At 63.1% G+C, this 57671-nt stretch carries 50 protein-coding genes (2 of these 50 running past the window's edge); 28 read left to right on the top strand and 22 right to left on the bottom strand.

The window, feature by feature from the left end; genetic code table 11:
• Positions 1–670: the 5' portion of a uracil-DNA glycosylase gene (locus HNP71_RS03605; RefSeq protein WP_183265508.1), read on the bottom strand. It extends 113 nt beyond the left edge of the window; only the first 670 of its 783 coding nucleotides appear in the window; it begins with the start codon at positions 668–670; its stop codon lies beyond the left edge, outside the window.
• Positions 671–813: 143 nt separating this feature from the next.
• Between HNP71_RS03605 and HNP71_RS03600 the strand changes: the two genes are divergently transcribed.
• The 5 genes from HNP71_RS03600 (at position 814) to trmB (ending at position 6232) form a co-directional block, all read left to right on the top strand.
• A complete protein-coding gene (locus tag HNP71_RS03600; RefSeq protein ID WP_183265507.1) occupies positions 814–2451 on the top strand; it encodes an electron transfer flavoprotein-ubiquinone oxidoreductase in 1638 nt (545 codons plus the stop codon).
• Positions 2452–2547: 96 nt separating this feature from the next.
• Positions 2548–3489, top strand: a complete 942-nt coding sequence (locus tag HNP71_RS03595) for a cation diffusion facilitator family transporter (protein WP_183265506.1) — start codon at positions 2548–2550, stop codon at positions 3487–3489.
• 48 nt (positions 3490–3537) lie between these two features.
• Positions 3538–4299 carry a 4-hydroxy-tetrahydrodipicolinate reductase gene (dapB, locus tag HNP71_RS03590; RefSeq protein ID WP_183265505.1) on the top strand — a complete coding sequence of 254 codons (762 nt, stop codon included), beginning with the start codon at positions 3538–3540 and terminating at the stop codon, positions 4297–4299.
• An 81-nt stretch (positions 4300–4380) separates the two neighbouring features.
• Positions 4381–5568 carry a methionine adenosyltransferase gene (metK, locus tag HNP71_RS03585; protein WP_183265504.1) on the top strand — a complete coding sequence of 396 codons (1188 nt, stop codon included), beginning with the start codon at positions 4381–4383 and terminating at the stop codon, positions 5566–5568.
• A complete protein-coding gene (trmB, locus tag HNP71_RS03580; RefSeq protein ID WP_183265503.1) occupies positions 5558–6232 on the top strand; it encodes a tRNA (guanine(46)-N(7))-methyltransferase TrmB in 675 nt (224 codons plus the stop codon). Before metK ends, trmB begins: the two co-directional genes overlap by 11 nt.
• Positions 6233–6283: 51 nt before the next feature.
• Here the strand turns inward: trmB and HNP71_RS03575 are convergent, their stop codons facing one another.
• Positions 6284–7606, bottom strand: coding sequence for an ABC transporter ATP-binding protein (locus tag HNP71_RS03575; protein ID WP_183265502.1), 1323 nt, complete (start codon positions 7604–7606; stop codon positions 6284–6286).
• 3 nt (positions 7607–7609) lie between these two features.
• A complete protein-coding gene (locus HNP71_RS03570) occupies positions 7610–9337 on the bottom strand; it encodes an ABC transporter permease (RefSeq protein WP_183265501.1) in 1728 nt (575 codons plus the stop codon).
• A gap of 189 nt (positions 9338–9526) precedes the next feature.
• Between HNP71_RS03570 and HNP71_RS03565 the strand changes: the two genes are divergently transcribed.
• Complete coding sequence (locus HNP71_RS03565; protein WP_343062197.1) at positions 9527–10549, top strand: HoxN/HupN/NixA family nickel/cobalt transporter; 1023 nt, start codon at positions 9527–9529, stop codon at positions 10547–10549.
• 5 nt (positions 10550–10554) lie between these two features.
• On the top strand, positions 10555–10758 hold the full coding sequence (locus HNP71_RS03560; RefSeq protein ID WP_183265500.1) for a hypothetical protein: 204 nt from the start codon (positions 10555–10557) through the stop codon (positions 10756–10758).
• Here the strand turns inward: HNP71_RS03560 and dut are convergent.
• Genes dut through HNP71_RS03545 form a run of 3 tightly spaced genes read right to left on the bottom strand, consistent with a single transcriptional unit; the run spans position 10755 to position 13131 of the window.
• Positions 10755–11204, bottom strand: coding sequence for a dUTP diphosphatase (gene dut, locus HNP71_RS03555; protein ID WP_183265499.1), 450 nt, complete (start codon positions 11202–11204; stop codon positions 10755–10757). The genes HNP71_RS03560 and dut overlap by 4 nt on opposite strands.
• Entirely contained in the window at positions 11201–12382 is a 1182-nt protein-coding gene (coaBC, locus tag HNP71_RS03550; protein ID WP_408840538.1) for a bifunctional phosphopantothenoylcysteine decarboxylase/phosphopantothenate--cysteine ligase CoaBC, read from the bottom strand. Before coaBC ends, dut begins: the two co-directional genes overlap by 4 nt.
• The gene (locus HNP71_RS03545; protein ID WP_183265497.1) at positions 12379–13131 is read right to left on the bottom strand and encodes a class I SAM-dependent methyltransferase; all 753 of its coding nucleotides are present in this window, start codon (positions 13129–13131) and stop codon (positions 12379–12381) included. The genes coaBC and HNP71_RS03545 overlap by 4 nt, the downstream gene beginning before the upstream one ends.
• A gap of 26 nt (positions 13132–13157) precedes the next feature.
• Between HNP71_RS03545 and mutM the strand changes: the two genes are divergently transcribed.
• Complete coding sequence (gene mutM, locus HNP71_RS03540) at positions 13158–13985, top strand: bifunctional DNA-formamidopyrimidine glycosylase/DNA-(apurinic or apyrimidinic site) lyase (RefSeq protein ID WP_183265496.1); 828 nt, start codon at positions 13158–13160, stop codon at positions 13983–13985.
• On the opposite strand, the gene HNP71_RS14345 is transcribed toward mutM, so the two are convergent.
• From HNP71_RS14345 to HNP71_RS03515, 5 genes are all read right to left on the bottom strand, one after another.
• Entirely contained in the window at positions 13986–15086 is a 1101-nt protein-coding gene (locus HNP71_RS14345) for a diguanylate cyclase (protein ID WP_183265495.1), read from the bottom strand.
• Positions 15087–15174: 88 nt separating this feature from the next.
• Positions 15175–15639 carry a thioredoxin-dependent thiol peroxidase gene (gene bcp, locus HNP71_RS03530; RefSeq protein WP_183265494.1) on the bottom strand — a complete coding sequence of 155 codons (465 nt, stop codon included), beginning with the start codon at positions 15637–15639 and terminating at the stop codon, positions 15175–15177.
• Positions 15636–18491: a bifunctional [glutamine synthetase] adenylyltransferase/[glutamine synthetase]-adenylyl-L-tyrosine phosphorylase gene (locus HNP71_RS03525; protein WP_183265493.1), complete on the bottom strand. Its 2856-nt coding sequence runs from the start codon at positions 18489–18491 to the stop codon at positions 15636–15638. Before HNP71_RS03525 ends, bcp begins: the two co-directional genes overlap by 4 nt.
• A gap of 134 nt (positions 18492–18625) precedes the next feature.
• Positions 18626–18880, bottom strand: a complete 255-nt coding sequence (locus tag HNP71_RS03520) for a hypothetical protein (RefSeq protein WP_183265492.1) — start codon at positions 18878–18880, stop codon at positions 18626–18628.
• An 811-nt stretch (positions 18881–19691) separates the two neighbouring features.
• Positions 19692–20588 carry a hypothetical protein gene (locus HNP71_RS03515; RefSeq protein WP_183265491.1) on the bottom strand — a complete coding sequence of 299 codons (897 nt, stop codon included), beginning with the start codon at positions 20586–20588 and terminating at the stop codon, positions 19692–19694.
• A gap of 265 nt (positions 20589–20853) precedes the next feature.
• On the opposite strand from HNP71_RS03515, the gene HNP71_RS03510 reads away from it, so the two are divergent.
• Positions 20854–21414: a recombinase family protein gene (locus HNP71_RS03510; RefSeq protein WP_183265490.1), complete on the top strand. Its 561-nt coding sequence runs from the start codon at positions 20854–20856 to the stop codon at positions 21412–21414.
• 77 nt (positions 21415–21491) lie between these two features.
• Positions 21492–22835, top strand: coding sequence for a GmrSD restriction endonuclease domain-containing protein (locus HNP71_RS03505; RefSeq protein WP_183265489.1), 1344 nt, complete (start codon positions 21492–21494; stop codon positions 22833–22835).
• Between the two features lie 113 nt (positions 22836–22948).
• Here HNP71_RS03505 and HNP71_RS03500 read toward each other — a convergent pair whose 3' ends face one another.
• Positions 22949–23119, bottom strand: a complete 171-nt coding sequence (locus tag HNP71_RS03500; protein ID WP_183265488.1) for a hypothetical protein — start codon at positions 23117–23119, stop codon at positions 22949–22951.
• A gap of 636 nt (positions 23120–23755) precedes the next feature.
• Positions 23756–25591 carry a recombinase family protein gene (locus tag HNP71_RS14340; protein ID WP_183265487.1) on the bottom strand — a complete coding sequence of 612 codons (1836 nt, stop codon included), beginning with the start codon at positions 25589–25591 and terminating at the stop codon, positions 23756–23758.
• Between the two features lie 68 nt (positions 25592–25659).
• On the opposite strand from HNP71_RS14340, the gene HNP71_RS03490 reads away from it, so the two are divergent.
• Positions 25660–28359: a YhdP family protein gene (locus tag HNP71_RS03490; RefSeq protein ID WP_183265486.1), complete on the top strand. Its 2700-nt coding sequence runs from the start codon at positions 25660–25662 to the stop codon at positions 28357–28359.
• A 9-nt stretch (positions 28360–28368) separates the two neighbouring features.
• Here the strand turns inward: HNP71_RS03490 and HNP71_RS03485 are convergent, their stop codons facing one another.
• The gene (locus HNP71_RS03485) at positions 28369–28908 is read right to left on the bottom strand and encodes a nucleotide exchange factor GrpE (RefSeq protein ID WP_183265485.1); all 540 of its coding nucleotides are present in this window, start codon (positions 28906–28908) and stop codon (positions 28369–28371) included.
• A gap of 132 nt (positions 28909–29040) precedes the next feature.
• Here HNP71_RS03485 and HNP71_RS03480 point away from each other — a divergent pair, with 132 nt between their 5' ends.
• Positions 29041–29229 carry a YgaP family membrane protein gene (locus HNP71_RS03480; protein WP_183265484.1) on the top strand — a complete coding sequence of 63 codons (189 nt, stop codon included), beginning with the start codon at positions 29041–29043 and terminating at the stop codon, positions 29227–29229.
• On the opposite strand, the gene HNP71_RS03475 is transcribed toward HNP71_RS03480, so the two are convergent.
• Positions 29226–30182 carry a GGDEF domain-containing protein gene (locus tag HNP71_RS03475; RefSeq protein ID WP_183265483.1) on the bottom strand — a complete coding sequence of 319 codons (957 nt, stop codon included), beginning with the start codon at positions 30180–30182 and terminating at the stop codon, positions 29226–29228. The two genes, HNP71_RS03480 and HNP71_RS03475, sit on opposite strands and share 4 nt — an antisense overlap.
• Before the next feature lie 112 nt (positions 30183–30294).
• Here HNP71_RS03475 and dapD point away from each other — a divergent pair, with 112 nt between their 5' ends.
• Genes dapD through HNP71_RS03460 form a run of 3 tightly spaced genes read left to right on the top strand, consistent with a single transcriptional unit; the run spans position 30295 to position 32773 of the window.
• On the top strand, positions 30295–31119 hold the full coding sequence (gene dapD, locus HNP71_RS03470) for a 2,3,4,5-tetrahydropyridine-2,6-dicarboxylate N-succinyltransferase (RefSeq protein WP_183265482.1): 825 nt from the start codon (positions 30295–30297) through the stop codon (positions 31117–31119).
• Positions 31119–32213, top strand: coding sequence for a succinyl-diaminopimelate desuccinylase (dapE, locus tag HNP71_RS03465; RefSeq protein ID WP_408840593.1), 1095 nt, complete (start codon positions 31119–31121; stop codon positions 32211–32213). Before dapD ends, dapE begins: the two co-directional genes overlap by 1 nt.
• Entirely contained in the window at positions 32210–32773 is a 564-nt protein-coding gene (locus tag HNP71_RS03460; protein ID WP_183265480.1) for a hypothetical protein, read from the top strand. Before dapE ends, HNP71_RS03460 begins: the two co-directional genes overlap by 4 nt.
• Before the next feature lie 35 nt (positions 32774–32808).
• Here the strand turns inward: HNP71_RS03460 and aroC are convergent, their stop codons facing one another.
• Together aroC and fabI are read right to left on the bottom strand one after the other, a co-directional pair.
• Positions 32809–33882 carry a chorismate synthase gene (gene aroC, locus HNP71_RS03455; protein ID WP_183265479.1) on the bottom strand — a complete coding sequence of 358 codons (1074 nt, stop codon included), beginning with the start codon at positions 33880–33882 and terminating at the stop codon, positions 32809–32811.
• Between the two features lie 3 nt (positions 33883–33885).
• Positions 33886–34728 (bottom strand): enoyl-ACP reductase FabI, encoded by an 843-nt coding sequence (fabI, locus tag HNP71_RS03450; protein WP_183265478.1) that lies wholly within the window; start codon positions 34726–34728, stop codon positions 33886–33888.
• Positions 34729–34829: 101 nt separating this feature from the next.
• Here fabI and pdxH point away from each other — a divergent pair, with 101 nt between their 5' ends.
• Positions 34830–35408 carry a pyridoxamine 5'-phosphate oxidase gene (gene pdxH / locus HNP71_RS03445; RefSeq protein WP_183265477.1) on the top strand — a complete coding sequence of 193 codons (579 nt, stop codon included), beginning with the start codon at positions 34830–34832 and terminating at the stop codon, positions 35406–35408.
• On the opposite strand, the gene HNP71_RS03440 is transcribed toward pdxH, so the two are convergent.
• On the bottom strand, positions 35399–36241 hold the full coding sequence (locus tag HNP71_RS03440; RefSeq protein WP_246344048.1) for an alpha/beta hydrolase family protein: 843 nt from the start codon (positions 36239–36241) through the stop codon (positions 35399–35401). The two genes, pdxH and HNP71_RS03440, sit on opposite strands and share 10 nt — an antisense overlap.
• 126 nt (positions 36242–36367) lie before the next feature.
• Positions 36368–37285, bottom strand: a complete 918-nt coding sequence (gene rsmI / locus HNP71_RS03435) for a 16S rRNA (cytidine(1402)-2'-O)-methyltransferase (RefSeq protein ID WP_183265475.1) — start codon at positions 37283–37285, stop codon at positions 36368–36370.
• A gap of 47 nt (positions 37286–37332) precedes the next feature.
• Between rsmI and HNP71_RS03430 the strand changes: the two genes are divergently transcribed.
• The 4 genes from HNP71_RS03430 to HNP71_RS03415 all read left to right on the top strand — a co-directional run bounded on the left by HNP71_RS03430 (position 37333) and on the right by HNP71_RS03415 (position 43172).
• Positions 37333–38538 (top strand): penicillin-binding protein activator, encoded by a 1206-nt coding sequence (locus HNP71_RS03430; RefSeq protein ID WP_343062196.1) that lies wholly within the window; start codon positions 37333–37335, stop codon positions 38536–38538.
• Positions 38539–38558: 20 nt separating this feature from the next.
• Positions 38559–39902, top strand: a complete 1344-nt coding sequence (locus HNP71_RS03425) for an ATP-binding protein (RefSeq protein WP_183265473.1) — start codon at positions 38559–38561, stop codon at positions 39900–39902.
• 82 nt (positions 39903–39984) lie between these two features.
• The gene (locus tag HNP71_RS03420) at positions 39985–41415 is read left to right on the top strand and encodes an FMN-binding glutamate synthase family protein (RefSeq protein ID WP_183265472.1); all 1431 of its coding nucleotides are present in this window, start codon (positions 39985–39987) and stop codon (positions 41413–41415) included.
• Positions 41415–43172 carry a hypothetical protein gene (locus HNP71_RS03415; RefSeq protein WP_183265471.1) on the top strand — a complete coding sequence of 586 codons (1758 nt, stop codon included), beginning with the start codon at positions 41415–41417 and terminating at the stop codon, positions 43170–43172. The genes HNP71_RS03420 and HNP71_RS03415 overlap by 1 nt, the downstream gene beginning before the upstream one ends.
• Here the strand turns inward: HNP71_RS03415 and HNP71_RS03410 are convergent.
• Complete coding sequence (locus HNP71_RS03410) at positions 43154–44236, bottom strand: anhydro-N-acetylmuramic acid kinase (protein ID WP_183265470.1); 1083 nt, start codon at positions 44234–44236, stop codon at positions 43154–43156. The genes HNP71_RS03415 and HNP71_RS03410 overlap by 19 nt on opposite strands.
• 44 nt (positions 44237–44280) lie before the next feature.
• Between HNP71_RS03410 and HNP71_RS03405 the strand changes: the two genes are divergently transcribed.
• From HNP71_RS03405 to HNP71_RS03385, 5 genes are all read left to right on the top strand, one after another.
• The gene (locus HNP71_RS03405) at positions 44281–45477 is read left to right on the top strand and encodes a glycosyltransferase 87 family protein (RefSeq protein WP_183265469.1); all 1197 of its coding nucleotides are present in this window, start codon (positions 44281–44283) and stop codon (positions 45475–45477) included.
• The gene (locus tag HNP71_RS03400) at positions 45474–46706 is read left to right on the top strand and encodes a glycosyltransferase 87 family protein (RefSeq protein WP_183265468.1); all 1233 of its coding nucleotides are present in this window, start codon (positions 45474–45476) and stop codon (positions 46704–46706) included. The genes HNP71_RS03405 and HNP71_RS03400 overlap by 4 nt, the downstream gene beginning before the upstream one ends.
• Positions 46707–46708: 2 nt before the next feature.
• Positions 46709–47932, top strand: coding sequence for a tyrosine--tRNA ligase (gene tyrS / locus HNP71_RS03395; protein WP_408840591.1), 1224 nt, complete (start codon positions 46709–46711; stop codon positions 47930–47932).
• Between the two features lie 465 nt (positions 47933–48397).
• On the top strand, positions 48398–51724 hold the full coding sequence (locus HNP71_RS03390; RefSeq protein ID WP_183265466.1) for a transglutaminase family protein: 3327 nt from the start codon (positions 48398–48400) through the stop codon (positions 51722–51724).
• Positions 51725–51740: 16 nt separating this feature from the next.
• Positions 51741–51911: a hypothetical protein gene (locus HNP71_RS03385; protein WP_183265465.1), complete on the top strand. Its 171-nt coding sequence runs from the start codon at positions 51741–51743 to the stop codon at positions 51909–51911.
• Here the strand turns inward: HNP71_RS03385 and HNP71_RS03380 are convergent.
• Positions 51908–54007: a glycosyltransferase gene (locus tag HNP71_RS03380; protein ID WP_183265464.1), complete on the bottom strand. Its 2100-nt coding sequence runs from the start codon at positions 54005–54007 to the stop codon at positions 51908–51910. The two genes, HNP71_RS03385 and HNP71_RS03380, sit on opposite strands and share 4 nt — an antisense overlap.
• A gap of 59 nt (positions 54008–54066) precedes the next feature.
• Here HNP71_RS03380 and HNP71_RS03375 point away from each other — a divergent pair, with 59 nt between their 5' ends.
• Positions 54067–55644 carry an NAD(P)/FAD-dependent oxidoreductase gene (locus HNP71_RS03375; RefSeq protein WP_183265463.1) on the top strand — a complete coding sequence of 526 codons (1578 nt, stop codon included), beginning with the start codon at positions 54067–54069 and terminating at the stop codon, positions 55642–55644.
• 122 nt (positions 55645–55766) lie between these two features.
• Entirely contained in the window at positions 55767–56228 is a 462-nt protein-coding gene (locus tag HNP71_RS03370; protein ID WP_183265462.1) for an RrF2 family transcriptional regulator, read from the top strand.
• A gap of 34 nt (positions 56229–56262) precedes the next feature.
• On the opposite strand, the gene HNP71_RS03365 is transcribed toward HNP71_RS03370, so the two are convergent.
• Positions 56263–56913, bottom strand: a complete 651-nt coding sequence (locus HNP71_RS03365; RefSeq protein ID WP_183265461.1) for a hypothetical protein — start codon at positions 56911–56913, stop codon at positions 56263–56265.
• 468 nt (positions 56914–57381) lie between these two features.
• Between HNP71_RS03365 and HNP71_RS03360 the strand changes: the two genes are divergently transcribed.
• On the top strand, positions 57382–57671 hold the 5' portion of the coding sequence (locus tag HNP71_RS03360) for an efflux transporter outer membrane subunit (protein WP_343062195.1). It continues 1186 nt past the right edge of the window; the window shows 290 of its 1476 coding nt (coding positions 1–290); its start codon is at positions 57382–57384; its stop codon lies off the right edge, out of view.

Genomic DNA, 57671 nt, shown 5'->3' with positions numbered 1-57671 from the left:
GCGCGGGCAGGCCATCGATCTCAGCTTCTCGCCAACTCCCCCTCAGGCGACGTATGCCCGTCGCCCCTTCGGCTGGCAGCAGCGCCTTGGCCGCCACCGCGCCAAGCGCCATCAGCCCGCGCGGGGCAATAAGGGCGATTTGCCGATGCAGGAAGGGTAGGCAGAGCGTGATCTCGGCCTCGGTGGGGTTGCGGTTGCCGGGCGGGCGCCAGGGCACGGTGTTGATGATACGCACCTTGGTGCGGTCCAGCCCGATGCTGCCGAGCATCTTGTCCAGCAACTGCCCGGCGGGCCCGACGAAGGGCTTGCCCGCGCGGTCTTCCTCGCCACCCGGCGCCTCGCCCACGATAATCAGCCGCGCATCCGCCGCGCCATCGGCGAAGACGAGCTGGGTCGCGGTATCGCGCAGGGCGCAGCCGGTGAAATTACGCATCGCCGTTTCCAGCTCCTCCAGGCTTTGGCAGGCGGCGGCAGCTGCGCGGGCTTCCGCCGGGCCGGCGGGCATGGCGGCGGCGCGCGGCGCTGGGGCAGCACGGCGGGCGGGGGGCGGGGAGGCGTTTTCGGGCGCTGGCGGGGGCGGCGCGGCGTGGCGGCGGTCCTGCGGCGCATCCAGCAGGGCCTCGTCAGCTCCCCATTCCCATTGCAGGCGCAGCGCTTCCAGCAGTTCCATACGCTCTCATTAACTTGCGTGCTGCCGCCCAGCCAGTCCTATATGGTGGCAGTGCCTCTTTACCTTGGGTACGATTCGTCTTTAGACCAAACGTTCGTTATAGTATGCCGCAGATCAATCGAGGCATTTGTTAGGGAGAAGAAATGTCTGACCTGAACCAGCCGCGCGAGGCGATGGAATTCGATGTGCTCGTCGTGGGCGCTGGCCCCGCGGGCCTTACCGCCGCGATCAAGCTGAAGCAGCTCAATCCTGAGCTTGCCGTTTGCGTCGTGGAGAAGGGCTCGGAAGTGGGCGCGCACACGCTCTCCGGCGCGGTGCTGGAGCCTCGTGCGCTCAAGGAGCTGTTCCCGGATGTCGATCCCGGCCTGATCCCGCTCGCCACCCCGGTGGCCGAGGACAAGTTCATCTTCCTGCTCGATGACGCGAAATCCATCGCCATGCCCACCCCGCCGCAGATGCATAACGAGGGCAATTACATTGTCTCGCTGGGCAATGTGGTGCGCTGGCTGGGCCAGCAGGCCGAGGAGCTGGGCGTGGAGATCTACCCCGGTTTCGCCGCCGCCGAGCTGCTGGTCGAGGGCGGGCGCGTGGTCGGTGTCGCCACCGGCGACGTGGGCATCGGCAAGGATGGCGAGCCCACCGATAACTACCAGCGCGGCATGGAGCTGCGCGCCACCTATACCGTGTTCGCCGAGGGCTGCCGCGGCTCGCTCTCCAAGCAGCTGATGGGCCAGTTCAAGCTGCGCGAGAACTGCGACCCGCAGACCTATGGCATCGGCATCAAGGAGCTTTGGGAGGTTAAGCCCGAGAAGTTCCGCAAGGGCCTGACCGTGCACAGCATCGGCTGGCCGCTGAAGAGCGACACCTATGGCGGCTCCTTCCTCTACCATTTCGGCGAGAACATGGTGGCGGTCGGCTTCGTGGTTGGACTGGACTACTCCAACCCATATCTCTCGCCCTTCCAGGAATTCCAGCGCTACAAGACGCATCCGGCCATCGCGCCGACCTTCGAGGGCGCGAAGCGCATCTCCTACGGCGCCCGCGCCATCAACGAGGGCGGCTTCCAGTCCCTGCCCAAGCTGACCTTCCCGGGCGGCGTGCTGATCGGCTGCGCGGCTGGCACGCTGAACGTGCCGAAGATCAAGGGCACCCATACCGCGATGAAATCCGCTATGGTGGCAGCCGAAGCCATCGCCGAGGCCTTCGCCGGGGACAAGCCGGACGAGGTGACCGCTTACGCGACCAAGTTGCAGGAAAGCTGGGTGTGGTCGGAATTGCATCAGGTGCGCAACATCCGCCCGGCCTTCGCCAAGTTCGGCCTGTATGGCGGGCTGATCAACGCGGCGCTGGAGACGTATCTGTTCAAGGGCAAGGCGCCCTGGACCTTTAAGAACCACGCCGACCACGATCATCTGAAGAAGGCCTCCGAGTGCCAGCCGATCGACTACCCCAAGCCGGACGGCAAGCTCACCTTCGACCGTCTCTCCTCGGTGTTCCTCTCCAACACCAACCATGAGGAAAACCAGCCCGCTCACCTGAAGCTGCTGGACCCGGCGAAGGCGATCTCGGTGAACTGGGACCTCTACCGCAGCCCCGAGACGCGCTACTGCCCGGCGGGTGTGTACGAGATCGTGGGCGCCGACGAGGGCAAGCCGCAGTTGCAGATCAACGCGCAGAACTGCGTGCATTGCAAGACCTGCGACATCAAGGACCCGACCCAGAACATCAACTGGGTGGTGCCCGAGGGCGCGGGCGGCCCGAACTACCCGGGCGGCATGTAATAGTATCCGCCTAGCATCCGATAGTAACAGACGATTCGAACGCGCCCTTTCCCCCCGAAAGGGCGCGTAAGACTTTCTGTTTCAAGGCGGTGCAGCATGGCGCATAACGATCATCACCACGACCACGATGATCACCACGATCACCATCATGGGCACCACCATGCCCCGCAGAATTTCGGCCCAGCCTTTGCCATCGGCATAGCGCTGAATGCGGGGTTCGTGGCGCTGGAGGTTGTTTTCGGCCTGCTGGGCCACTCCGTAGCGCTGCTGGCTGATGCCGGGCATAACCTTTCCGATGTCCTGGCCCTCGCCGTGGCTTGGCTTGCCGTCATTCTGGGGCGCAAGGCAGCCACCCCGCGCTTTACCTACGGGCTTGGCGGCAGCACTATCCTGGCGGCCTTGTTCAACGCCGTGGTGCTGCTGGTGGTCACCGGCGGGCTGGGATGGGAGGCGTTGCGCCGCTTCTTCGAGCCGCAGCCGGTGGCGGGTGCCACGGTCATGGCCGTAGCGGCCTGCGGCATTGTCATCAACGGCATTTGCGCCTGGCTGTTCTCGCGAGGGCGCGATGGTGACCTCAACGTGCGCGGCGCCTTTTTGCACATGGCGGGGGATGCGCTGGTCTCGCTCGGCGTTGTCGTCTCGGGCGGGATCATCCTGCTCACCGGCTGGAGCTGGGTGGACCCGCTGACCAGTCTCGGCGTGAGCGCCGTGATTATCTGGGGTAGCTGGGGGCTGCTGACCGGCGCGCTGGCCATGTCGGTAAACGCCGTGCCGGCCAATGTGGATCTGGCAGCGGTACGGACCATGCTTCTCCAGCTGCCGGGCGTCACCGGGGTGCATGACCTGCATGTCTGGCCGCTCAGCACCACGGAAACGGCACTCACCTGCCATTTGGTCGTACCGGGCGGGCACCCTGGTGACGGGTTGCTGGAAGATGCGCTGGCGCAGCTGCGCCGGGAGTTCGGCATTGGCCACGCCACGATGCAGCTGGAAATCAGCGAGCCGTCCGAAGCGCATCTCGCTGCGCTGCATGATTAGCTGGTTCCGCTTTTGTATGAAAACTGAATCGGGCGTAGTCTCGCGGGCATGACTATTCGCATTGGCATTGCCGGCATCTCCGGCCGCATGGGTATCTATCTCGCCGAGGAGGCCGCCGCCGCGGCTTCGCTCTCCGGCGGCACCAGCCGCTCTGGCCATGGGCCGGAAGGTGCGCCGCACTTCTCCGACATCACGGCGCTCGCCCGCGAATCGGACGTGGTGATCGACTTCACCCATGCCAGCACGGTCAGAGAGCATGCCGCCGCTCTGGCCGCCACCGAGACCCCCTGGGTGCTCGGCACCACCGGCTATGGCGAGGCGGAGCAGAAGGCCATCGAGGACGCGGCCAAGACCATTCCCATCATCGCCTCGCCGAATTTCTGCACGGGCGTGAACCTGCTGCTGCTGCTGGCCGAAAAGCTGGGCCATGCCCTGCCGCCCCACCAGTACGACGCGGAAATCTTGGAAATGCACCACCGGCAGAAGGTGGATGCGCCATCCGGCACCGCGCTGGCCATCGGCCGGGCCGTGGCGCAGGGGCGGGGCGTGAAGCTCGAGGATGTCATCGTCTCCGGGCGTGACGGCCATACCGGCCCACGTAAGGATGGTGAGATCGGTTTCGCCACGCTGCGCGGCGGCCAGATCATCGGTAGCCACTCGCTGCTGTTCACGGCGGGCGACGAGCAGATCAGCCTGACGCACCACGCCTTCGACCGCCGTGTTTTCGCCTCCGGCGCGGTACGCGCGGCATTGTGGCTGCATGCCCAGCCCGCCGGGTTGTATGCGATGCGCGATTTCTTGCGCCTGTAAAACCCGCACAACGATAGGGTATTGACCCCGGGGGCCGGATGGGTCATCCGGTGCCGCCTGGATTTTTGGGGGTAATGCATAATGCGCGATCGCGGCGAATTTCTCTTCACGTCTGAGTCCGTCTCGGAAGGCCATCCGGACAAGGTTGCGGACCGGATTTCCGATACCGTTGTCGATGCCTATCTGGCCGCCGACCCGTATGCGCGCGTCGCCTGCGAAACCTTGGTGACCACGAATCGTATCATCCTGGCGGGCGAAGTCCGCGGGCCGGAGACGATCACCAAGGAACAGCTCGCGCACCTCGCCCGCATGGCGGTGCACGACATCGGCTACGATCAGGAAGGCTTCTCCTGGAAGAACGCTGAGGTGTCCGTGCATCTGCATGCGCAGTCCGCGCATATCGCCGTGGGCGTGGACGCCGCGGGCGACAAGGACGAGGGCGCTGGCGACCAGGGCATCATGTTCGGCTACGCCTGCACCGAGACCGAGGCGCTGATGCCCGCCCCGATCTATTATTCGCACCTGATCCTGCGCCGCATCTCCGAGCTGCGCCGCGCCGCCGATTCGCAGGTGAAGGGCCTGCTGCCGGACGCCAAGAGCCAGGTGACCCTGAAATACGTGAACGGCAAGCCGGTTGGCGCCACCTCCGTGGTCGTGTCCATCCAGCATGAGGAGAGCCTCTCGCTGGCCCAGGTGCGCGAGATGATCCGCCCGATCGTGCAGGCGGCTCTGCCCGAGGGCTGGATGCCGGCCGAGAAGGATTTCTACGTCAACCCGACCGGCATCTTCGTCATCGGCGGGCCGGACGGCGATTGCGGCCTGACCGGGCGCAAGATCATCGTGGACACCTATGGCGGTGCGGCCCCGCATGGCGGCGGCGCGTTCTCCGGCAAGGACCCCACGAAGGTGGACCGTTCCGCCGCTTACGTCTCCCGCTACCTCGCCAAGAACGTGGTGGCCGCTGGCCTCGCCGAGCGCTGCACCCTGCAGCTCTCCTACGCCATCGGCGTGTCCCAGCCGCTCTCGCTGTATGTGGACCTGCACGGCACCGGCAAGGACGTGGACGAGGAGAAGGTGGCGAAGACCCTGCGCGATCTGGTGAACCTCACCCCGCGCGGCATCCGCGAGCACCTGCAGCTCAACCGGCCGATCTACGTGCCGACCTCCTCGTTCGGCCATTTCGGCCGCACGCCGGACGCCGAGCTCGGGACCTTCACCTGGGAGAAGAGCGACCTCGTGCCCGCGCTGAAGTCCGCCTTTGGCCGTTGAGGACGTCAAGCCGGTCCCTGACCGGCTCTACGGCCGCGTAAAGGGTAAGAAGCTCCGCCCGCGCCAGGAATGGCTGCTGGCGGAGTTTCTGCCGCGCACGTCCTGGCCGGAGGCGTCGTTCGCCATCACCCCGCGCGAGATCTGGCTGGAAGTCGGGTTTGGCGGGGGTGAGCACGCCTATGAACTGGCCAGCAAGAACCCGGATGTCGGCTATATCGCCGCAGAGGTGTTCGAGGTCGGCATCTGCTCGCTGCTCTCGCGCATCGCGCCGGACCATGCCGAGCACCCCGAGCCACTGCCGAACCTGCGCCTGTTCACCGACGACGCCCGCCCGCTGCTGCGCGGCATGGCGGATGGCTCCCTGAGCAAGCTGTTCCTGATGTTCCCCGACCCCTGGCCGAAAGCGCGCCACGCCAAGCGCCGCTTCGTGCACCCGGAGCTGGTGAAGGAGGTGGCGCGCGCGCTGCGTCCGGGTGGGGAATGGCGCATCGCCTCGGACGATCCGACCTACCAGGAATGGACCGACGAGGTTCTGAGCGCGCAGGATATCTTCACCGTCACCCGCCGGACCGAGCACCCCGAGGGCTGGCCGCATACCCGCTACGAGGCCAAGGCCATCGCCGCCGGGCGGCACCCGGTTTACTGGTCGCTGATCCGGCGCTGAGAAATTTTAAATGCAGCCTTTGCGCAAAAGGCTGCATTTTTTGTGCCCGGCTTACGCTTCTTCTTCCTCGTCCTCTTCCTCCAGGCCGAATTGCTGCGCCTCTTCGTCGTATTCGAAGATTTCGGCGTAGCGGCCCCAGGAGATGACGGCGCGCAGCGTCTCATCGGCGTATTCGGGAGACATATGATCCTCCAGCTCGTCGCGGAAGCGCACGGCGGAGGCGCGATGGTTCGAGCGCTGGTCGATGACAGTGCGGATGGCGTTCACCAGCGGCACGTTGGCGCGCAACTGCTCGGTGAAGATCTCCTTGCGGTCCTCGGTCTCGGCATCGGCGAATTTCTTGCCGATATCGGAGAGGATCAAATCGCCCTCCTCCAGCGCGGCGAAGCCCAGAAGCTGCAACGTTTCACCCAGCGGCAGCAAATCGTCCACCTCGTATTGCAGTGCGGCGGCCAGGGCCGGCAAGTCGGCCCGGCCCTGGTAGGGCGCGCCGTACAGCGTCTCGATCAAGCCCGAAATAAGGTTGGTGCTGACCGGGTGCAGCGGCGTGGCGAAGCCGCTGGGCACCGCCGCCGCCGGAACATGCACTTCCTTCGGCGCCCGGCGTGTCATGATCCCGTAGATATCGTCCACCATCTGGCGGAAGGCAGGGTCGAAGCGGTTGCGTGGATGCGCGAACGGCACTTTCAACTCATGCGCCACGCGGCCGGGATTGGAAGAGAACACCAGGATGCGGTCGGCCATGAGTACCGCTTCCTCGATGTTATGGGTGACGATGAGGATGGATTTCACCGGCAGCTTCTTGTCCATCCATAGGTCGATGAGGTCGGTGCGCAGCGTCTCGGCGGTCAGCACGTCCAGCGCCGAGAAGGGTTCGTCCATCAGCAGCAGGTCTGGGTGGACCACCAGGGCGCGGGCGAGGCCCACGCGCTGGCGCATGCCGCCCGAGAGTTCCTTGGGATAAGCGGTGTCGTACCCGCCAAGGCCAATCAGGTCGATCGCCTCTTCCGAGCGCTCATCGCGCTCATCCTTCTTCACGCCCAGCGCTTCCAGCCCCAGCTCCACATTCTCCTGCACGGTGAGCCAGGGAAACAACGCGAAGCTCTGGAACACCATAGCGACACCGGGGGCTGGGCCGCGCAGGGGCTCGCCGCGCCAGCGCACATCGCCCGAGGTGGGCTTGAGCAGCCCCGAGACGATGCGCAGCAGCGTGGACTTGCCAGAGCCGGAGCGCCCGAGCAGAGCGACGATCTCGCCTTCGTTCAGGGTCAGGTCCACATCGTCGAGCACCACGAGGTCGGCGCTGGCCTCCTTATGGTAAGACTGGCGGCAGTTGCGGACGGTAACCAGAGGCTGGGTGACGTTCTGATCCATGGCTTACCCCAGAGTGGTGCGGCGGGTCGCATAGGCATAGAGCGGCCGCCAGAGAATACGATTGATGAAGATGACGAAGCAGGACATGACCACCACGCCCAGCACGACACGCGGCGTGTCGCCCGCGGCGGTGGCCTGCGCGATATAGGCGCCAAGCCCATGTGCCGCGAGGTTGGTGCTGCCCCAGCTTGCAACCTCGGCCACGATGGAGGCATTCCACGCGCCGCCCGAGGCAGTGAGCGCGCCGGTGATGAAATAGGGCAGGATGCCGGGGATCATCACCTTGCGCCACCACAGCCAGCCGCGGATGTGGAAATTCGCCACGGCCTCCTTCATGTCACCCGGAAAGGCGGCGGCGCCGGCGATGACGTTGAACAGCACGTACCATTGCGTGCCGATCAGCATCAGCGGGGTCAGCCAGATATCCGGCATAACGTGGAAATACACGATGGCCAGCACCACCGGCGGGAACAGCAGATTGGCCGGGAAGGCGGCGAGGAACTGCGCGATGGGCTGGGCGATGCGCGTGGCCTTGGGCCGCAGGCCGATCCACACGCCGATAGGCACCCAGATCAGCGCCGCGATCGCCATCAGCACCATTACGCGCAGCAAGGTAAAGCCACCCATCAGCACGGCGGTGCCGACATCCGACCAATGCAGCGTGCCGGAGACGAAGGTAACAATCCGGTACCCCGCATAGGCTGCCACCAGGGCGATACATATGAACCAGAACCCATCCACAAGCTTTGAGGGCTCCTGGTTCTCGTCAATCTGCGTGCGCGCGGGCAAAGCGAGGCGCAGGCGGGTGAGGGAGCGCATGATGCCGCCCAGGAAATCGCCGATATCCTGGAAAAGCGCGGTGCGACGCAGCACTTTCAGCATCCATGGCTCAGGTCCGGTGGCCGTTGCCGTGGTTTCGAACCGGAACTTGGCCGACCACGCCACCAGCGGGCGGAAGAGGAGCTGGTCGTAGAGCAGGATCAGCACCAGCATGGCGATGATGGCGTAGAAGATCGCGCGCAAATTCTCCTGCTCAAGCGCAGTGGCCACGTAGGAGCCAATACCCGGCAGGGTGAAGGTAGTGTTGCCCACAGTCACAGCCTCGGAGGCGACGACGAAGAACCACCCGCCGGACATCGACAGCATGGTGTTCCACACCAGCCCCGGCATGGCGAAGGGCACATCCAGCCGCCAGAATTTCTGCCATGGTGAGAGACGGAAGCAGCGCGAGGCTTCCTGCAAATCGTTCGGCAGCGTGGTCAGCGACTGGTAGAAGCTGAACGCCATGTTCCAGGCCTGGGAGGTGAAGATAACGAACACCGAGGCCAGCTCCGCGCCAAGCACCTTGCCTGGGAACAGCCCGAGGAAGAACACGGTGGTGAAGGTGAGGAAGCCGAGAATGGGGACCGATTGCAGGATGTCGAGAATCGGGATCAGCACCATGCCAGCCCGGCGGGATTTGGCCGCCAGCGTGGCATAGGTGAGGGTGAAGAGCAGCGAGAAGAACAGTGCCGCGAACATGCGCGCCGTGGAGCGCAGCGCGTAATAGGGCAGATAGGCCGGGTCGAGATGGATCGGCGAATTCTGGATGGTGGCGATGGAGGTGGAGATCGTTCCCCGGCCGACATCGACCAGCGCGATCAGCAGCCCCATGACCAGCAGCAATGCCACGCCATCCCAGCGGTTTGGCAGCCGGCGCCCGGCCAGAGCTGTGGGAGTGTAATTCGTCATCTTACCGCCTGGCGTTCGGAGAGGTTGCCTTTGCTCCCTTAACCAGCACAAACTCGTTTGTCACCCGGGCGGTGCGTTGCGTTTCCGTGACAGACGCCTCGGCGTAAGGAGTCGATTTGACCCAGATCATTGGTCATACCAAGGCAGCGGGTGTTTGAGTATCTTCATGGTTGAGTGCAGGATGAAGCAGTGAAGCCCAATTGCGGCGGCGTGGTGATGCTGGTTGGGCTTGGTGCTGCTAATTTGGCCGTCTGGGCGCTGGCCGCGGCGGTGTTCAGGTACTTTCCGGTGCTACTGGGCACCGCGTTCCTGGCCTATAGTTTCGGGCTGCGCCACGCCGTGGATGCCGACCATATCGCCGCCATCGACAATGTGACGCGCAAACTGATGCAGCAGGGCAGGCGGCCCATCGGGGCAGGTTTGTGGTTCTCGCTAGGGCATTCCACCATCGTTTTCGCCCTCTCCGCCGCCGTGGCTGGTTCGGCCACCGCCATCAAGGCGCATTTTGGCGCGCTGGAGAGCTTCGGCGGCATTGCCGGTACGCTGGTTTCGGCAGGGTTCCTGCTGGGCCTCGCCGCCGTTAACCTGCTGGTGCTGGTCTCCGTCATTTCCACATTCCGCCGGGTGAAAGCGGGCGGGGTGTATTCCGACGAGGACGTGAACCTGCTGCTCGCCCGGCGCGGGTTCTTCGGGCGGATGTTCCGCGCCTTGTTCGGATTGGTTCGGCGGGATTGGCATATGTACCCCATCGGCGTGCTGTTCGGGCTGGGGTTCGATACGGCCACCGAGGTCGGGCTGCTCGGTATTTCCGCCGCCGGGGCCTCGCATGGGTTGCCGATCTGGTCGATTATGCTGTTCCCTGCGCTGTTCGCGGCCGGCATGGCGCTGGTGGATGCGGCCGACAACCTGCTGATGCTGGGCGCCTATGGCTGGGCCTTCGCCCGACCCATGCGCAAGCTCTACTACAACATCACCATCACCAGCGTTTCGGTGCTGGTGGCGCTCATCGTCGGTGGGCTGGAGGCGCTGGGGCTCGTGCAGGGGGCGTATAACCTCTCCGGCGCGTTCTGGGACCCGGTGGCCGCGCTGAACAATAATTTCGGTACGCTGGGCTACGTCATCATCGGCATCTTCGCCTCGAGCTGGCTCGTCTCCGTGGCGATCTACAAAGCCCGGGGATACGACCGGATCGAGGTTACGGTCAGGGATTAGCCCGCGTGGGGCGGGCGCTCCTGCGTGCGCTGGGTATGGTGCTGATCGTCATCGGGGCGGTGCCGATGACGCCGCTGATTTGGCTGCTCGTGTTCGTGCACGGCAACCCGTATGGCATTTTCAGCCATATCCATCTGGCCTTCTGGCAAACCCAGTTTATCGGGCTGGGTCTGGTGGGAGTTGGAATAGTCCTGCTGATGCGCGCTTAATGCCCGGTGCTGCCGAACCCGCCCGCGCCGCGCAAGGTCTCGTCGAGATCCTCAACCACCTCCCACAGCGCCCGCACCACCGGGGCCACCACCGCCTGGGCGATACGCATCCCGCGCGTGACCTCAAACGCCTCAGCGCCGGTGTTCAGCACGATCACGCCGATTTCGCCGCGATAATCCTCATCGATGGTGCCGGGCGAGTTGGGCAGGGTGATGCCGTTTTTCAGCGCGAGGCCCGAGCGCGGACGCACCTGCAACTCATAACCGGCAGGCAAGGCAATGCAGAAGCCGGTGGGGATCAGCGCCCGCCCACCAGCCGGGATGGTGACAGGTGCTTCCACCGCCGCCAGCAAATCCATGCCCGAGGCGCCAGCGGTGGCGTAATGCGGCAGGTCCAGCCCCTCGCCATGCGGCAGGCGGCGGATTTTAACAGTCACGTTGGTCATGCGAAAAACTCTCCGATACGCGCGGCAAGTTTTTGCGCCAGCGCTGTTTTGTCCATTTTGTCCCAGGCTTCGGTGCCGGATTCGGTAAGCAGCAATATCTCGTTCTCATCCCCGCCCATAATGCCAGTGCCGCCGACATCGTTCGCCACCAGCCAGTCGCAGCCCTTACGCGCGCGCTTGGCGGCGGCGTGTTCGGCGAGCTTCTCCGTCTCCGCCGCGAAGCCAATGACGAGCTTGGGCCGCTGCGGGCCGGGAGCGGAAATCTCAGCCAAAATGTCTGGGTTTTCAGTCAGGCGCAGTGCAGGGGGCTGGCCGGAGCCATCCTTTTTGATCTTCTGCCCAGCCTCTTCCACGCGCCAATCCGCCACGGCGGCGGCGCAGACGGCGATGTCGGCGGGCAAAGCGGCCTGTACGGCGTCACGCATCTCGCGCGCCGTGTCCACCCGCACCACATTCACCCCAGCCGGGTCAGGCACATTCACCGGGCCGCTGACCAGCGTGACTCTTGCCCCAAGAGCGGCAAGGGCGGCGGCGATGGCATGCCCCTGCTTGCCCGAGCTGCGATTGGCGAGATAGCGCACCGGGTCGATGGGCTCATGCGTCGGCCCGCTTGTGACGATGGCGTGGCGCCCCTTGAGCGGCCCGTCGGCAAAGAATGCCTCGATGGCGGAGAGAATCGCGGGCGGTTCGGCCAAGCGCCCCGGCCCGTATTCGCCGCAGGCCATGGGGCCTTCATCGGGCGGCACTACCAGCACGCCGCGCCGGGCCAGCGCCGCCATGTTGGCTTGGGTCGCCGCGTGTTCCCACATGCGCACATTCATCGCCGGGGCCACGAGCACGCGCTTATCGGTGGCCAGCAACAGCGTGGAGGCAAGATCATCAGCCAGCCCGGCGGTCATCTTGGCCAGGATATCCGCCGTGGCCGGGGCCACCACCACGAGGTCGGCGGCACGGGAAAGCTCGATATGCCCCATCTCGCTCTCATCGGTGAGGGAGAACAGCTCCTGGTACACCTTGTTGCCGGTCAGCGCCTGGAGCGAGAGCGGGGTGACGAACTGCGCCCCCGCCTTGGTCAGCACGGCAGTCACGCCATACCCGGCCTTGGTGGCCAGCCGCACCAACTCCAGCGCTTTGTAAGCGGCAATCCCCCCGGTGACGATGAGGAGCAGTTTCCTCACAGACGCCAACCCGCATGGATGGCCGCGATGCCGCCCGAGAGGTTGCGATACGTCACACGCTCCAGCCCGGCGTTTTCGAACATGCGCTTGAGCGTCTCCTGGTCCGGGAACATGCGGATGCTCTCGGCCAGATACTGGTAGCTCTCGGCATCCTTGGCCACGATCTGGCCGATTTTCGGCAGCGCGTCGAAGGACCAGCGGTCATACAGCCCGGTCAGCCCGGCGATCTGCAGCTTGGAGAATTCAAGCACCATGAATCGCCCGCCCGGCTTGAGCAGACGGCGCGCCTCGGCGATCACCTTGTCCTTGTTGGTGCAGTTGCGCAGGCCGAAGGCCATGGAGATGCGGTCGAAGCTGGCATCGGGCAGCGGCAGTTTCTCGGCATCGGCCACCAGGAACTCGATATCGCCGAGATACCCTTTGGCCGTCGCGCGGTCCCGCCCCACGCTGAGCATGGAGGCGTTGATGTCCGACATCACCACCGGCCCACCGCCGCGCTTGAGCCAGCCGAAGGTGATGTCCCCGGTCCCGGCGGCCAGGTCCAGCAGCGTGTAGTGTGGGCGCGGATCGAGCGCCGTGAGGAACTCGCGCTTCCACAGGCGGTGAATGCCGAGCGACATCAGATCGTTCATGACGTCGTACTTGCCGGCCACCGAATCGAAGACCTCGCGCACCAGGGTGGCTTTCTGCCCGCGTGGCACGGTCTTGAATCCGAAATCGGCGGTCTCGCTGGAATTGTTCTGGCTCATGGCAAGCAGTATAGCCTTGTTTTGCCATGCCGGAACTCCCCGAAGTAGAGACCGTGATGCGCGGGCTGGATGCCCGCCTCACCGGACGCCGCATCAAGCGCGCCACGCTGCACCGCGCCGATATACGCTGGCCCGTGCCGCCCGAGTTGCCACGCGTGCTGACCGGCGCTGTGGTGCTGGGCTTCCGCCGCCGGGGTAAATTCATGCTCATGCGGCTGGATAACGGCTGGTCGGTGCTGATCCATCTCGGCATGTCCGGCCGGATGCTGATCGATGCGCCACCCGCGGCACACGAACATCTGACCATCGAGACCGATGACGGGGCGCGGGTAGGGTTTGTCGATCCCCGCCGTTTCGGCGCGTTGGACCTTGTTCGAACCACCGAGGAGGACAGCCACAAGCTGCTCGCGGGCATGGGGCCGGAGCCGCTGGGCAATGAGTTTTCGGCCCCTGTGCTGACGGCTGCGCTGAAGGGCAAGGCGACCTCGATCAAGGCGGCACTTCTGGACCAGCGCATCGTCGCCGGGATCGGTAATATCTATGCCAGCGAGGCGCTGTTTCGCGCGGGTATCAGCCCCATCCGTCAGGCAGGGAAAATCTCCCGCCCGCGCATCGAGGCGCTGGTGCAGGCCATACGCGACACGCTACGCGAGGCCATCGCGGCGGGTGGCTCCTCTTTGCGCGATTATGTGCAGCCGAGCGGGGAGCTGGGCTATTTCCAACATGCCTGGAAGGTCTACGGGCGCACGGGCGAGCCTTGCGAGCGTTGCCCCGGCCTGCCAGCCTGCGCGGGTATCAAAAGCATCACCCAATCGGGGCGCAGCACGTTCTATTGCCCCAAGACGCAGAAATAATCAGGGCGTCGCCGAACCCACCGGCGAGTGATCGTTGAGCCGCCCGACCACCACCTTGTTCCGCCCCGAAGCCTTCGCCCGGTACAGCCCGTTATCCGCCGCCTGCACCAGGGCGCGCGTTCCGGCATCCACATCGAGCCGCGACACGCCGACCGAGATGGTGAACTTACGGTGCGGAAACTCCGACGCCGCGACCAGCCCACGCACGCGCTCCGCCACCACGATGGCATCGGCCAGATCGGTGGAGGGGAGGATGATGGCGAATTCCTCGCCGCCATAACGGGCCAGAAAATCGTAAGGCCGCAGGCTGGAGAGCAGCACCCGCGCCACGGACTGCAGAGCAGAATCCCCGGCCAGATGGCCAAAATTATCGTTATATTGTTTGAAATTGTCGATATCGAGCATCAGCAGCGAGAGTGGGGCCCCGGTGCGCTTGGCGCGAGAATATTCCTCGGTCAGTTTCTGATCATAGGCGCGGCGGTTGGGGATGCCGGTGAGCGCATCGGTCACATTCTGCTGGCCGAGCTTGGCGTTGGCCATGGAGAGGCCAATCAGCGTGCGGCGCATCTCCAGCAGTTCCATCACCTGCCGGGCGAGGGTTTCCAGCGCGTGGCATTGCTCCCCGTTCAGGCTGCGTGCGCGCCGGTCCAGCACGCTCACGCTTCCCAGAATCTCCCCCGCAGGCGCGTAAAGCGGCGCCGCGGCATAGAAACGAGGGCGGGTATGGCCGCGCTTCTGCGAGGCGGAATGCGGATCGGCGTGCATGTCGGGCAATTGGAGCACCGAACCGGGCTCATGCAGGTTTGCTTCCCTGAAGCCGTCATGGGGGAAACCCAGCGCCTTGCCCGCGAAAGCTCCGGTACAGAACAGGGATTTCACCCATTGCCGGTTTTCGCCGAAGAAGGAGATCATCCCCGCCGGCGCCGCGCAGACATAGGCGGCGAGGCGGGCGATGTCGTCGTAGGATTTTTCCGCCTCGCTATCGAGGATCTCGTAGCTGGCAAGCGCTTTCAGGCGGGATGCGTCTTCCTCCTCCCGGAGGAGATTGATGGCTGATCCCGCCTCGCGCGGCAGTGGCCGAATGTCCAGTAATTCACTCACGGCACGACAACCCTTTCCTTAACTGGAGTTCATCATGCCGCCCGAGAAGTTAATCGGACGTAAAATTCGGTCGGCGGCCTCGGAAAGTTTACAGCGCCTTCACCGCCTTCAGCACGTCCTCGGCATGGCCGGTGACTTTCACCTTCGGCCACAGCTTGGCCACCTTGCCGTTGGCGTCCACCAGAACGGTGGAGCGCTCGATGCCCATGTATTTCTTGCCGTACATGGATTTCTCCTGCCACGCGCCATAGGCGTCGATCACCTTGGCTTCCGGGTCGGAGGCGAGCGGGAACTGCAAGGAATATTTCTCGGCGAACTTCTCCAGCGCCTTCATCGAATCCTTGGACACGCCGATGACGGTGACATCAAGCTTGGAGAAATCGGGCAGCCCCTCCTGAAAGGCGCAGGCCTCCTTGGTACAGCCCGGCGTGTCGGCACGGGGGTAGAAATACAGCACGAAGGGCTTGCCCTTCAGCGAGGCCAGGGAAACGCTGCGCCCATACGTCGCGGGTAGGCTGAAATCCGGTGCGTCGGCACCTTCGGTCAGGCTCATGTGGTCACTCCTTGTCTGATGATCTGGTTGAAACAATTCTGCACCTGGGCGCTAATCTGCTCTATCGCCAGCTTAAGCTCGGCGAAGTCCGCCGTGCCGGTGGCGCGCAGCAGCGGAGCCAGCATGGCGGCGAGCGGGTTGGTTGCGCGGTCGGAGAGCCCGGTGATGCGGTTGATGCCCTGGATACTGCGCCAGAAATGATCGGCGCGCAGCAGCGTGGCAGTATGCTCCTCGGTTAGTAGCCCAGCCTGGCCGAGCCCACGCAGCGCCGCGGCCGTGTTGGGTCGGAACAGCTCTTTATGCCTTGGTCCGTGGATGAGCTGCAACGCCTGGGCGATGAACACCACCTCCATCATGCCCCCGGGCAGGGCTTTCACGTCGAACATCCCGTGCGGCGGCAGCTCGGCGGCCAGACGGTCGCGCATCGCGGCGGTGTCCGCCAGAATTGCCTCCGCCGCCTGGGGGCGGGAGAGTGCGGTGTCGATAGCCTCGCGCACCACGGGGCCAAAGCCGGGCGTGGTGGCCATCACCCGCGCGCGGGTCAGGGCAAGGCGCTCCCAGGTCCAGGATTCGCCCAGATGGTGGTAGCGCCTGAACGCCTCCAGCGAGACCGCCACCGGCCCGTGATTACCCGAAGGGCGCAGCCGCATATCTACATGGTAGAGCGAGCCTTCCTTGCCCTGCGCGGTGAGCGCGCCGGTGAAGGCGTGGCTGAGCCGCACGAAATACGGCGTGGGCGCGATGTCCATCGGCGCGTGGTCATAAATCAGCATCAGGTCGAGATCCGACCCCGCCAGCATCTCGCCCGCCCCGGCCTTGCCGAGTGCCACCACGGCGAAGCGCGCGCCCTTCACCCGGCCATACCGCGCCTTATGCGCCTCCAGCACACGCGGCAGCAGCAGCGAGAGCGCGGATTCCGCGAGCGCCGTGCGCAGCCGCCCGGCCTCGTCCACGTCGATGCGCCCTTCAAGCGTGGCGACCGAAAGGTGGAATTCCTCCTGCCGCACGAATTGCCGCGTGATGGCGACCGCCTGCTCCAGATCCTCCGCCTCGGCCAGTTGGCGGCGCAGCACAGGCTTGGGCGCGGCAAAGCGGGCGCTGGGGTTGAGCAGCGCCTCCAAGGCATTGGCGTCCTCGGCCAGTTGCTCGGCCAAAGCCGGAGCGGCGCCGAGTACGGCGGCCACGCGCTGCAACAGCGCCGGATGGCGCGTGAACAGCGAGAGCAGCTGCACCCCGGCGCGCTGGCGGGAGAGCAGCGTGTCGAAATGCGCGAAGGCTTTGTCCGGCTCGGGCTGTGCCCCCAGCGTGCCCAGCAGATGCGGCATAAGCCCCCCCAGCAGCTCCCGCGCCCGTTCCGCGCGCAAGGCGGGGAGTTGGCCGCTGGCCCATTCGCGCAGCCGCTCGGCGATGTGCTGGGTGTCGTTAAAGCCCAGCTCTCGCAAACGGGCGGTAAAGGCGGGCGGAGGCGGGCCTTCGGAGCCGGGGTCGAGTGGCTGCGGCGCGTCTTCCGCCCCGGTATCGAAGAAGGAGCGGAAATGCTCATGCACGCGTTCCAGCAGCTTGGGGAAGCTATGCTGGAAATCCGGCTCGCCGAGGAAGGTGGCAATCACTTCCAGCCCCGCCGGGGTGGAGGGCAGGGCATGGGTCTGGCGGTCATCCACCATTTGCAACCGGTGCTCCACCTGCCGCAGCACGCGGTAATCCGCCGCCAGCTCGCGCGCGGTCGTCTCGGGCAAATGCCCCGCCTTGGCCATGGCGGGCAGGGCGATGAGTGTCGCGGGGATGCGCAAGGCCGGATCCTGCCCGCCCCAGACAAGCCCGAGCGTCTGCACGATGAACTCGATTTCGCGGATACCGCCGCGTCCGCGCTTCACATCCAGCCCCAGCAGACCGCTGCCGCCGGTTTGGGCGTCGATCTGCCGCTTCATCGCGTGGATGTCCGAGATCGCCGCGAAATCCAGATATTTGCGCCAGATGAAGGGGCGGATGGCGGCGAGGAACTGCTCGCCGAGCGCGATGTCCCCGGCGATGGGGCGCGCCTTGGAGAAGGCCGCGCGCTCCCACGTGCGCCCCTGCGATTCATAATAGGATAGCGCCGTGGGCAGGGCCACGACTGGCGGGGTGGCGGAGGGATCGGGGCGTAGGCGCAGATCCACACGGAATACGTAGCCCTCCTCATCCCGCACCGCGAGCAAGGTGGAGATGTCCCGCGCCATGCGCGCCATCATGCCCTGGGCGTCCTCGGGGTAGACTGGGCAATCCGGGTCGTAGAGCAGCACGAGGTCGATGTCGGAGGAATAGTTCAGCTCATGCGCGCCGAGTTTGCCGAGGGCCAGGGCGGTAAAGCCGCAGCCGCGCTCCGGGGCGTCCGGATAGGGCAGGGTGATCTGCTCTGCCTCGTGCAGGGTAAACAGCAGATGCCGCACGGCGGCGCGCAGGGTTTCTTCCGCGAGGTCCGAGAGCGCGCGGGTGATCGTCTCCAGCGGCCAGAGCCCGCCGATATCGGCAATCGCAATCGCCAGCGCCGCCTGCCGCTTGGCCCGGCGCACCGCAGCACTCAGCTCCCGGCGCGGCAGGTCGGGCGGCAGGGCGCGTACGTCCTCCAGCAGCTTGGCCACATGGGCATCCGGTCCTGCCGCCATACAGGCCAGCAGCGCCTCCGAGTCGCGCAGCGCGAGTCCGGCGAGGTAAGGCGCGTTGCCGCCCAGCGCGTGCAGCAGCGCGGCACCTTCCTCGGTGGCGGCAAAGGCGAACTGCGCCTCGCCCAGCTCGGAAAAATCGACGCGCAGCCGGGTTGCGGCCCCGGCATCGGCGGCTTTCGGGAAGACCGGCTTGTGGGAATGGCTTGGCATCTGGCAAGCAGAACAGGATGAAGTGCTGTCTGGCTTCGTGATATTGGTGTCGTTGTTTTTCAAAGACTTACCCATTTCAGAGCCCAAAACCCTTCGCGCTTGCTGCCCAACTCGTCGTCCCCAACATCATCATCCTACCAGCCCTCTGCCGTGAAAGAAGCCAGAGCAGGCTTGATACGGCTGAAGCCAAGCACGAGCACAAAGACTCCGCCAAGGCGCCGACCAAAAATAGTTCTTTTTTCGAAGTTTTGATCACTCGTCACAAAAATAATGCGCACAATCCTCGGCTGTGCTAAATAGGTATCATGACGTTTATACCTTTTGAGCCGCGCCGATTTGCAATCAACGAAGCCGCCATATCTTGGATTTCCACATTCAATTTGACGCATGCTCTGACTCTTACATATCCAGTTCCCAAAACTGCACGCGGGCATGTGGATCGATATGACGGGAAAACTGGTGAGTTGGTTGAAACAATCCCCGCCGCTTCACTTAAAAGGAACTCCACCCCATTGTGGACGTCATCGAGTATTCTTAGGCTTCGAAAAAACCTGCGCAATTTGCACGCAATGGTCGACGGCGCGTTGTTTAGCAAGAGATTTCATACGAAACCTTTGAGCACTCGTACCTCCTACTTCGCATTTCCATCCGGAATAAAAATTGACTCCATGCTCCATGTGCACATGGCATGGAGTGTTCCAGAGGCTAAGATCAATGCTTTTGAAAGCCTGTTTCCTGACAACAAACCGGTAACGTGTTGGAACAAGCTTGTTCAGGCAGGAACACATAAGCTTGAGCGGATTTATGATACTTATGGCTGGCTACAATATTGCACAAAACAAAGCCCATTTGTTTTAACGATCCTCAGTCCAGAACTCATACCCGAGAAGAAGTAGAAGAACCGATGGGCGCTATATCTGAATAAATGCTGCGGCACCCGCGCATTCCCAGGTATAGCGACATTTGCAAATTTTCAGCCACTTTTTGAAAAAAATGGTGGTAATGGATAGTTATTGCCTATCAAAACATAGCACCACAAAAAGCAATGAATAGAATTCCCTACAACGATGGATAGTTATTGCCTATCAAAACATAGCACCACAAAAAGCAATGAATAGAATTCCCTACAACGAGAACACCCAACACAGTGAAACATTATATTAATAGGGCTTAATTATAAGCTGTAAAACATCGTGTTTTTTAACTTGATATCGCCGCCTGGTCGTTTGATTGAGTTTCTGCCTTCCTTTGTCCTTTGGAGAAAATAGGTCGAAGCTTTACATCGAACGGAATTTCAACGCGTCTCTTCAGTTTGTCCGCGTCATTCCATTGTTTGCCATTAAATATAGAAACAACATTTTCAAGAATTTGGCTTCCACATTCCTCACAGGTAATTAGATTTTCTCTTAGGAGTATATTTCCTGCCTGCGGCTTCTTGGCATTATCCCTCCTGATATCCATTGCAATTGCATTGGTGAAGTCAGGTGAGTATACTGGTATTTTAAAAATATTGTCGTAATAAGCGGCAAATGTTTCAACATTATCAAACGACTTTGATCTGCTGCCTAAAGTTCTCATATATTTTTTGCAGTTGCTGCACGACGGAACGTTCAGAAGTAACAGAAACAGCACGATGCCAGCCAACAAGAAACCAATAAACTGGTCTGCTGCGATCCAATAGCCAAAGGAGCCTACCGCCCCCGTAGAGGGACCATTTCCATACCGACCAATCGAATACGACGCGGTAGTGATCATGACATTCATAAAGTGAAAAAACCCACAGACTTGATTCACAGGCGTCCCGTCATCCAAAGCCATCGTCTCATATTGGATGAAATAGATCAAAAACGGTGCCACCGACGATGCCAAAAACATCAGAAAAAATAATGCTTTCGTTGGCATGCGATTGAAATAATAGGCGGCAAAGAAATACCCTGATGCACTCGCAATGCCGGTGCCTATCGCGCCTGCTGGAACTACGAGCCATAGCATATATGAAAAGATATCTGTGTTTAAAAGCCTGCCAACATATACCACTAAAAACGACGTGATAATGGCAGTAAATACCCCCGACAAATATACGACGGTTGATTGCACTCTGTAACTCATGACATCCCTGTTTCAAATCGGGTTGTTTGATCTTGCCTGAAATGGCTGCAAACGGCTTTATGCCACTGTAATTCAGCATTAATCTGGCGGCAATGATTAAAGCCGTTTGAAGAGGCAGTCTTGAGTCGGTGTTCTCATATGACCAGGGATCAATGAGATAGCATTTACCCCCACCAGTATGTCTCACACAAGTTGGTTGCTATTTTGAGACTCCGTGATATCACTATGTTATTAACTTCAGTGAGACTCGCCAATGATTGTAGGATACGCGCGCACATCTATGGGAACCCAGGTAGCCGGTTTTGAATCCCAGCTTGAAATCCTCGAGGCAGCGGGATGTGAACGCATCTTTTCCGAGCAGGTCTCATCCGTGTCCAGGCGCGACAAACTCGAAGAGGCACTTCGTTTTGTGCGCGACGGCGATACCCTCGTGGCGACCAAGCCTGACCGTGTGGCGCGGTCGACGCGTGATCTGCTTGATATCGTCGATCAGCTCGCCAGGAAGGGGGTGGGACTGCGTATTTTGAGCATGGGCGGTATGGAGCTGGACACGAAGCAAGCCACCTCCAAGCTCATGCTGACCGTGTTGGGGGCTATCGCCGAATTCGAACGGGCACTCATGCTCGAACGCCAGCGCGAGGGCATCAAGAAGGCTGCTGAAGAGGGTAAATATAAAGGACGGGCGCCCACAGCCAGGCGCAAAGAGGCATTGATCGTCAAGTTGCGTGGACAAGGCGTGAAGCCAACAGATATCGCCAAGCAGCTCGATATCAGTCGGGCATCCGTCTATAGGGTCTTGGCATCAGCAGCTTAAATCCGCTAACCTTCCGCATTCGCCTATACCAACTAACGGATTGTTTTGAATCTCTGTCAATACTGGGATGATTTGCTATGTCAGATGACGATTTGGGCTTAGAATTTGATAACGAAATCGTTGAAGAGGTGATTATCTCTCAAGCCGGCAATCCTATTTTCACATCGGCAGGCGATCCGGAGATCGATTCTCTATATGGAAAAAAGCAAAGAGGTCGGCTTGTTCTCCAGCCGGACTTCCAACGCCAATATGTATGGGATTCTACAAAGGCAAGCAAACTAATTGAATCCGCTATTTTGGGCATTCCCTTGCCGATTATCTATCTGTCTGAAGAGAAGGACGGCAAAGAGTATGTCATCGACGGACAGCAGCGATTGACGTCCTTTTTCTCGTTTATAGATGGCACATTTCCGGATGGGAAACCATTCAGGTTAACTGGCTTGAACGTATGCCCAGACCTGATCGGTAAAAAATTCAGCGATCTGAGCGAAGACCTTCAAAACAAGATTAGATACTACGTCGTAAGAACTATCACTTTTCAAAAAGAATCAAGTGAAAATCTGAAATTTGAGATATTTGAAAGGCTGAACACTGGATCGGTTCAGCTCAACGATCAAGAATTGAGAAATTGCCTATATCGAGGAAACTTCAATACTGCCCTAAAGGAAATGGCTTCTGATCCAGACTTTATGTATATAGCTGGACTGGAAGCCCCTGATCGGAGAATGAAAGACAAGGAACTGGTTCTTCGATTTTGTGCATTTTATCATAAGACCTATCTTAAGTATAAACCTCCCATCAGAAATTTTCTCAATGCCGAGGCTCGTGACAAACGCAACATCACCGACAAGGAGTTGGCAGAGTTAAAAGCGGCATTTAAAAGTGCGTGCCAAATAATCCGTTCATTACTCGACAAAAATGCGTTTAAGCGGTTCTACAAGGGAAAAGACAACAGCCCGAATGGAAATTGGGAGCCAAAGAAGTTTAACACTTCGCTCTTCGACATTTTGATGTATTCATTTGCGGATGCCGACAAAAACAAGGTGTTCCACAATCTCGATGCCATCAGAGAGGCATTGATCTTTCTGATGACAGAAGATGACGAATTTATTCGTTCAATTGAAATTTCAACGAGTTCAGTAGAAGCTGTACACACCCGGTTTGATAAATGGAGAAGTGCTCTTCAATCTATACTTGGCATCAATCAAAAAGAGCCTCGTTGCTTTTCATACAAGCTCAAGGAAGAGCTGATGAAATCCGATCAAACTTGCGCAATTTGTGACCAAAAAATTCTTTCCATAGATGATGCCGCCGTGGATCACATACAACAATACTGGATGGGAGGTAAAACCATCCCCGAAAATGCCAGGTTGACGCATCGATATTGCAATTGGGCGCGACCGAGGATCGAACGCGGGTAACTTCGATTATCGAAGACCGGCTATTTGTCGCGTGTCGTCGTCCTACGAATGATTATGCTGCCGGGCGTGGTGGAGCAGAGCGGATGAACGCCGTGTCTCCCACCAGGCACGGGCTAAGCCTGCGCTGATGGTGGCGGCGAGGGTTGGTAAATATCAATCTTCGCCAACCTTCTCAGGAGGTCCCGTCTTCGATGCAAATCAATCATGCTGAGCGGTTCGTCGGTGAAAAATCGTTCTGCAAGGGCGTCGTTGATCTCGGAGATCAGTTTTTCATATTTATCCATCAGGTATTTATCTCAGCACCAAATGCCAGCTCGCTACCGCTGCCCTTATCCCACCCGTGTGAAACGCGCTGGTGTCGAGGGGATTGAAGAATGTTTCAGAAATTCGTCTCGATCAGCCTTTCGGCATATTCACGCAGCAAACGCAGTTCGTCGCGAATCAAGCCGACTGAAATCGCTAAGCAACTCGATATCAATCGGACATCCGTCTAAAGAGTGTTGGCTTCGGCGGCATAGAGAACCTGGACAAACTTATAAAATGAGAATTGAAGAAAATACCAGATTATAAAATGTTTTTGTCAGATACTCGCTAAATATTGGATGGATGATAATTACGATGAGATAGACCGAGAGCTTCAAAGACGGCGCCGCCAAATAGAAATTGATTATATGTCATCTCTATTGGGTCACGAATGCGATTATACCCACACCTCTAAAGCTCTACTCAGATACTACCAAGCTTGGGATACTTTTGACTTGGTGCATGACCTGGTTCTATCAGGTTACCCCCTTGATATAGCCGATGCCCTGACAAAGCTGATTAGCTAACTACGCCAGCAATAGCTCAAGGTTCAGCCGCCAGGAAGCGGGCACAGATGGCGACCGGATCGTAATATTGCGCCGTCAATTGGCGTTTCATTATTCTTTTCCGCCGCCAGTTGCCGTTCCGTCCGACTTTTCCAGCAGCCTTTTAGGGTATAGGAAAGTGTTCGATGGGCGCCTGAGTGCAATCCTTTTCATTAGTGGAGAATCAGGATCAAGAATTGATATCTGATAATCCACAAAGTCTTTTTGGTTATCGTCTTCAAACTTTTCTATTTCGCCGTCACCGTTCAAAAAAAATGATTTTTCACCGGCATGAAATAGAATGCTGTCTACACAGGCGTTAATATTTCTCTTGCGCCCTTCGTAGACGATACGGATAGACATAATAAAGCCGTGCAAAATTACGAGTGCAGAGTTACTTTCATGATTGAAATAGACACCCTCAATTAGAGCTTTCAGGGCTTGGCTCATCACCAAGCGGGCGTCGATGCGCTCTTTGCCATCGGATTCTGCTAAAGCACGTAGTTGCGCTATTTTGTTCAGATTTAGGGCAGGGCTTTCATTGGTAGCCAAAGCAATCTCGTCTTTTAAATCAGATATCTTTTCGTCAAGCTTGCTATAATTTTTCTCTAATTCGGCAAGCTTGCTGATTAGTGATTTCAAGCCATGTTCACCGATGGCTTCAGTAATATTAGCAATTTGTTTTGCTATTTTGTTCTTTTCATCGTTTGCTGATGCAATCCGCTTTGAAAGATCATTCAGCTTGGCATCATTGACTTCAAATAGAGTTGGATCAAAAGCGTTGAAAGCCATAAGCGTATCAATGATTAGTAGCTCAACAAGCTTGTACCGATAATAGTTCTTGTTTGCGCATAGCCCTCCGCGAGTGGCGTCATAGCATGCTAAATATTCCATCTCTTGCGATCTTGGATTGCGTGGAGCACGGCGCATATAGGTCATTGTGCCCATGCAGTGTGCACACTTGGCTATGCCCTTTAGCAGGTTATCGCACTCCAAAACTTTCTCCCCCCCGGTGCTTGCTCTGGTTTTCATGCTGGCTGTAGCTCTTTCCCAGAGTGCAGCATCTATCACAGGAGGATAAATCAATCTTTCTTCACCAACAGCAACCCGCTTTCTGCCATTGGCAACGCGCAATTCATGAGGCTGGTAATAGCCAAGGGCAGAGCGGGTCTTAATAATGCTTTGAATGGTGGAGGTATGCCACTGGCTTGTAGATACCTTTTTGACTTTGACGCCTTGCTCTGCACGGGAAAAAGTTGGAATGCCTTCTTGATTGAGTCGCTTGGCGATGCGCTCTCTGCCTAGCCCCGCTGCTGTCTCTTCAAATATGCGCCGCACAACTGCCGCACGTGATTCGATCACTTCATATTTGTCATCAACTACCTTGAGCCAACCGGGTGCCAGTTTGGTTAGCACCGTACCAGATAGCTTTTTCTCTTCCCATACCCCATTCATGCGGCGTGAATGGCGTTTAGAAAACATGCGGGCTTGTTCAAGTTTCCCAGCCAGAATTTGCATGGCACCAGAGTCGAGGGTTGCCATGGAATATACCGTGTCATCTTCACAGGTGACAATTTCCACACCAGCTCGGACAATTTGACTAATTGTATCCATGGCTGTGATAGGATGCTCTCTTGAGAGCCTATCCACAGCTTCAATTAGAAGTAGAGAGCCGGGCTTTATTTTGCCCGACTCGATAGCAGCCAAGAATTTACCAAGATTGCCTCTTTTCTTGTGTGCAGAGCTGAAGGCTGAAAGCCCCTGGTCCCGTAGGTTGAGGCTTGTGTCTAAAGTGATGCTATGGCGGGTGGCGTAAGAAATTGCCAATTGGTCTTGGCGGCGTTGGGAATCGCCGCTTGTTTGGACGGCTGTAGAAAATCTGGTGTAACTATATCCTATGCGAGACACGTCCCAACCCCCAAAAAATCAGCGGAAAACAGGGGTTTATACTATACCATGAAGCCGGATACAACTTCATGAAGCAGCGTCCAGGTCAAGTTTGGAAAATATTCGGCGAAGCCGTTCACCAGCTCGCCCGTGTTCTGGAACTACTGCTGATCCTCTGCATCCTAGGCTTCTGCCTGCTGGCGTTCCGCCTCTCCTTCGGGCCGCTGGAACTGCCGGAACTGGCCTCGCGCATGGCCACGCTGGCCTCGGGGCAGGGCATCTCGGTGCATATGGACGGCGCGGAGCTGACCTGGGCTGGGTATCACCTGGGCGGCGGCGTGCCGTTCGCCTTCCGGCTGCGCGGCATCTCGGTGCGCAATGCCGAAGGGCTGGAATTCGTCAATGTCCCGGCGGCGGACATGGTGGCCCCGCCCGCGGATATCTTCGGCGCGCACCAGCCCTTGCGGGTGGACGGCTCAGGCGCGCGCTTCACCGGCACCACGGCGCCGGTCTCGGTGCATGCCTATATCTGGCCTGGCAAGGGCTACACTTTGGCGCGTGGCGATTTCTACGTCACACTTGGCCCCGGCGTGGTCGGTCAGCCGGGCCTGAGCGAATCCATCACCGGCGGCAGCTTCGTGCTGCACGCGGCACCCAGCGCCATCGACATCACCGACGGCAAGTTGAACCTAACCCCCGTTGGCGCCAGCGCGCCGCATGTCGGTTTCAGCTTCACCGCCCGCGCGCGCCAGAACTGGACCGCCAGCCTCACCGCCACGGCGGATGCCGTGCGGGCCGAGGATCTGCCCAGCTACTGGCCGGAGCTGGCGGCTCCGCATACCCGCGATTGGGTAACCGCCAATATCACCGAGGGTTTCGCCCGCAACGCGGCTTTCACCTTCGGGCTCAGCGCGCCGGAGGATCTTTCGTCGCTACAGCTCGATACCGTAACCGGCGGCTTCACCGCTCAGGCGTTGCGGCTAATCTGGCTGAAGGGCATTACCCCGCTCACCAAGCTCGACGGCACTTTCACCATGCCGGACCGTGATACGGCGGTCATCACCGCCCAGGCCGGGCATGTCGCTGGTGTCGCGCTTACCGGCGGCACCATGACCATCCATGGCGTCTCGCAAAAGGACCAGGTTGGCGATCTCGCGGTCGATCTCGCCGCCAGTCTGCCGGATGCCTTCGCCGTGCTCAACGCGCCGCCGCTCAACCTGCTGCGCGACGCTCCGCCAGGAGTCGCGGACGCCAAGGGTAGCATCACCGCCCACGTCACCGCGCAGATCCCGTTCGTGCAGGACCTGCATCTCGCCGATACTGGGCTGCATGTGCAGGGTAAGCTGCGCAAGGTGAACATGGTCTCCTTGCTGCCGCCTCTCTCCTTCACCGACACCAGCGTGGACGTCGACGTAACCGCGCAGACCTTGCGCCTGAAGGCCAAGGGGAACTTTGCCGGCGAGCCCGCCACGGTGGCGATGGAGGAGGCAATCGGCACTAAAGACTCTCCGGCGACGATCGAGATGCAGGGGGCCGCCGGGGCGCAGCTCTGGAATTTTCTCGGCCTGGAGCAGGCGACGGCGGCGAGCGGCCCGGCCAGCGGCGTGGCCCCGTTCACGTTGCGTCTGAGCGGTCCGTCCGGCGGGACGCAAACCGCCTCGGTCAGTTCGGACATCACGGCTGCGAGCATCGCCCTTCCGGAGTTTGGCTGGGCGAAGCAGCCGGGTGATGCCGGGCATCTTGCGATCAGCGCCAGGCTGGAACACGGCAAGCTGGCGGCGGTAACCGGTCTTGAGGCTCAGGCGCCGGGGCTGGATATCAGAGGTACGGGGCAGGAGGGCGGCAGCTTTACCCTGGCCAATGCCACCATTGGCCGCACCAGGGCCAAGGGTAGCCTCACCCCGCCGGTCAACGCAGGTGAGCCGTGGCGCCTCAGCCTCTCGGGGCCTGTGCTGGATATACGGCGTAAACAGCAAAGCACGGCGGGCAACGGTAAGAAGGGAGACACATTCAGCGGCGCCGCCTGGGCCGCCACGCTCAATTTCGGCACGGCCTATCTCGCCGCGCCGCCGGCGCCCGGGCTGAAGGATTTTACCTTCACCGGCGCTGGGCTGGGCGGCACGGTCGTCGAGGCCCAGGCCCAGGCCGATGGGTTCAGCCTCGGCATTATGCCGCAGCAGGATTTGCGCCGAAGCCTCACCCTGCGCTCTGACGACACGGGCACGCTGCTGCGCGCGCTGAACCTTTACGGCAACGCCACCGGCGGCAAGCTGGCGCTGGACGCGGTGTATGGTGGCAGCCAGCCTGCCACGGGCACGGCCACGCTGGAGAAGCTCCGTTTGGCCAAAGCGCCGGAAGTGACCAAATTTTTGCAGGCGATGACGTTGTACGGCGTGGCCGATGCCGTCTCCGGGCCGGGCATGCGCATCGACCACGCGGTCATCCCGTTCTCGGTGCAGGATGGCACGCTGAAGCTCAACGGCGCGCGGGCGTTTTCATCGTCGTTGGGGTTTACCGCCACGGGCAGCATCAATCTGGCCGATGATAACTGCTCCATCGACACCACCGTGGTGCCGCTTTACGCGCTGAACGCGCTGCCGGGGAAATTGCCGTTGCTGGGGAAATTATTCTCGCCCGAGAAGGGCGGCGGGGTATTCGCGATGCGAGCCCATGTGAGCGGCCCGCTCACCGACCCGCATGTTGCGATGAACCCGCTCTCCGCCTTCACGCCTGGATTTCTGCGCGGGCTGTTCGGGCTGGGCGGCGAGAAACCCACCACCCAGCCCTGAGTTTTGCCGTCAGGCGGCAGGGGCCTTGGAGACGACGACCATGGCCGGACGCAGCAGGCGGCCATTGAGCTGCCAGGTCTGGCTCCAGGCTTGGATAACGGTTCCGGGCGGGTGCTCGGCGCTTTCCTGCTCGGCCATCGCCTGGTGCAGATTGGCATCGAACGCGGCGCCGGTGGGGTCCTGGCGGGTGATGCCGTTGCGCTCAAGGAGGGCGACAAAGGAACGCTCGATGCCCTCGAAGCCGTCGCGCATCTTGGCGACGATCTCGGGCTCGTCCTCGGTGCGCTTGGGCAGGCTGTCGATGCCGCGTTTGAGGTTCTCCGCGGCTTCCACCACGTCGCGGGCGAATTTCTGCACGGCGAAGGCGCGCGCATCGTCAACCTCACGCTTGGTGCGGGCGCGCAGATTGGCCATTTCAGCCTCCGAGCGCAGCCATTTGTCGCGCATCTCCTGAAGCTCCTGCTCCAGCGCCGCAATCCGCTGATCCGGCGCCTCCAGCAGCGTCTCTTCCTGGGGGGTGGTCTCGTTCTGTTGGGTGTTCTCGCTCATGCCGTGGAATTAGGCGATGTCGGGCTCTGAAACAAGATTCCGGGAAGAAGGACACCCTGGCGGCCCTCGGTTTTTTCCGCTTTGGTGATAATGTCGCACACGGCTATTCAATACTAAAAACGGAGACATATCATGATCAAAAATATGGGGTCGCTCGACCGGATTCTGCGCGCGATCGTCGGCCTAGTGCTGCTCAGCCTCGTTTTTGTTGGGCCCAAGACGCTGTGGGGCCTGATCGGCTTGGTGCCGCTCGGCACCGCCTTCATCGGTTTCTGCCCGGCTTACCTGCCGTTCGGCATCAAGACCTGCAAGAAAGCCTAATCAGCCTGCCATACCCGCCACGCGCCGGCGGCTTCGCCCCCCGCGCGCTGGCAGGCCATGTCGGCCAGCCGTAGTGCGATGGCGGCGTGTTCCATCACCGTATCTGGCTGGTCGCCGCTATTTGACCAGCGCGGCCCCACGCCCACGCTGATCACGGCGTGCTGCGGCAGTAGCGGCGGCAGGGTGGTGCAGAATTTCGCCGCGCGCTCCCCGGCGGTGAGGTGGTCCATGCCGTCGCACCACAGCCCGATCGTGGTTTCGTCGATTCGCCCGAGCAGGTCAGTGGGGCGGACCACATCGCGCAGTTCTTCGGCCAGGCGCAGCGCGATGGCCGGGCGCAGCCCCGACGTGGCGCGGGAGAAGCCTAGATAGATCAGCGAGCCGGGATGACCCTCGACGTCCAAGCGGTCGAACCGCCGCCCCAGCTCGTCGCCAAAGGTGCGGCCGGACCATAGCCCGGTTTCTGCGTCCAGCATGGTGTTGTGGCGCAGGGCAGGGGGGCCATTATGCCCGGCATGGCCGTCCGGCAGGGTCAACTCCGGGGCTTCCAGGTCGAACAAAATTCCGTAAACGCCCGCCACCTTGGCGCCAGTGATGCGCGGGGCCAGGGCCAGGCGGTACATGCGCGTGCTGCCATCGGCCGAGGCGAGGCGCAGTTTGCCGTGCCAGGCCACGCATTCCAGGCAGATAGTGGTGACGATGGAGCGAAACTGGGTTGCGCTCAGCGCCTCCTCCTCGGCCGTGCCGCCCGCGAGCAGGCTGGCCAGCTCTAGCCCCAGCAGATTAGCCGCCGGCTGGCCCAGAACCTTGCCCGGCCCGAAGGCGGTGAAGCGCCCCATCGGGTCGGTCTCGAAGGCGAGGTCGGTCAGCATGGCGGCGACGGTAAGCCAGTGCGTACCTGGGGCAACGGCCAGGGCTCCGGGGCTGAAGGCGGAAATCTGCGGCACGATCATGCCTCGAGTCTATCCCGGCTGCGTAAACAACAGTTTAACCAGCCCCCGGCGCGTTGACATCGCCCGCCGCTGCCCCTCATGGTCCGCCCCGTATTCGCAAGACGGGAAAGACATGACGACCGATCTCAAGACCATCATCGAGGCCGCCTGGGATAAGCGCGCCGAGATCTCCCCCGCCACCACCGGCGAGGTGCGCGACGCCGTGGAAGCCGCGCTCGAGCTGCTCGATTCCGGCAAGGCCCGCGTGGCCGAGCCCGGTGCCGAGGGTTGGGTGGTGAACCAGTGGCTGAAACAGGCCGTGCTGCTCTCCTTCCGCCTCTCCGCCAACGGCCTGATGGACGGCCCCGGCGGCGCGCCGGTGTTCGACAAAGTGGCGGTTAAATTCCAGGGCTGGGACGCGCCACGATTCGCCGCCGCTGGCATCCGCGCCGTGCCGGGTGCCGTGGTCCGCCGCTCCGCCTTCATCGCCCCCAACGTGGTGCTGATGCCGAGCTTCGTGAATGTCGGCGCCTATGTCGGCGAAGGCACGATGATCGACACCTGGTCCACCGTCGGCTCCTGCGCGCAGGTGGGCAAGAACTGCCACATCTCCGGTGGCGTGGGCATTGGCGGCGTGCTGGAGCCGCTGCAGGCCAATCCGGTGGTCATCGAGGATGACTGCTTCATCGGCGCCCGCTCCGAGGTGGCCGAAGGCGTGATCGTCGGCCAGGGGGCGGTGCTCTCCATGGGCGTGTTCCTGGGCGCCTCCACCAAGATCGTGGACCGCGAGACCGGCGAGATTTTCTACGGCAAGGTGCCGCCGTATTCGGTAGTGGTGCCGGGCACCCTGCCGGGCAAGACGCCCGCTTCCCCCAGCCTCGCCTGCGCCGTGATCGTGAAGCGCGTGGACGTGCAGACCCGCTCCAAGACCTCGATCAACGAGCTGCTGCGCGCGTGATCGCCCCCGTCGCCCTGGCCCAGGATCTGCTGCGCTGCAACTCCGTCACCCCGGCGGATGGCGGCGCGCAGGGCGTGCTCATCCAGGCGCTGGAAGGGCTCGGCTTCACCGTCACGCGGCTGCGTTTCGGCGAGATCGAGAATTTCTTCGCCGAGCGGCCAGGGCAGGGGGCGCATCTGTGCTTCGCCGGACATACCGACGTGGTGCCCCCCGGCGAGGGCTGGGCGCATGATCCCTTCGCCGCCACCGAGCAGGACGGGATCATCTATGGCCGGGGCGCCGTGGACATGAAGGGCGGCATCGCCGCGTTCGTCTCCGCGGCTTCCCAGGTGCCCGGCCATGTCTCGCTGCTGATTACAGGCGACGAAGAGGGCGAGGCCAAGGATGGCACCGTGAAGGTGCTGGAATGGATGGCCGAGCATGGGAAGATCCCGGATTTCTGCGTGGTTGGCGAGCCAACTTGCCGGGGCCGGGTGGGCGATGTGGTGAAGGTGGGGCGGCGCGGCAGCATGAATGCGCGCATTTCCGTGCCAGGGAGGCAGGGGCATGCGGCCTATCCTCACCTGGCCGACAACGCCGTGCATAAGCTGATCCCCTTGCTGAATGAGCTGATTGGCAAGAAGCTGGACGAGGGAACGCCGTTTTTCGAGCCGTCGAGCTTGCAGATCACCTCCGTCGATGTCGGCAACCCGGCGACCAACGTGATCCCGGCGCTGGCCACGGCCAAGCTGAATATCCGCTTCAACGATTTGCACAGCGGCGCGTCCCTGACCGCTTATCTGCGCGAGGCGCTGACCCGCCACGCCCCGGATGCGACGCTGGAAGTAAGCATCTCCGGAGAGGCCTTTCTGACCCAGCCGGGCAAGGAAATCGGGGCGCTGACCGGAGCCATCGAGCGCGTGACCGGCGTAACCCCGGAGCAGAATACCGGCGGCGGTACGTCCGATGCCCGGTTCATCTCGCGCTACTGCCCGGTGGCCGAGTTCGGGCTGGTGGGCGCCACCATGCACAAGGTGGACGAGGCCGTGCCAGTGGCCGATCTGCGCCAGCTGACGGAAGTCTACAAGGCCTTGATCATGGCGTTCTGCGCATGATCCTGCGCGGCTTATGGCGGCTGGCCAAGGGTGATGCAGCCGGAATCAAGGAATTCGGCGGCGGAGTGGATGATTTCTACGCCTCGCTGGCGCCGCTCATCGCGTTTCCGCTGGTGGGCGCAATGGTCACGGCCATCCAGATGGACTGGCGCACGGCGCTGATGGGGCTGCTGGCCCGGCTCTGCGGCGTGCTGGTGCTGCCGGTGCTGGTGTACGAGTTCGCTCGGCTGTTTGGCCGCAAGCCGCTCTGGCTACGCACCGCCACGGCGCTCAACTGGTCGTTTTGGGCGCTGCTGCCGGTGCTTCTGGTAGGCTCGTTCGTCGGGGCGATCCTGGTGCAGTTTGGCGTGGCCATGGGCACGGCGGAACTGGCCACGCTGGCGCTGATGGGGGTTTATCTGTTCTGGTACCGCTGGCTGATCCTGCGTGCCGGGCTGGCGTTGGATGGCTGGCGGTCGTTGCTGATGGTGCTGGTCAGCAGCGCCTGCATCGGGCTGTTCGTCATCATCCCGGTGGCGCTGGGCTTTGGCCCCGACCCGGCCCAGCTCGGGCATTTGTAAGAGTTTTTCGCGCCCATCTTGAAAAAAGGGCGCGACTAGTTACCCACTTGGCCCCGGTGGCGCAGCATATGGTCCGCCAGCACGCAAGCCAGCATCGCCTCGCCCACCGGCACGGCGCGGATGCCCACGCACGGGTCATGCCGGCCTTTGGTTATCACCTCGACCTCTTCGCCGTCCGCGCTCACGCTATGCTTGGGGATTAGGATGGAACTCGTTGGTTTTACGGCAAAACGCGCCACGATGGGCTGCCCGGTGGCGATGCCGCCCAGAATCCCGCCCGCATGGTTGGAGAGGAATTTGATCTTCCCGTTCTCCATCCGCATCTCATCGGCATTCTCCTCACCGCGCAGAGCGGCGGCGGCGAAACCGTCGCCAATCTCCACTGCCTTCACCGCGTTGATGCTCATCAGCGCCGCCGCGATGTCCGCGTCCAGCTTGCCGTAAAGCGGCGCGCCCAGGCCCGGTTTCACACCCTCGGCCACCACTTCCAGCACGGCGCCTATGGAAGAGCCCGCCTTGCGGATGGCATCCAACTCAGTTTTCCACGCCTCGGCGGCCCTGGCGTCCGGGCAGAAGAAGGGGTTCTCGTCCACCTGCGCCCAGTCCCAGTTGGCGCGGTCGATGCCATGTGCGCCCAGCGCCGTCATCGCGCCGCGGATCACCACCTCCGCCCCCAACACCTTGCGAGCGATGGCCCCGGCGGCCACGCGCATGGCCGTCTCGCGCGCCGATGAGCGCCCGCCACCACGCGGGTCGCGATGGCCGTATTTCATGTCATACGCCACGTCGGCATGGCCGGGGCGGTAGCGCTCGGCGATGTTGGCGTAGTCCTTCGAGCGCTGGTCGGTATTCTCGATCAGCAGCGAGATCGGCGTGCCGGTGGTGCGCCCCTCATACACGCCGGAGAGGATCTTCACCTGATCCGGCTCCTGCCGCTGGGTGGTAAAGCGGGACTGGCCGGGGCGGCGCTTGTCCAGAAACGGCTGGATATCCGCCTCGGACAGTTCAATGCCCGGTGGGCAGCCATCAACCACGCAGCCAATGGCCGGCCCATGGCTCTCCCCCCAGGTGGTGACCCGGAACAACTGCCCGAAGGTATTGAAGGACATACCTTATTCGCTCGCGATGGAGATGTCCGGCGCGTCCGGGTTCTTCATGCCGACGATATGGTAGCCGCAATCCACATGGTGGATCTCGCCGGTCACGCCCTTGGAAAGGTCGGAGAGCATATAAAGCCCGGCGCCGCCCACTTCCTCCAGCTCCACGTTGCGCTGCATCGGCGCGTTATACTTGTTCCACTTCAGGATGTAGCTGAAATCGCCGATGCCGCTCGCGGCAAGCGTCTTGATCGGGCCGGCGGAGATGCCGTTGACGCGGATATTGTCGCGGCCGAGATCAGCCGCCATGTACCGCACGCTGGCCTCAAGTGCGGCCTTGGCCACGCCCATCACGTTGTAATGCGGCATCCAGCGCTCGGCGCCGAGATAGGTCAGCGTCAGCAGCGAGCCGCCATCGCGCATAAGCGCCGCGGCGCGGCGGCCGACAGCCGGGAAGGAGTAGCAGGAAATGTCCATGGCCTGGGCGAACACGTCGCGCGGGGTGTCGAGGTAGCGCCCGCGCAGGAAGTTCTTATCCGCGAATCCGATGGCATGGACCAGGAAGTCAATCTTCCCCCATTTCTTGTCCAGCGCCTCGAAGGCCGAGTCGATGGCCGCGTCGTCCGACACATCACAGGGGACCAGGAAATCCGCGCCGATGGAGGCGGCCAGAGGGCGCACGCGCTTTTCCAGCGCCTCGCCCTGGTAGGTGAAGGCGACCTCACCCCCTTGCGCCACCACGGCTTGCGCGATGGCCCAGGCGATGGAGCGGTTATTCGCCACCCCCATGATAAGCCCGCGCTTACCCGCCATGAGCGTGCCGCGCGGCGGGGCGATTTCGGCTTGGGTATCCGGCATGGGGCTAAATCTCCGTGGTGCTATCGTCTCTGGGGCTGGGTGGTGGCATAGAGTATGTCACCCGATCAAGGGTGAATGAACTCCGGAGGCTTGTTTCTACAATGAGTGAGGACCCCTTCAAGAAATTTGGCGAGTGGTTCGCCGCGGCGGAAGGCAGCGAGCCGAACGACCCCAACGCCATGACCGTGGCGACCGTGGGCGCGGACGGGCGCCCAGCCGCGCGCATCTTGCTCTTGAAGTCCTGGGATAAGTCCGGTTTCTCGTTCTACGGCAATCTCGGCTCGCGCAAGGCGCAGAACATGCAGGCGAACAACCATGTCGCGCTGCTGTTCCACTGGAAGAGCCTGGCCCGGCAGGTGCGCATCGAGGGCAGCGTGACGCAGGTGAGCGACGAACAGGCCGATGCCTATTTCGCCAGCCGCCCGCGTATGAGCCAGCTTGGCGCCTGGGCGTCCCAGCAGTCCCGCCCTCTGCCCTCGCGCGAGGTGTTCGAGTCGCGGCTGGAGGAGGTGGAGACCCGCTTCCAGGGCCAGCCCGTGCCGCGCCCGGAATTCTGGTCCGGCTGGAAGCTGGCGCCGGATTACTTCGAGTTCTGGCAGGGGATCGATTTCCGCCTGCATGACCGCTTCATCTTCAGCAAGACAGAGACGGGTTGGGAGACGGGGCGGCTTTATCCCTGAACCTCCATCAGGCGGTGCGGCCACGGGTTTTCCCCGCCGCTTAGCCAAGCCAGCGTGGCGGGCCAGAAATCCGCCGCGTGGCGCGCGTGGAACAGGCCGAAATGGCCGATGTTTTCATGCCCCAGATCGTCCGGGCGCAGCCGCACCGCCTCGCGCGCAGCGTTGCGGTAGTAGCGCAGCGTACGGGCAATGGCCCGGGGCGTGGCGAATTCGTCATCTGTTAGGGTCACGGCCAAAATCGGCGCGGTGACGGCGGCGAAGCGGGCAAGGATCTCCGCCCGCTCCTCCGGCCTGTGGGCGAGTTCCATGCGGGCGCGGCGGAAGCTCCATTCGCTAACCACCCCAGCGGGCAGATCCTCCAGCCAGCCAAGCCGCTTGCCAGGGAAGTAACCATACAGGGCGGTGAGCGCTGGCATGGCGATATTCCACTTGAAGAACAGCCCAGCGCGTTTGGCGCGGTCGTAATCCCGCCAGTAGCCGTACTGTCCGCCCACGGTGAGCAGGCGCGTAATTTGGCGCGCATGCGGCGACAAACCGGGCAGATAGCCGCCGATACTGTGCCCGACCACCAGCAGCCTCGCCCCCGGAGCCTCGGCAGCGGCGTAGCGCAAAGCCGCGTCGAAATCCTGCGTCCCCCAGTCCTGCCATCTGTACCGGCAACCGCGCAGAGATTCCGGGCGGGAGGCGCCTATGCCCCGGTAGTCGTAGGTGAGGACATCGAAGCCGTTGGCGGCGAGATAGGCGGCGTAGCGGTGGTAGTAGCGCGCCAGCACGCCGGTGGCGGGGTTGATGACGGCGATGCCCGCGCGGTCTCTAGCCCCTTGGCGCCACAAATGACCGCCAAGGCGAACACCATCCTGGCAAAAAATTTCAACCGCCTGCGCCGTCCCGGTCATTGGTGCTTACCTCCCCGCTTTATGTAGTGGAGAGAAATCTCCGCCCAACCCTCGGCGCGGCAATCATTCCCGCCCCAACTGCAAGGCCCGGGCATAGACCTGCTTCCTCGGCAGCCCGGTGGCCGTGGCCACGGCGGCGGCTGCGTCTTTGACCGACATGCTGGCAAGCGCCGTGCGCAGGGCTTCATCCAGCGTCTCGGCACTAGCTTCCTCGGCCAAGGCCGGGCCAATGACGACGCAAATCTCCCCGCGCGGCGCATGTTCGGCGTAATGCGCGGCGAGTTCGTCCAGCGTGCCCCGGCGCACTTCCTCGAAATGCTTGGTCAGTTCCCGGCACACGGCGGAGGGGCGGGGGCCGAGCAACGCGGCGGCATCGGCCAGGAATTCGGCCAGACGGTGCGGGGCCTCGTAGAACAGATGCGTGGCACTCAGCCCGGCCAGCTCCGCCCCGCGCAGCGTCGTGAACGCCGCCCGCCGCGCCCCGGATTTGGGCGGCAGAAAACCGCTGAACAGATACGGATGCGGCGGCAGGCCGGAGAGGGTGAGGGCGAGCAGCGCCGCGTTGGGGCCGGGGATGCCGGAGAGTTTCAGCCCGGCATCGATCACCGCGCGCACCAGCCGGTAGCCTGGGTCGGAGACCAGCGGCGTGCCGGCATCCGAGATCAGGGCGAAGCGCGCGCCTCCATGCATCGCTTCCACCAGCGCCGGAATCCGCGCCGATTCGTTGTGCTCGTGCAGCGCCTGGGTGCGGGTGTTGATCCCGTGAGCGCGCAGCAGCGTGGCGCTCGTCCGTGTATCTTCACACAGAATCACGTCAACCTTGGCTAGTGTTTCCCGCGCGCGGGGGGGAAAATCTTGGAGGTTGCCGATTGGGGTGGAAACCAGCACAAGGGACGGCAATGAAGCCGCAATATCCCCGCTCACGGAGGGCCGTGCCGTTGTCTCGTCCTTATTCGCGTCTTGTGCCGTCTCTTCGCTCATATGTACTCCTGGGCGGCACGCTGGCGCTTGCTGGCTGCGTTGGTCAAGTGCCACAGGCGCCACTCAACGCCGGGCCGCCCGCCCAGCTCGCTCCCTCGGCGGCATCTTCGGCGCCTAACGCCTATGGCCGCACCAGCGGCAACGTGCTGCTGCTGGCACCGCTCACGGGCAACCTCGCGCCGGTGGGCCAGGCGCTGGTGAACGCGGCGAAGCTGGCTTTCCCGGCCAATGGCGCCCCCGCGCTGGACGTGCGCGACACGGGCGGCACCCCGCAGGGCGCGGTGGCGGCGGCGCAGGCCGGGTTGGCGGCTGGCGACGGCATCATCATCGGCCCGCTCACCTCCGCCGAGACCCAGGCCGTGGCGCCCATCGCCCATTCCGCCGGGGTGAATGTGCTGGCTTTCACCAATGATGGCACAGCGGCCTCTCCCGGCGTGTGGCCGCTGGGCATCACCCCGGCGCAGCAGGTGCAGCGCGTGCTGCGGGTGGCCGCCGATTCCGGGCGCACCCAGCTTGCCGCCTTGCTGCCGGACAATGATTTCGGCCACCATCTCAGCGACGCAATCAGCGCCCAGGCCTCCGAGCTCGGCGAACCGGCGGCGCAAATCACCTTCTACCAGCCGGGCTTCTCCAACGTGAACCAGGCGGTGGAGCAGCTTTCCGATTTCAGCAATCGCGGCCAGGGGCTGATGAACCAGATCAAGCACGCGCAGGATCTGGGGACCGCCGCCGGGCGCGCCCAGGCCGACAAGCTGCGCCACCAGCAGATCCCCCCGCCCAGCTTCAACGCGCTGTTCATCGGCGCAACCGACGCCAACACCCTGGCCGAGATGGCGAATTTCCTGCCTTATTACGATGTCACCCCGCCGCAGGTGCAATTCCTGGGCCCGGCGCTGTGGGCCAACATCGCACCGCAAATGGCCAATCAGAGCGTGCTGGTCGGCGCGTTGTACGCGGCTCCCGACCCGGCGGCCTCAGCCGCGTTCGATGCCAAGTACCAGAGCGCCTATGGCGCGGCCCCGCCCGCCATTGCCGATGTGGCGTTCGACGCCGCGGCCATGGCCAAGCTCGCGGCGGGCGAGGGCGGCTATACCAGCAGCGTGCTGACGGCCCCCTCCGGCTTTACCGGAACCAATGGCGTGCTGGTTCTGCATCCTGACGGCACGGTGAAACGAGGCTTGGCGGTGTTCTCGGTGCAGCCGGGCCAGCCCACCATCACCTCGCCAGCCCCCAGCAGTCTCAATCAGCCCTAAACAGCACACGGAAAGAAAAAATGCTCGACAAAGCCTGGCCGGCCGCGTTCGCCTTATTCCTGGCGCTGGCGGCGTTGCCGAGCCTCGTGTTCGTGGCGCTGGTGTTCTCGGGCGAGCTGCGGCTCATCCCGGCACTCATCGCCTGGGCGCTTTGCACGGCCGTGGGGGTGGCGTTCAGCATCCTGCTGGGGCGAGATCTGGTGGTGATGACGCGCCTGGTGCGGGCACTGCGCGTGGCGCCCGAGAAGCTGCCCAGCGAGACCACGCTGCTGGTGCCGGGGATGCGCCAGCTGGGACAGGAGGCGATCCGCCTGATCCATGCCGAGCGTCTCTCCCGTACCCGCCAGCTTGCCAGCACGGCGGAGGACCGGGCCCTGGTGGAACGCCTGCCCGACCCGCTGATGAAGCTGGACGCGGATAGCCGGGTTCTTTGGCGCAATGACAGCGCGATCACCGCCTTCGGCAACGAGATGGCCGCCCTGCTGCGCCACCCGGACGTGCGCGACGCCCTGGCCGAAACCAGGGCGCGCAAGCAGGCGGTGCGGCGCGAGATCGCATTGGCCGTGCCGGTGGCGCGGGAGTTGGAGGTGACGCTGATCCCCGTCGGCGAACCTGTCTACATGCTCATCAGCGACCGCACCCGCGAACGCGCGCTGGAGAGGATGCGCGCCGATTTCGTGGCCAATGCCAGCCATGAGCTGCGCACGCCGCTGGCCAGCCTGATCGGCTTCGTCGAGACCCTGCGCGGCCCGGCGGCGGATGACCCTGAGGCTCAGCAGAGCTTCCTTGGCATCATGGCTGAGCAGGCGGCGCGGATGCAGCGCGTCATCGGTGACCTGCTGAACCTCTCGCGCATCGAGATTTCCGAGCATTCGCCGCCCAAGGAGCTGGTGCATCTGCCGCCGCTGCTGGAGCGCATCGCCGCCGGCATGGAGCCGATGCTGAAGGCCGGCAACACCAAGCTGCAGGTGAACGCGCCGCCCGACCTGCCGAAAATCCCCGCCGATGCCGACCAGCTGACCCAGGTGTTCAGCAACCTGCTCGACAACGCGCTGAAATACGGCAAGCCCGGCGGCGTGATAAAACTGACCGCCTCCGCAGCGCCGGACCCACGCTTCGAGCCCGGCGGCGTGGCCGTCAGCGTGGCCGACGAGGGCATCGGCATCCCGCGTGAGCATATCCCACGCCTGACCGAGCGCTTCTACCGCGTGGACAAGGGGCGCTCCCGCGCCGTCGGCGGCACGGGGCTCGGGCTTGCCATCGTCAAGCATGTGGTCAACCGCCATCGCGGGCGGCTGATAATCGACAGCGACACAGGCAAAGGCTCCACCTTTACCATCTGGTTGCCGGGGCGCGGCGCCTGAACCATGGCTGCCGCGCCCTGTGCGGGTGGCTCACCAAGGGAGGAACAGCTAAACAGGCGCCGCCAGAAAATGGGGGAGCCACATGCTGGGTTTGGAATTTATCATCGTGCTGCTCGGGCTTGGCGTGGCGGCGGTTTATCTTCACGACATCCGCCAGACCAAGCACACCATTCTGCGCAATTACCCGGTCATCGGCCATGTCCGCTACTTCGCCGAGACATGGGGCGAGTACATGCGCCAGTACCAATATCTGCCGGACTGGGCGGAACGCCCGTTCAACCGGCTGGAGCGCAGCTGGGTATACCGTTCGGCCAAGGGGCTATCCAACCTCATCAGCTTCGGCTCCGAGAACGTGCCGAGCTTCATCTTCCGCAACGCCGCCTTTCCCATCCTCGATGAGGACAAGAGGCCCTATCCCGGCAAGCAGATCGGTATCACGGAAGGCCCCGGCGCAAGCCGCGAGCCATACATGGCCAAGAGCTTCTTCAACATCTCGGGCATGTCCTACGGCGCGCTCAGCCGCGCGGCTGTGACATCGCTCTCGCGCGGGGCGAAGATGGCGGGCGTGTGGATGAGCACGGGCGAGGGCGGGCTCTCTCAATTCCACCTCGATGGCGGGGGAGATCTGATCATGCAGATCGGCACCGCGAAATACGGCGTGCGCGACGAGCACGGAAATCTCTCCGATGACCGGCTGCGCGAGATCGCGGCCTATCCGCAGGTGCGGATGTTCGAGGTGAAGCTGGCCCAGGGCGCGAAGCCCGGCAAGGGCGGCATCCTGCCCGCGCATAAGGTGACGCCAGAGATCGCCAAGATCCGTGGTATCCCCGAGGGCAAGGACAGCATCTCCCCCAACCGCCATACCGATATCGGCAATATCCGCGAGCTGGGCGTCTTCATCGAGCATGTGCGCACCGTCACCGGCAAGCCGGTGGGGGTGAAGTTCGTGATGGGCGATCCCGGCTTCGTCGATGAATGGTTCGCCTACTGTGCCAATAACCCGGCGCATTGCCCGGATTATGTCCAGATCGACGGTGGCGAGGGCGGCACTGGCGCGGCACCCGAGCCCCTGGCCGATTATGTAGGCCTGCCGATTACCGAGGCGCTGCCCTATGTGGCTGGGCTGCGGCACGAATACGGGCTGGATAGCCGCATCCGCATCATCGCTTCAGGCAAACTCATCACGCCGGACAAGGTGGCCTGGGCGTTGTGCATGGGAGCGGATTTCATCTCATCTGCGCGCGGCTTCATGTTCTCGCTGGGCTGCATCCAGGCGATGAAATGCGGTACCGGCCATTGCCCCACGGGTGTCACTGCTGTCGATGAGCGGTTGATCAAGGGGCTCGACCCGGCGGACAAGGCCGTGCGCGTGGCCCGCTACGCCCAAAAGGTGCGTGACGAGGTTGAGATCATCGCGCATTCCTGCGGCCTCACCGATGCCAGCCATTTCGCGCCCCGGCATGTCACCGAGATCGAGCGCGGCGTGGCCGGTTTCCGCGCGCAAGCGGGCTGATGTATCTGCTTCCGCTATTCCTGCTGGCGGCCGGGCTGAACATATTGCTCGGCATGGGGGCGTGGCCTTCCGTGCTTGCGGGCAATCTGCAGGACCCGGATTCCTATATGCGTCTTCTGCGCATCGAACAGGGGATCCGGGCCGGGCATCTGCTCACCAGCGTGGCGGGGGACCAGTCCGGCGCGGGGGTGATGGTGGAATGGTCCCGTCTGCTGGATATGCTGCTCTGGCTGATGGCCGCGCCGCTGACGCCGTTCATCGGCTGGCATAAGGCGCTGTTCGCCGCCGGGCTGGCGCTGGGGCCGCTGGGCGTGGGCTTTCTCGGCGCGGTGCTGGCCTGGGCGGTGGAACCCTTCGCGCTGCGGCGGTATTTGTGGAGCGCCGCCCTGGCCGCCGCCGTGCTGCCGGGAATCGTGACCATCGCGGTACCGGGCGTGGTGCATTACCATGTGCTGCTGCTGGCGATGATCGCGCTCACCGCTGGTTTCACCGCGCGGGCATGGCGGGACAATAGCTGGGCCGGGTTCCTCGCCGGCCTGAGCGGTGGCTTCGCCATCTGGCTCACGCCCGAGACCATGCCCTTCGTGCTGATGGCCTATGCCAGCCTGCTGCTGCGCTGGTTCACCACGCCCAACGCCACCGTGCTATTCACCACCGCTGCCGGGTGCTTCGACGTGCTGATGGTGGGACTGTTCATCGACCCTCCGGCGGGCGGGTATTTTGCGCCTGAGGTTGACCGTCTCTCTTGCGTCTATGCCGCGATGGGGCTCCTGTTCCTGGCGGGCGCTTCGATGCTGACGAGGTTGCCAAACCGGCGCTGGCGCGGCGTGGCCGGGTTCGTGGTACTGGCGGCGTTGTTTGGCGTGTGGGTCGCGATATTCCCCGGCGTGGTGCTGGGGCCTTACGGGATTCTGCCACCCAATCAGGCGCAGGCGTTCTTTGGCGTCATCACCGAGCAGATGCCGGTGCACGGGCGCGATGCGGTGATGTTCCTGTTTCCTGGTGCCGCCGCCCTGGCCTATGCGCTGTGGCGCGGGCTGCGCCGGCATGATCGGGTGCGGGCATTGCTGACGCCGGAGATGCTGAAGCCGCGAGGCGATGGCCGCGTGATCTGGCTGTATCTGGCCCTGTGCGGCGCGGTGGCGCTGGTACTGGGCGCCAAGTTCCTGCTCTTCGTCGGCTTCTCCACGATTTTCGCCGCGGCGATGCTGCCAGTGGCACTGAGTCAGGCGAGCGTCGGGCTGGCTGAGAAGCCGCTGTTTGCCAGCTTGGCGCGGGTTGGGCTGCTGGCGCTGGTGTTCGGCGTGCCGGAGTTGGCGGCGATCGCCAACGCTTCCCCCAAGCAAACCGCCGCAACGCCAGTGCGGAACTACCCAAGTTGCAAGCTGCATAACATTGCCCCGTTGCTGGCCCAGGCCGCCGGGGATGTGGTGCTGGCAGGGCCCGAGGCCGCGCCCGAGCTTCTCTACCGCACCCATGTGCAGACGGTGGGGTCCCTGTTCCACCACGGAATCGCCGGTTACATGCGCGACCGCGCCGCTTGGCGCGCTGTGCCTGGCATCGCCGTACCACCGGAGGTCACCGCCACGGGAGCGGCTTATGTGCTATTCTGCCCCAGCCCGGCACGGTATCTGCTGGTGGCTGATCTGCCCAAGGCCACGCTATGGGATACGCTGGAAGCCGGCACGCCGCCGCCCTGGCTCAGCGCCGCCGGGCGGAATGCGGAGGGGTGGACGCTTTACAAGATTACCCGCTGAAGTCGTCCGCCCGGCATAGGCGCGGGCACGCCTGTGGTAGAGGGCAAAGACAGCGGCAAGCCCCGCAGGGAACGCACCGCTAAATAGGCGAAGCATTGCGCCTCCAACGCATCGCCGTCCCAGCCAGCAGCTTCCACCGGCTGCACTGGCACCGGCAATAGCTGGGCCAGCAGGCGCATCAGATGCTTGTTATGCCGTCCCCCACCACCCACCAGCACGCGCAAAGGCGGGGCAGGCACGGGGGCGCGGGCAATGGCGGTGGCAGAGAACGCGGCCAGCGTGGCGGCGGCGTCCGGCGGGTTCAGGCCCTCGATGGCCAAGGCGATCAGCCCCGAGAACGTCAGCCGGTCCAGCGATTTGGGCGCGGGTTTGGCGAAATACGGATGCGCCAGCAGTGTGGCGAGGCGGCTTTCATCCACCCGGCCCGAGGCGGCGAGCGCGCCGTCCTTGTCGTAGGGCTGGCCGAGATGTTTCTGCGCCAGATCGTCCAGCGGGCCGTTGCCGGGGCCGGTATCGCAGGCGACGATCTCGCCATTCGGCCCCAGCCAAGTGATGTTGGCTACCCCGCCGATATTCACCACCAGCAGCGGCTTGGGCAGATCGTGCGCCAAAGCCGCATGGAACAGCGGCGCAAAGGGCGCGCCCTGGCCCCCAGCCGCGACATCGGCGCTGCGGAAGTCATACGCCACGGGGATGCGCGCAATGTGCGCGAGCAGTGCGGCATCGCCGATCTGCCAAGTGCGGTGCGCCTCGGGGGCGTGCAGAATCGTCTGGCCGTGAAAGCCGATGACATCGGCCGAGCGTCCGACCATGCTTACCGCGATGGCGTGGTCACGAGTAAGGCGTTCCTCCACCTGCTTCGGGAACGGATCGTCCGGCGAAAGGGTAGGAGCAAGATCCAACAGACGGCGCAAATCGGCGCTCAAATCGTCCTCGTAGCGCAGCATCACCGTGGGACCAAAATGCGCGATGCGTTCACCGTCGGTCTCGATCCAGGCGGCGTCCACGCCGTCGAGAGAGGTGCCGGACATGAGGCCAATGGCGCGTAACGGTTTGGTGTGCATGTAATTTGTGTTAGCGTTTGCTTACAAAAGAGAGAAGGCCGCTGGTGCAGACGCGCTTATACGAATATGGCAGGCTGGCATGGCGGATGGCGGCCTGGGGAGTGCTTTTGTGCCTCTGGGCGCTGTGGTTCCAAGTGTTTTTGGGCAAGATGCTGCCGCGCTTGCGGTATCTCACCACCGATTTGCTCATAGGCAATGACCCGCCCTGCTTAAAGCCCGAATGCGATTTCTCCGATTTCTGGCGCGCGGGGCTGACGGCACGTCTGCCTGGGGGGAGTTTCCCGCATCCTTCGGTACACCCTGGCGTGCAATTTCCCCTGCCTGGCGGATATCACGAGGGTTTTCCCTACCCACCGACGATGCTGCTGCCGGCAGGGCTGATCTCGCATCTGCCCTTCGAGCCTGCGTTTTTTGTCTGGACCGCCGCCTGGATCGCCGCCGCAGCCTTGGCGCTGCGCTGGGCCAAGCTGTCCTGGCCGGTGATAACGGCGGCGCTGCTCAGCCCGGCGGCGCTGTGGAATATCGAGTTGGGGCAAATGGGGCTAATCGGCGGTGCGCTGCTGGTGGCTGGGATGTTGGCGCCGGGCAGGCCGTTGGCAGGCGGCGCGCTATTGGGGCTTCTCTCATGCAAGCCGCAGTTCGGTCTGCTGGTTCCGGCCGTGCTCGTGGGCGGGCGGAATTGGCGTGCTGGGCAAGGCTTCTTGCTCTGCTGCGCCACCCTGTCACTCGCTGTGTTGCTCTGTTTCGGCTGGCCGGTCTGGCACGATTACCTGCACGCCGGGGCGCATGGCGGCATCTCGCTGCTGAACGCTCCCTTTGCGCCGGGGGTGGCTGAGGGCAGTGGAGTCTCAGTGTTCTGGCTGCTGCGCAGTCTGGGGGCTGGGCTTGGGCTGGCTTACGCGGTACAGGCAACCATTCTGCTGCTTGCCTTTGCCGCCACGGCGTGGCTCTGGCGCTCTCCCGGCTTTGCACCGCTAGACCGCGTGGCGCTCACCGTGATTTTGACCCTGCTTGCCACACCCTATGGTTATACCGACGATATGGTTGGCTTCTCCATTGTGCTGGCGGCTTTGGCCGAGCGGCGGGGCTGGCAGATCGGCATGCTCGATGCGCTGTTCTGGATGTGGCCCGCCATCTGCCAGCCAGTCTCCATGGCGACTGGCGTGCTGTTTACGCCCATCATCGTGGCGCTGGCGTTGGGCCGCACGCTGTGGGAAGCAGGCTGGAAGGAGCCGGCGTGACACGGTTGAGGGAATATGCGCGGCTGGCGCGGGGACTGGGCACTTATGGGGGGCTGCTCACCTTTTGGGGGCTTTGGATCGCGATCTTTCTCCATTTCATGTTGCCGCGTCTGGGCTATCTCACCAGCGCGCTGCCGATAGGCAACGACCAGCCCTGCGGCCGCCCGGAATGTGATTTCTCGGATTTTTGGCGCGCAGGTTTAACGGTGCGCTTGCCGGCAGAGGTGCTGCATCAGTTCCTCTCTCCCCTGCGCCCTGGCGCTTTATTTCCGTTGCCTGGTGGTTATGCCGAGCATTTTCCATACCCGCCACCGTTCTTACTGCCCGCAGCCTTGATCTCGCACTTGCCCTTCGAAAGTGCATTCTTCGCCTGGACCTTGGGGCTTATCGCCCTGGCCGTGGCGGTTCTGCGCTGGGGCGGGCTGTCCTGGCTGGTGATCGTGCTGGCCCTGCTCAGCCCCGCCGCGCTGTGGAACACCATGCTCGGGCAGCTGGGAGTTGCTGGCGGCGCGTTGCTCGTAGCCGGGCTGCTGCGGGCCCCCGACCGGCCGCTCGTCGCGGGCGGGCTGCTGGGGCTGCTCACCTGCAAGCCACAGACGGGCATTCTGGTTCCCGCCGCCTTGCTGGGCTTGCGCAGTTGGCGGGGCATGGCAGGGTTTGCCGTCATCTGTGCGTTGCTGGTACTACTCACTCTGGCGCTGTTCGGTTGGCCGGTCTGGCAAGCGTATCTGGGCCATGGGCGGGCCGGGAGCGCCACGCTGCTCACCGCCACATTCGCGCCGCGTACCGCCCAGGCCAGCGGCGTTTCCATCTTCTGGATGCTGCGCAGCCTGCATGCGAGCGTCGGGCTGGCGGGGGCTGTGCAATTGACCGCCGCGGGGCTGGTCATGGCGGGCGCTGTCTGGCTCTGGGCCAAGGGAAAGATGGAAGTGCTGGACAAGGCCGCGTTTACCGCGCTGCTCTCGCTGCTGGCCACGCCCTATGGCTATACCGACGACATGGTCGCCGCCTCCGCCCTGTTGGCGGCGCTGGCCGAGCGCCGGGGCTGGCGGATCGGGCTGCGTGAGGTCGCGTTTTGGCTCTGGCCGGTGTTCTGCCCCACCGTCTCGGCTCTCACCGGCGTGCTGTTCACGCCGCTTGTGGTGACGCTGGCGGTTTGGCGGGTGTGGGAGGACGTGGCTTTGCGCAGCCGTGAGGCTGTGCTACCGCCCCGGCCCACAGGAGCGTGATGATGGCGAAAAGCGAATTTCTGGCCGAGGCGAAGGCCCGCGGCTTTGTGTTTCAATGCACCGACGAGGAGGCGCTGGACGCCGCCTGCGCCGCCGGGGCCATCGCGGGCTATGCCGGGTTCGACCTGACGGCCGACAGCCTGCATGTCGGGCACATGATCCCCATCATGCTGCTGCGCCTGTTCCAGAAGCATGGGCACAAGCCGGTGGCCTTGCTGGGCGGCGGCACCACGCGCATCGGCGATCCGAGCTTCCGCGAGGAAGCCCGCCAACTGCTCACCGAGGAGAAGATCGGCGAGAACCTCATCGGCATCCGCAAGAACCTCGAAGCCTTCATCGATTTCTCGAAGGGCGCGGTGCTGGTCAACAATGCCGATTGGCTGGACAAGCTCTCCTACATCGCCCTGCTGCGCGATGTCGGCGTGCATTTCTCCGTCAACCGCATGCTGTCCTTCGATTCCGTGAAGCAACGGCTGGAGCGCGAGCAGGGGCTGACCTTCCTGGAGTTCAACTACTCCATCCTGCAATCCTATGATTTCCGCGAGTTGCTGCGCCGTGAGAACGTGGTGGTGCAGTTCGGCGGTTCGGACCAGTGGGGTAACATCGTCTCCGGCATCGAGCTGGTGCGCCGCACCGAGCAGAAGAGCGTGTACGGCCTCACCACGCCGCTCATCACCACGGCCTCTGGCGCCAAGATGGGCAAGTCCGCCTCGGGCGCGGTGTGGCTCTCGGCCGAGAAGCTGAGCCCCTATAATTACTGGCAGTTCTGGCGCAACACCGAAGACGCCGATATTGGCCGCTTCCTCAAGCTGTTCACCGATCTGCCGCTGGACGAGATCGCCCGGCTGGAGCAGCTCGGCGGGGCCGAGATCAATCAGGCCAAGATCATCCTGGCCACCGAGGCAACAGCTCTGGCCCATGGCCGCGCCGCTGCCGAGGAAGCCGCCGAGGCCGCGCGCAAGCTGTTCGAGCAGGGGGTGGCGGCGGACGGGCTGCCGAGCATCACCATCCCCGCCGCCGAGTTCGGCGAGGGCATCCCCGCCTTCGCGCTGTTTGTGAAGGCCGGGCTAGCCGCCACCAATGGCGAGGCGCGCCGGTTGATCCGCGGCGGTGGCGGCCGGTTGGACGACGTGGTGGTTGCCGACGAGGCGCAGATGATCGCGCCTAAGCCGGAGCAGAAGCTCTCGGCCGGCAAAAAGCACCATGTGCTGATCAAGCTCGGCTAAAAGCCGCCCGCCAAGCCCGGATCGCCTCCGGGGCGAGATCCACGCAGCGTGGTGAAAAGGCGCAGGTGACTCCTACCAGCGCCCCCACAAGCCGGCGGGTATCAGCCCCGGCCAGGGCAAATCTGCCAGCAGTTCCGCTAAGGCTTGCGGGGCGGCCATGCCATGCACCAGCAACGCAGGTCGAAGCAGCGGTCAGGCTCTGCCGCCGCATGCCAGGCGAATTGCAGATAGCGTGCATCAGCGGCGAAAACACGACATTCGAGAAGTGTGCTCACAAACGGTTGGAGCCAAAAAGGGCAAACAGCAGCCAAAACGGAAGGAGTGTTGCCTAAACTATAGCCATCATTGTGGCACTGTAAAATCTTCCGAGGCACAGCCTGCAAAAACCATTGGCAAAGCCGCAGCATTGCGTTGCAAAAACCTCATATGCGTGTTGACGTGGCAATCGGAAAGTAAGGAGCCTGCATGTCGATCCACGCCGCCATCACGCATCGCACCTCGTACAAATACGACCGTCCAGTGACCCTGGGCCCACAGACGATCCGTCTCCGTCCCGCTCCTTACGCCCGCACCCCCATCATCTCTTACTCCTTGCAGGTTTCGCCCAAGCCGCACTTCCTCAACTGGCAGCAGGACCCGCAGGGTAATTTCCTGGCGCGCGTGGTCTTCCCCGAGCGGGTGACGAGCTTTGATGTGGTGGTGGACGTGGTTGCCGACATGGCGACGATCAACCCGTTCGACTTCTTCCTGGAGGAGCAGGCCGAGACTTACCCGTTCCCGTATGACGAGGTTCTGGCCGAGGAACTCGCCCCGTTCCGTGTGCTCAACGCCCCCGGTTCGCTGCTTACCGCGCTCATCGCCGAGATGCGCGAAGCATTCGACGGCAAGGACCCACGGACCGTCGATATGCTGGTGGAGGTCAACCGCGTTCTGCATGAGCGCATCAGCTACGTGGTGCGCATGGAGCCGGGCGTGTACTCGCCCGAGGAAACGCTGGGCCTGGGCAAGGGGTCGTGCCGCGACTCTGCTTGGCTGATGGTGAACCTGCTGCGGCATCTGGGCCTCGCGGCGCGGTTCGTCTCGGGCTACCTCATCCAGCTCACCGCCGACGTGAAGCCCGTGGATGGCGGCGCGGCCGGGCCAGAGGCTGACTTTACCGATCTTCACGCCTGGGCCGAGGTGTATCTGCCCGGCGCTGGCTGGGTGGGGCTGGATGCCACCTCCGGCCTGTTCGCGGGCGAGGGGCATATCCCGCTTGCCGCCACGCCATCCCCGCAATCGGCTGCCCCTATCTCCGGCGGCTTTGTCGCCGAGGATGGCACCGAGACCGAGTTTGAATTCCATATGGAGGTTAAGCGCGTCTCCGAGACCCCGCGCGTGACCAAGCCCTACACCCCGAAGCAGTGGCAGGACATTCTGGCCCGCGGCGCCGCCGTGGACCGCACGCTGCTCAAGGGCGATGTGCGCCTGACCATGGGCGGCGAGCCGACTTTCGTCTCCGCCACCGACCATGAAGGCGCGGAATGGAATATCGACGCACTGGGCCCCACCAAGCGCGCCTATGCCGGACGGCTGATCCGCAAGCTCGCCCCGCTTTGGAGCAAGGGGGCGGCGCTTACCTACAACATGGGCAAGCATTACCCGGGTGAGCAACTGCCGCGCTGGGCCATCCACGCCCATTGGCGGGCCGATGGCGAGCCGGTGTGGAAGAACCCGGAGCTGCTGGCCTCGGACGACGATACCGACAACGCCAATGCGGCGGATACCGAGACCTTCGCCCAGGCTCTGGCCGAGCGGCTGCAGGTTGACCCCGGCCTCGTCAACAAGGCCTATGAGGACATCCATTATTACCTCTGGAAGGAGAAGCGCCTGCCGGCGAATGTCCTCGCCGAGGATTCCAAGCTACGCGACCCGCTGGAGCGCGCCCGTCTGGCCAAGGTATTCGGGCAGGGGCTGGCGTCTTCCGTGGGCTCCGTGCTGCCGCTACGCCGCGTGATCATGGATGGCGCCCGCCACTGGCAGTCCGGCAAGTGGTTCTTCCGCGACGACACGATGTTCCTCATCCCCGGCGACAGCCCCATCGGCCTGCGTCTGCCGCTGGAAAGCCTGCCCTGGGCCGATCCCTCGCATATCGAGGCCGATTACGAGACCGACCCCTTCGCCCCGCGCGAGAAACTGCCCCGGCGTGATTCCATGCAGATGACCCGCGAGGGTTACGGCGGTTCAACTATCGAGGGCTTCCGCCCCGTGCCACAGGAGGCCCCGGTGGTGGGGCGCGAGGAACCGGGCATCGTGCGCACCGCCTTAGCGGTGGAAGCGCGCGATGGCATCATCCACGTCTTCTACCCGCCGCTCTACGACGTGGTGGACTGGCTGGAGCTGACCGCCGCCGTGGAGGAGACCGCCCAGGAATTCGGCCGCAAGGTGGTGCTGGAAGGCTACCTGCCGCCCGAGGATCCGCGCGTGATCAATTTCTCCGTCACCCCGGACCCGGGCGTGATCGAGGTGAACATCCACCCGGCGGGAAGCTGGGGCGAGATGGTGGAACGCACCACCCAGCTTTACGAGACGGCCCGCGAGGTCGGGCTGGCGGCCGAAAAGTTCATGATGGACGGACGGCATGTTGGCACCGGCGGCGGCAACCATGTGGTCATGGGCGGCCCCACCCCGGCGGACAGCGCCTTCCTGCGCCGCCCGGATCTGCTGAAGTCCATGCTCGGCTTCTGGCACAACCATCCCTCGCTCAGCTTCCTGTTCTCCGGCCTGTTCATCGGCCCGTCCTCGCAGCACCCGCGTATCGACGAAGCGCGCGACGATGCGGTGAACGAGCTGGAGATCGCCTTCCAGCAGGTGGGCCGCCAGAACCAAACCCCGCCCTGGCTGGTGGACCGGCTGTTCCGCAACATCCTGTGCGACATGACCGGCAACGGCCACCGCACGGAATTCTGCATCGACAAGATGTACGCCCCCAATGGCGGCTCGGGCCGGCGCGGGTTGGTTGAGTTCCGCGCCTTCGAGATGCCGCCCCATGCCGAGATGTCCGCCGCGCAGATGCTGCTGATGCGTTCGGCTGTCGCGGCGTTCTGGGAGCGCCCGTATGAGCGTTCTCTGGTGCGCTGGGGTACCCGTCTGCACGACGAATTTCTGCTACCCCATTACAACGAGGCTGACTTCAAGGGCGCGCTGGAGGAACTGGCGGCTTACGGCTTCCCGCTCGATGCCGAATGGTTCGCCCCGCATCTCGAATTCCGTTTCCCCAAGCTGGGCGAGGTCGCAGTGCGGGACATTCAGTTGGAGTTGCGTCACGCACTGGAACCCTGGCACGTGCTGGGCGAGGAGCAAACCTCCGGCGGCACCGCCCGTTACGTGGACAGCTCCGCCGAGCGCCTGCAGGTGAAGGTGGATGGCTGGGTGGACGAGCGCTACGTGCTGGCCTGCAACGGCGCCGCCATGCCGATGCAGCGCACCGAGACGCAAGGCCGCTACGTGGCGGGCGTGCGCTTCAAGGCGTGGCAGCCTTACTCGGCGCTGCACCCCACCATCGGCGCGCAGGTGCCGCTGGTGTTCGATGTGTACGACAAATGGACCGGGCGCAGCCTGGGCGGCATGACGCATCATGTGGCGCATCCGGGCGGGCGGTCTTACGAGGATTTCCCCGTGAACTCGAACGCCGCCGAGGCCCGCCGCCGTTCGCGCTTCTACCCGTTCGGCCACACGCCGGGGCCGTACCCCGAGCCGCAGCCCGTGGCCGGGCCGGAATATCCGCGCACGCTGGATCTGCGTCGTGCATAGCGCGCCAATCAGTAACATGCTTAAGCAGCTGTTCCGCCGTGTGCGTCGGCTGATGATGGCCGAGGTGCTGGCAGAGCTGGCGAAAATGTCGGGAGAGCTGGCCGAACTTCGCGCCCAGCTCTCCCAGCGCGACCAGCAGCTCGAAGCGGCACTGCTCACCATCGCGCTGGCGAAGGAGGAAGCTTAGGGTAACAGCAGTTCCAGTAGTTCCGCCGCGTACACCGCCATGGAGTGCGCGGCGCAATAGGCGAGGCGGGCTTCCTCGGTCTCGGGAGGTGCCGTAAGCACATCCTCCAGCGCCGAGGCTATCTCCCGCGGGTCAGGCTTGTCCGAAACGCGTTTTATATAGGCGGGAGCTGAGAGGTTTTCGGCGAGATCTGCCGATGCCACGCTTGGCAGCCCGGCGCCGATACAATCCTGCAAGGCGGCGGAGATATTACCTGGCAAGCCCTCACGCAGTTGCAGCCCAGCATCGGCGGCGGCAAGCCAGAGCCGGTACAGCGCCTCGGGCAGAAAACCGGTGCCGAACTGGACGGCATCGGCAATACCCAACTCTCTCGCCAGGGCTCGGAAGTTTTCGGTCTGCGAAGCGTCTTCCCCGGCAAAAACCAGTTTTATATCCACACGCCCCTTGAGCAGCGCCAATGCCGCCAGCGCCGCCGGAATACCCTTGCCGCGCGTGACGAAGCCGAAGCTGACGACGAGTTTCTGCGCCATCGGGATACCCAGCGCCGCGCGGGCGGCTTGCTTGTCCATGGGCGGAAACTGCCGCTGCATGGCAAAGCGGAGATAGCGCGCTGCCACGCCGAAACGCTCCCGCACCAGCGCCACGCTATGCCGCTCGTGGAAGATCAGTGGCCGCGCCGCCGCCAACTCGCCTAGAAAGCAGGCGGCGCGCTGGCTTTCATCGGCGGCCCAGGCTGCGATCTCCCGCTCCGTCACCACACGGCCCAACTCGGCGCTGGCCAGGGCGGCGGCGCGCGGGTGGAGCAGGCCCATCAGCCGGGCATCATGGCATAAAGCCGCACTGCCCCAGCGCAATGAGTTGTCGTAAATCCGCTCATGCAACGGCGAATTGCCGATCACGCTGAGCACGGCATCGTATTTGCCATTGGCATAGGGCAGGGTGCTGACGGCATTCCCCGCGAACACGTCCAGCCGCGCCAGCTTGCCCAGCTCCGCCGCACAGGCGGCGGAATATGCGGCGATGCCGGTTTTTTCGGGTGACATGGGCGTGAGCATGGCTATGCGCGGCTTTGCCCCCCGCGCCAAAGCAGGCTTGGGCAGCAGCGCGGCAAACACTTTTGCCGCCACTTGCTCTTCGGAGAATTCCCGCCACAGCCCGGATTGCGCTTGCACCACGGCCTCGCGCCGGGCCAGCACGTCCTCCAGCCGGTGCGCCAGCGCCGCCGGATCGTCCAGCGGGAACAGGAACTCGATTGGCAGCAGCGCCCGGTGCGCCGGGATGTCCGAAGCAATGGATGGCACGCCCGCAGCGCAAGCCTCCATGACCGGCAGCGAAAACCCCTCGGCCCGCGAGGGCGTAACTACCGCGTAAGCCTGGGCATAGAGGCTGCGCATCGCCTCGTCGCTCACCGCGCCGGGCAGTTCCACCCCCGAGATCGAACGCAGCCGGGCCGCGCGTTCGGGGGCCAACCAGCCGGTGATGACCAGGGGGAGCCGCCGCAGCACGGGGCTCGCCGCATGGGCCGCCGCGAGTTGCTCGGGGTTCTTGCGTGGGTCGTTGCCGCTGATTGTCAGGATATGCCGTGGTTTCTGCGGGGCGATGTCGTAAATCCAGCCGGGCAGGGCCACGCCTGTCACCACCGAGGGGCGCATGCCGAACAACTCGCGCTGCCGGGCCTCGGTGGGGGCGGAGATGGGCAACAGCACATCATAGCGCTTCAGCCAAGCCAGGGCGGTGAAATAATCCAGCCGGGCGGCATCATCGGCCAGATAGGTGGCTTGGTCGTCGAAGGGAATGAAATCATACACACAGGCCGCTTTGGTTACGCCGGGGGCGGTGAGCAGCCGGGCCAGAGCGGCTTGGTTGGGGCCGAAGGGGCAGGGGTTGAGGAACAGTTTTGCGCCAGAGATATAGGCGTGGGGCGAAAGCTCCGCGACCAGCGCCGACATGTCGCCGGGCAGTGGTGGCATGGCCGGGTCGATGATCCCCGTGACTGGCCCCGGGGCTTGGCGCAGCAGGCTCAGCGCATGCTGGCCAATGCCGCGCTTGCGGTAATTCACATCCTGTAGGCAGCGCAGATCAACGACAAGGGACATTGGCTTTGGCGGCTCTCCGGTTGTAGAGCCTGCATAATGGATTTCCTGAGTCTCACCCAATGCGCCGCCTGACAGAACTCCGCCTGCCGCTCAACCACACCGAGGCCGAGCTGCGCGCCGCCATCGCCGCCGGGTTCGGCGTGCCGGAATCGGCCCTGCTCTCCTACAACGTGTTCCGCCGCGCCTGGGATGCCCGGCGTAAGAGCGACATCAAGCTGGTTTACACCATAGACGCCGAACTGGCTTTGGACGTGACCACCGGCGAGCCTAGCCCGGATGTCAGCTACAAATTCGTCACGCGCGCGAAGCGGAAACCGGTCAGGCGCCCGGTGGTGATCGGCACCGGGCCGTGTGGCATTTTCGCGGCGCTGATCCTGGCCGAAATGGGCTTCTGCCCGATCATCCTGGAACGCGGCAAGCTAGTGCGTGAACGCACCAAGGACACCTGGGGCCTGTGGCGGCGCGGCGAGTTGAACCCGGAGTCGAACGTGCAGTTCGGCGAGGGCGGAGCGGGGACGTTCTCGGACGGCAAGCTCTATTCGCAAATCAAGGATCCTCGCCATCTCGGTCGCAAGGTACTGACCGAGTTCGTGGCCGCGGGCGCGCCGGAGGAGATTCTCTACGTGGCCAAGCCGCATATTGGCACGTTCCGGCTGGTAAGCATGGTCGAATCCATCCGCGCCAAAATCGAGGCCCTGGGCGGCGAATACCGCTTCGGTGAGAAGGTGGTCGATTTCGACATTGCGGACGGCCAGATGCGCGGCGTGATGCTGGCCTCGGGCGAGTATATCGAGACCGAACATGTGGTGCTGGCCATCGGCCACTCGGCGCGGGACACATTCGCCAAGCTGCATGAGCGCGGCGTGTTCATGGAGGCCAAGCCCTTCTCGGTAGGCTTCCGCATCGAGCATCCGCAGTCGATGATCGACCGCCACCGCTTCGGCCCCTTCGCCGGGCACCCGATTCTCGGCGCGGCGGATTACAAGCTGGTTCACCATGCCAAGAATGGCCGCGCGGTGTACTCGTTCTGCATGTGCCCTGGCGGCACGGTGGTGGCCGCCACCTCGGAACCGGAGCGGGTCGTGACCAACGGTATGAGCCAATATTCCCGCGCCGAGCGCAACGCCAATGCGGGCATCGTGGTCGGCATCAACCCCGAGGATTATCCAGGCGGCGTGCTGGCCGGTGTGGAATTCCAGCGCCGTTGGGAGAGTGCGGCTTTCGTCGCGGGCGGTGGCGCCTACAAGGCGCCGGGCCAGCTGGTGGGGGATTTCATCGCCGGGCGCGCTTCGCACGACTTTGGCGATGTGCTGCCGAGCTACAAGCCGGGCGTGCATCTCACCGACCTTGCCCCGACGCTGCCCGATTACGCCATCGCCGCCATCCGCGAGGCGCTGCCCGCCTTTGGCCGCCAGATCCAGGGCTTCGACCGCCCGGACGCCGTGCTGACCGGCGTGGAAACCCGTACCTCGTCGCCCCTGCGCATCACCCGTGGCAAGGATTTCTGCTCCCTCAACGTGCGCGGGCTGTATCCGGCGGGCGAGGGGGCTGGCTATGCGGGGGGCATTCTCTCCGCCGGGGTGGACGGCATCAAGGTTGCCGAGGCGGTGGGACTGAATATTTCTGGACCGGTTTGAAGTATTTTCTCTAGAAATTCCATAGAGAAATTCCATATCATCACAAAACGGTAAGTATTTCCTATCGGGAAACCGTGTTGTAGATAAATGATGATAAGCTGGCTGGGTTAAGGAGCAGGAATATGTTGTCGCAAAAATGTAAATACGCCTTGCAGGCTCTGATGGTGCTGGCCAAGGAGAACAGCGACAATCTGCTGCTGGTGAGCGAGATTGCCGAGCGTGAGAATTTGCCGAAGAAATTCCTGGAGGCGATCCTCTTGGAGCTGAACCGCAACGGCATCGTGCGCTCCCGGCGCGGGCGCGGCGGCGGATACGCCCTGGCCAAGCCCGCCGATCTCATCACCTTCGGCCAGGTGGTGCGGATCATGGACGGTGCGTTGGCGCCGCTCGCCTGTGTGAGCGTGAATTATTACCGCCGCTGCGACGAGTGCAAGGACGAGCAGGCCTGCGAAATCCGCCGCGTGATGCGCCGTGTGCGCGATGCCATCGCCAACGAGCTGGACGGCACCTCGCTGGCCAAGGCCGTGGCTGAGGGCAAAGCCGTGGCGGCAACGCTTGCCGCCGCCTCTTCGGCGGCGGAGTGATATTCCCGCCCTAGCGGTTTACTTGCCTTTCGCCTCAGGCAGCCGAGGCGCCAGCGAATTCCCAAAAATTAGCACGTGGCGAGGTGCGGGCGATAAAAGCCCGCAGCGTCGGGTGCTGCCAGCCCTCGGGGCTGATCAGCGCGCTAATCGGCGCGAAGAACTCATGCGCGTGGGGGATCTGCGTCGAGGCGAAATGCTCGTAATGGCGCGGGCGCAGTGCGTACATCACCCGAATATCGCGCACCGGCAGCACCAGCGGGCCGCGCGGCTCGTCGCGCAGCAGCCCGGTGTAGCGCCAGCGCAGCATGCCGTTGGTGAGCGAGACGGGCTGATTCAGCCATTCCAGAGGACAGACAGCGAGCAGCGAATGCATCGAGGGTGCGAAACGCGAGCGCTTGTCGAGCAGATTCTGGAACCCGCCGCAGGCCTCTATGGCGAAGAGATCGACATATGGGTCCCGCTCCGTGCCGCCGAAGCACAGCCACAACCCATCGGGAATCGTGCGCAACCGGTTACTGCCAGGAAGCTTGAGATAGGGGTGATCGTAATCATCCACCGTGCCGGGCCGGGCGCGCATCCAAGAGCCGCGCGCGCCCATCTCATGATCGGCAAGGCCGGGCGGGTGTTGCGGCCAGGACCGGAGTTTATGACGGACGAGCGCATCCATAGTCGTCGGCGCAGCCATGCAAAATCCCTTATTTTAGCTCAAACATACAACCTTAACGGGAATACAGATCAAAACCGAATCGGATGCAAATGATATTTCCGCTTTGTTAAAATTATTTTTGTCTGACTGAGCGTAAGTATGGATCTACAAGTCTAACTATAAGTCACTGATAATAGTGAATACCAATTATGCGCCTGTGGCTTGCGGCGTATCCGCGGCGTTGCGCCGGGTGTCGCACAAATTTCCCGTTAAAGTAGCATATATTCCTGCCGGCGGGAGACTTGCCACACTCTGCCGCAACATGAGGCATGTTCAAAACCCACCCCGTAGCCGCAAAATGAAATGGCCCGCCCCAACGCGTTGGGAGACATTCGGGCAACGGCCTTGACGTTTTTGGGAGGCTCAGGATTAACCTCTTTAAGGCTTGGGTGGGCGTGCTATGCATGCACGCCACGCTGAAATGGCCATAAAACGGAGTTTCGCTAAGTGTCTTCCGCCGCCTCGCGCCGCCTGCAATTACTGGGCACTGTTAGCTTGTCGCTGGCCCTGTCCGGCTGCATGGTCGGGCCCAACTTCCAGGCGCCGCACGCGTCGGTCCCAGGGGCTTATACCCATGAGGGACCGTACGCGGATCACCCCTATGTCTCGGGGGATGCGGTGGACCCGCAATGGTGGAAGAGCTTCGACGATCCTACCCTGACGCAGCTGGAAGCCAGCGCGGTCAACCAGAACCTGGATCTGAAGATCGCCGACGAACGTCTGCTGGAGGCCGAGTC

Origin of the sequence: Acidocella aromatica (assembly GCF_014201825.1) — a bacterium.
GTDB classification, from domain to species: Bacteria; Pseudomonadota; Alphaproteobacteria; order Acetobacterales; family Acetobacteraceae; genus Acidocella; species Acidocella aromatica.
The sequence above is the reverse complement of the archived record's forward strand: the minus strand, read 5'-3'. Positions and strand labels throughout refer to the sequence as shown.

Coding starts and splice junctions, on each gene's coding strand:
- HNP71_RS03570 (WP_183265501.1), bottom strand. CDS start 9,337: ATGACGAATTACACTCCCACAGCTCTGGCCGGGCGCCGGCTGCCAAAC.
- HNP71_RS03600 (WP_183265507.1), top strand. CDS start 814: ATGTCTGACCTGAACCAGCCGCGCGAGGCGATGGAATTCGATGTGCTC.
- dut (WP_183265499.1), bottom strand. CDS start 11,204: ATGACCAACGTGACTGTTAAAATCCGCCGCCTGCCGCATGGCGAGGGG.
- HNP71_RS03370 (WP_183265462.1), top strand. CDS start 55,767: ATGTTGTCGCAAAAATGTAAATACGCCTTGCAGGCTCTGATGGTGCTG.
- HNP71_RS03415 (WP_183265471.1), top strand. CDS start 41,415: ATGTATCTGCTTCCGCTATTCCTGCTGGCGGCCGGGCTGAACATATTG.
- HNP71_RS03595 (WP_183265506.1), top strand. CDS start 2,548: ATGGCGCATAACGATCATCACCACGACCACGATGATCACCACGATCAC.
- HNP71_RS03380 (WP_183265464.1), bottom strand. CDS start 54,007: ATGTCCCTTGTCGTTGATCTGCGCTGCCTACAGGATGTGAATTACCGC.
- HNP71_RS03485 (WP_183265485.1), bottom strand. CDS start 28,908: ATGAGCGAGAACACCCAACAGAACGAGACCACCCCCCAGGAAGAGACG.
- HNP71_RS03365 (WP_183265461.1), bottom strand. CDS start 56,913: ATGGCTGCGCCGACGACTATGGATGCGCTCGTCCGTCATAAACTCCGG.
- HNP71_RS03410 (WP_183265470.1), bottom strand. CDS start 44,236: ATGCACACCAAACCGTTACGCGCCATTGGCCTCATGTCCGGCACCTCT.
- HNP71_RS03575 (WP_183265502.1), bottom strand. CDS start 7,606: ATGGATCAGAACGTCACCCAGCCTCTGGTTACCGTCCGCAACTGCCGC.
- aroC (WP_183265479.1), bottom strand. CDS start 33,882: ATGTCCTTCAATACCTTCGGGCAGTTGTTCCGGGTCACCACCTGGGGG.
- HNP71_RS03520 (WP_183265492.1), bottom strand. CDS start 18,880: ATGCGTCAAATTGAATGTGGAAATCCAAGATATGGCGGCTTCGTTGAT.
- HNP71_RS03480 (WP_183265484.1), top strand. CDS start 29,041: ATGATCAAAAATATGGGGTCGCTCGACCGGATTCTGCGCGCGATCGTC.
- bcp (WP_183265494.1), bottom strand. CDS start 15,639: ATGAGCCTGACCGAAGGTGCCGACGCACCGGATTTCAGCCTACCCGCG.
- fabI (WP_183265478.1), bottom strand. CDS start 34,728: ATGCCGGATACCCAAGCCGAAATCGCCCCGCCGCGCGGCACGCTCATG.
- HNP71_RS03510 (WP_183265490.1), top strand. CDS start 20,854: ATGATTGTAGGATACGCGCGCACATCTATGGGAACCCAGGTAGCCGGT.
- dapD (WP_183265482.1), top strand. CDS start 30,295: ATGACGACCGATCTCAAGACCATCATCGAGGCCGCCTGGGATAAGCGC.
- HNP71_RS03525 (WP_183265493.1), bottom strand. CDS start 18,491: ATGCCAAGCCATTCCCACAAGCCGGTCTTCCCGAAAGCCGCCGATGCC.
- HNP71_RS03500 (WP_183265488.1), bottom strand. CDS start 23,119: ATGGATAAATATGAAAAACTGATCTCCGAGATCAACGACGCCCTTGCA.
- tyrS (WP_408840591.1), top strand. CDS start 46,709: ATGGCGAAAAGCGAATTTCTGGCCGAGGCGAAGGCCCGCGGCTTTGTG.
- rsmI (WP_183265475.1), bottom strand. CDS start 37,285: ATGAGCGAAGAGACGGCACAAGACGCGAATAAGGACGAGACAACGGCA.
- HNP71_RS03475 (WP_183265483.1), bottom strand. CDS start 30,182: ATGATCGTGCCGCAGATTTCCGCCTTCAGCCCCGGAGCCCTGGCCGTT.
- HNP71_RS03490 (WP_183265486.1), top strand. CDS start 25,660: ATGAAGCAGCGTCCAGGTCAAGTTTGGAAAATATTCGGCGAAGCCGTT.
- HNP71_RS03460 (WP_183265480.1), top strand. CDS start 32,210: ATGATCCTGCGCGGCTTATGGCGGCTGGCCAAGGGTGATGCAGCCGGA.
- metK (WP_183265504.1), top strand. CDS start 4,381: ATGCGCGATCGCGGCGAATTTCTCTTCACGTCTGAGTCCGTCTCGGAA.
- HNP71_RS03385 (WP_183265465.1), top strand. CDS start 51,741: ATGCTTAAGCAGCTGTTCCGCCGTGTGCGTCGGCTGATGATGGCCGAG.
- HNP71_RS03505 (WP_183265489.1), top strand. CDS start 21,492: ATGTCAGATGACGATTTGGGCTTAGAATTTGATAACGAAATCGTTGAA.
- HNP71_RS03375 (WP_183265463.1), top strand. CDS start 54,067: ATGCGCCGCCTGACAGAACTCCGCCTGCCGCTCAACCACACCGAGGCC.
- HNP71_RS03420 (WP_183265472.1), top strand. CDS start 39,985: ATGCTGGGTTTGGAATTTATCATCGTGCTGCTCGGGCTTGGCGTGGCG.
- HNP71_RS03425 (WP_183265473.1), top strand. CDS start 38,559: ATGCTCGACAAAGCCTGGCCGGCCGCGTTCGCCTTATTCCTGGCGCTG.
- mutM (WP_183265496.1), top strand. CDS start 13,158: ATGCCGGAACTCCCCGAAGTAGAGACCGTGATGCGCGGGCTGGATGCC.
- dapB (WP_183265505.1), top strand. CDS start 3,538: ATGACTATTCGCATTGGCATTGCCGGCATCTCCGGCCGCATGGGTATC.
- pdxH (WP_183265477.1), top strand. CDS start 34,830: ATGAGTGAGGACCCCTTCAAGAAATTTGGCGAGTGGTTCGCCGCGGCG.
- HNP71_RS03390 (WP_183265466.1), top strand. CDS start 48,398: ATGTCGATCCACGCCGCCATCACGCATCGCACCTCGTACAAATACGAC.
- HNP71_RS03545 (WP_183265497.1), bottom strand. CDS start 13,131: ATGAGCCAGAACAATTCCAGCGAGACCGCCGATTTCGGATTCAAGACC.